The organism is Rhodococcus sp. NPDC057135 (genome assembly GCF_042670865.1).
GTDB lineage: Bacteria > Actinomycetota > Actinomycetes > Mycobacteriales > Mycobacteriaceae > Rhodococcus_F.
This window is the reverse complement of the sequence record NZ_JBHUUU010000018.1, coordinates 1-56932: the sequence shown is the minus strand read 5'-3', so window position 1 is coordinate 56932 and position 56932 is coordinate 1. Positions and strand designations below refer to the sequence as shown.

The 56932-nt window shown below is 62.9% G+C and carries 55 protein-coding genes (1 of these 55 cut by a window edge); 26 read left to right on the top strand and 29 right to left on the bottom strand.

The annotated features are described in order from the left end of the window. Nucleotides 1–211 carry the 3' end of a penicillin-binding transpeptidase domain-containing protein gene (locus ACFT1A_RS27075; RefSeq protein WP_378449522.1) on the top strand. 1604 nt of this gene lie to the left of the window's left edge, so 211 of the gene's 1815 nt are visible here — the last part of the coding sequence; its start codon lies off the left edge, out of view; its stop codon occupies nt 209–211. Nucleotides 212–215: 4 nt separating this feature from the next. On the opposite strand, the gene ACFT1A_RS27070 is transcribed toward ACFT1A_RS27075, so the two are convergent. Further along, nucleotides 216–1025 carry a LuxR C-terminal-related transcriptional regulator gene (locus ACFT1A_RS27070; protein WP_378449572.1) on the bottom strand — a complete coding sequence of 270 codons (810 nt, stop codon included), beginning with the start codon at nt 1023–1025 and terminating at the stop codon, nt 216–218. Nucleotides 1026–1203: 178 nt separating this feature from the next. Here ACFT1A_RS27070 and ACFT1A_RS27065 point away from each other — a divergent pair, with 178 nt between their 5' ends. Continuing rightward, nucleotides 1204–2826 carry an AMP-binding protein gene (locus ACFT1A_RS27065; RefSeq protein ID WP_378449521.1) on the top strand — a complete coding sequence of 541 codons (1623 nt, stop codon included), beginning with the start codon at nt 1204–1206 and terminating at the stop codon, nt 2824–2826. 57 nt (nt 2827–2883) lie between these two features. On the opposite strand, the gene ACFT1A_RS27060 is transcribed toward ACFT1A_RS27065, so the two are convergent. The 6 genes from ACFT1A_RS27060 to ACFT1A_RS27035 are packed head-to-tail and all read right to left on the bottom strand — an operon-like array spanning nt 2884 to nt 8626. Next, complete coding sequence (locus tag ACFT1A_RS27060) at nt 2884–3669, bottom strand: ABC transporter permease (RefSeq protein ID WP_378449520.1); 786 nt, start codon at nt 3667–3669, stop codon at nt 2884–2886. Next, nucleotides 3644–4546, bottom strand: a complete 903-nt coding sequence (locus ACFT1A_RS27055) for a 2-aminoethylphosphonate ABC transporter permease subunit (RefSeq protein ID WP_378449519.1) — start codon at nt 4544–4546, stop codon at nt 3644–3646. The genes ACFT1A_RS27060 and ACFT1A_RS27055 overlap by 26 nt, the downstream gene beginning before the upstream one ends. Further along, entirely contained in the window at nt 4543–5718 is a 1176-nt protein-coding gene (locus ACFT1A_RS27050) for an ABC transporter ATP-binding protein (protein WP_378449518.1), read from the bottom strand. Before ACFT1A_RS27050 ends, ACFT1A_RS27055 begins: the two co-directional genes overlap by 4 nt. A gap of 2 nt (nt 5719–5720) precedes the next feature. Then, nucleotides 5721–6770 (bottom strand): 2-aminoethylphosphonate ABC transporter substrate-binding protein, encoded by a 1050-nt coding sequence (locus tag ACFT1A_RS27045; RefSeq protein WP_378449517.1) that lies wholly within the window; start codon nt 6768–6770, stop codon nt 5721–5723. Between the two features lie 25 nt (nt 6771–6795). Then, nucleotides 6796–7473, bottom strand: a complete 678-nt coding sequence (locus ACFT1A_RS27040) for a phosphonatase-like hydrolase (protein WP_378449516.1) — start codon at nt 7471–7473, stop codon at nt 6796–6798. Between the two features lie 25 nt (nt 7474–7498). Continuing rightward, nucleotides 7499–8626 carry a TIGR03364 family FAD-dependent oxidoreductase gene (locus ACFT1A_RS27035; RefSeq protein ID WP_378449515.1) on the bottom strand — a complete coding sequence of 376 codons (1128 nt, stop codon included), beginning with the start codon at nt 8624–8626 and terminating at the stop codon, nt 7499–7501. Nucleotides 8627–8722: 96 nt separating this feature from the next. Here ACFT1A_RS27035 and ACFT1A_RS27030 point away from each other — a divergent pair, with 96 nt between their 5' ends. Further along, on the top strand, nt 8723–9466 hold the full coding sequence (locus ACFT1A_RS27030) for a GntR family transcriptional regulator (protein ID WP_378449514.1): 744 nt from the start codon (nt 8723–8725) through the stop codon (nt 9464–9466). Between the two features lie 101 nt (nt 9467–9567). Then, complete coding sequence (locus tag ACFT1A_RS27025) at nt 9568–10419, top strand: SDR family oxidoreductase (protein ID WP_378449513.1); 852 nt, start codon at nt 9568–9570, stop codon at nt 10417–10419. A gap of 31 nt (nt 10420–10450) precedes the next feature. On the opposite strand, the gene ACFT1A_RS27020 is transcribed toward ACFT1A_RS27025, so the two are convergent. From ACFT1A_RS27020 to ACFT1A_RS26990, 7 genes are all read right to left on the bottom strand, one after another. Next, nucleotides 10451–11578 carry an FAD-dependent oxidoreductase gene (locus ACFT1A_RS27020; protein WP_378449512.1) on the bottom strand — a complete coding sequence of 376 codons (1128 nt, stop codon included), beginning with the start codon at nt 11576–11578 and terminating at the stop codon, nt 10451–10453. A 9-nt stretch (nt 11579–11587) separates the two neighbouring features. After that, a complete protein-coding gene (locus ACFT1A_RS27015) occupies nt 11588–12274 on the bottom strand; it encodes a TetR/AcrR family transcriptional regulator C-terminal domain-containing protein (protein ID WP_378449511.1) in 687 nt (228 codons plus the stop codon). 264 nt (nt 12275–12538) lie between these two features. Then, nucleotides 12539–13699 carry a serine hydrolase domain-containing protein gene (locus ACFT1A_RS27010; RefSeq protein ID WP_378449510.1) on the bottom strand — a complete coding sequence of 387 codons (1161 nt, stop codon included), beginning with the start codon at nt 13697–13699 and terminating at the stop codon, nt 12539–12541. A gap of 126 nt (nt 13700–13825) precedes the next feature. Further along, complete coding sequence (locus tag ACFT1A_RS27005; protein ID WP_378449509.1) at nt 13826–14731, bottom strand: hypothetical protein; 906 nt, start codon at nt 14729–14731, stop codon at nt 13826–13828. Nucleotides 14732–14875: 144 nt separating this feature from the next. Continuing rightward, on the bottom strand, nt 14876–16234 hold the full coding sequence (locus ACFT1A_RS27000; RefSeq protein WP_378449508.1) for an L-serine ammonia-lyase: 1359 nt from the start codon (nt 16232–16234) through the stop codon (nt 14876–14878). Then, nucleotides 16231–17445 (bottom strand): amidohydrolase, encoded by a 1215-nt coding sequence (locus ACFT1A_RS26995; protein ID WP_378449507.1) that lies wholly within the window; start codon nt 17443–17445, stop codon nt 16231–16233. The genes ACFT1A_RS27000 and ACFT1A_RS26995 overlap by 4 nt, the downstream gene beginning before the upstream one ends. A 68-nt stretch (nt 17446–17513) precedes the next feature. Further along, nucleotides 17514–18857, bottom strand: a complete 1344-nt coding sequence (locus tag ACFT1A_RS26990; protein WP_378449506.1) for a DUF3100 domain-containing protein — start codon at nt 18855–18857, stop codon at nt 17514–17516. A 135-nt stretch (nt 18858–18992) separates the two neighbouring features. On the opposite strand from ACFT1A_RS26990, the gene ACFT1A_RS26985 reads away from it, so the two are divergent. Next, nucleotides 18993–19991 carry an Lrp/AsnC family transcriptional regulator gene (locus tag ACFT1A_RS26985; RefSeq protein WP_378449505.1) on the top strand — a complete coding sequence of 333 codons (999 nt, stop codon included), beginning with the start codon at nt 18993–18995 and terminating at the stop codon, nt 19989–19991. Between the two features lie 37 nt (nt 19992–20028). Here the strand turns inward: ACFT1A_RS26985 and ACFT1A_RS26980 are convergent, their stop codons facing one another. Genes ACFT1A_RS26980 through ppk2 form a run of 4 tightly spaced genes read right to left on the bottom strand, consistent with a single transcriptional unit; the run spans nt 20029 to nt 26387 of the window. After that, nucleotides 20029–20994, bottom strand: a complete 966-nt coding sequence (locus ACFT1A_RS26980; RefSeq protein WP_378449504.1) for an endonuclease/exonuclease/phosphatase family protein — start codon at nt 20992–20994, stop codon at nt 20029–20031. A gap of 47 nt (nt 20995–21041) precedes the next feature. Further along, a complete protein-coding gene (locus ACFT1A_RS26975) occupies nt 21042–22736 on the bottom strand; it encodes a SulP family inorganic anion transporter (protein ID WP_378449503.1) in 1695 nt (564 codons plus the stop codon). A gap of 18 nt (nt 22737–22754) precedes the next feature. Continuing rightward, nucleotides 22755–25496, bottom strand: coding sequence for a cation-translocating P-type ATPase (locus ACFT1A_RS26970; protein WP_378449502.1), 2742 nt, complete (start codon nt 25494–25496; stop codon nt 22755–22757). A gap of 27 nt (nt 25497–25523) precedes the next feature. Further along, on the bottom strand, nt 25524–26387 hold the full coding sequence (ppk2, locus tag ACFT1A_RS26965) for a polyphosphate kinase 2 (RefSeq protein WP_378449501.1): 864 nt from the start codon (nt 26385–26387) through the stop codon (nt 25524–25526). Between the two features lie 156 nt (nt 26388–26543). Here ppk2 and ACFT1A_RS26960 point away from each other — a divergent pair, with 156 nt between their 5' ends. Together ACFT1A_RS26960 and ACFT1A_RS26955 are read left to right on the top strand one after the other, a co-directional pair. Continuing rightward, nucleotides 26544–26795 (top strand): three-helix bundle dimerization domain-containing protein, encoded by a 252-nt coding sequence (locus ACFT1A_RS26960; RefSeq protein WP_378449500.1) that lies wholly within the window; start codon nt 26544–26546, stop codon nt 26793–26795. Nucleotides 26796–26925: 130 nt separating this feature from the next. After that, nucleotides 26926–27303, top strand: a complete 378-nt coding sequence (locus ACFT1A_RS26955) for an SHOCT domain-containing protein (protein WP_378449499.1) — start codon at nt 26926–26928, stop codon at nt 27301–27303. On the opposite strand, the gene ACFT1A_RS26950 is transcribed toward ACFT1A_RS26955, so the two are convergent. Further along, on the bottom strand, nt 27281–28735 hold the full coding sequence (locus ACFT1A_RS26950) for a hypothetical protein (RefSeq protein WP_378449498.1): 1455 nt from the start codon (nt 28733–28735) through the stop codon (nt 27281–27283). The genes ACFT1A_RS26955 and ACFT1A_RS26950 overlap by 23 nt on opposite strands. A 78-nt stretch (nt 28736–28813) precedes the next feature. Then, a complete protein-coding gene (locus ACFT1A_RS26945; RefSeq protein ID WP_378449497.1) occupies nt 28814–29212 on the bottom strand; it encodes a hypothetical protein in 399 nt (132 codons plus the stop codon). 162 nt (nt 29213–29374) lie between these two features. Between ACFT1A_RS26945 and ACFT1A_RS26940 the strand changes: the two genes are divergently transcribed. Next, on the top strand, nt 29375–29968 hold the full coding sequence (locus ACFT1A_RS26940; RefSeq protein WP_378449496.1) for a GNAT family N-acetyltransferase: 594 nt from the start codon (nt 29375–29377) through the stop codon (nt 29966–29968). 17 nt (nt 29969–29985) lie between these two features. Here the strand turns inward: ACFT1A_RS26940 and ACFT1A_RS26935 are convergent, their stop codons facing one another. The 4 genes from ACFT1A_RS26935 to ACFT1A_RS26920 all read right to left on the bottom strand — a co-directional run bounded on the left by ACFT1A_RS26935 (nt 29986) and on the right by ACFT1A_RS26920 (nt 32770). After that, nucleotides 29986–31062 carry an ABC transporter substrate-binding protein gene (locus ACFT1A_RS26935; protein ID WP_378449495.1) on the bottom strand — a complete coding sequence of 359 codons (1077 nt, stop codon included), beginning with the start codon at nt 31060–31062 and terminating at the stop codon, nt 29986–29988. A gap of 142 nt (nt 31063–31204) precedes the next feature. After that, nucleotides 31205–32041, bottom strand: coding sequence for an AraC family transcriptional regulator (locus ACFT1A_RS26930; RefSeq protein ID WP_378449494.1), 837 nt, complete (start codon nt 32039–32041; stop codon nt 31205–31207). A 55-nt stretch (nt 32042–32096) separates the two neighbouring features. After that, nucleotides 32097–32423 (bottom strand): DMT family transporter, encoded by a 327-nt coding sequence (locus tag ACFT1A_RS26925; protein ID WP_378449493.1) that lies wholly within the window; start codon nt 32421–32423, stop codon nt 32097–32099. Then, the gene (locus tag ACFT1A_RS26920) at nt 32420–32770 is read right to left on the bottom strand and encodes a DMT family transporter (RefSeq protein WP_378449492.1); all 351 of its coding nucleotides are present in this window, start codon (nt 32768–32770) and stop codon (nt 32420–32422) included. Before ACFT1A_RS26920 ends, ACFT1A_RS26925 begins: the two co-directional genes overlap by 4 nt. A gap of 70 nt (nt 32771–32840) precedes the next feature. On the opposite strand from ACFT1A_RS26920, the gene ACFT1A_RS26915 reads away from it, so the two are divergent. From ACFT1A_RS26915 to ACFT1A_RS26895, 5 genes are all read left to right on the top strand, one after another. Further along, nucleotides 32841–33578: a hypothetical protein gene (locus tag ACFT1A_RS26915; RefSeq protein ID WP_378449491.1), complete on the top strand. Its 738-nt coding sequence runs from the start codon at nt 32841–32843 to the stop codon at nt 33576–33578. A gap of 29 nt (nt 33579–33607) precedes the next feature. Beyond that, nucleotides 33608–34465 carry a type I methionyl aminopeptidase gene (map, locus tag ACFT1A_RS26910; RefSeq protein WP_378449490.1) on the top strand — a complete coding sequence of 286 codons (858 nt, stop codon included), beginning with the start codon at nt 33608–33610 and terminating at the stop codon, nt 34463–34465. Between the two features lie 8 nt (nt 34466–34473). Then, on the top strand, nt 34474–35985 hold the full coding sequence (locus tag ACFT1A_RS26905) for a cobyric acid synthase (RefSeq protein ID WP_378449489.1): 1512 nt from the start codon (nt 34474–34476) through the stop codon (nt 35983–35985). A 96-nt stretch (nt 35986–36081) separates the two neighbouring features. Continuing rightward, complete coding sequence (locus tag ACFT1A_RS26900) at nt 36082–36651, top strand: RNA polymerase sigma factor (RefSeq protein ID WP_378449488.1); 570 nt, start codon at nt 36082–36084, stop codon at nt 36649–36651. A 76-nt stretch (nt 36652–36727) separates the two neighbouring features. Beyond that, on the top strand, nt 36728–37561 hold the full coding sequence (locus tag ACFT1A_RS26895) for an ANTAR domain-containing protein (RefSeq protein WP_378449487.1): 834 nt from the start codon (nt 36728–36730) through the stop codon (nt 37559–37561). Here ACFT1A_RS26895 and ACFT1A_RS26890 read toward each other — a convergent pair. Next, nucleotides 37558–37983, bottom strand: coding sequence for a DUF6069 family protein (locus tag ACFT1A_RS26890; protein WP_378449486.1), 426 nt, complete (start codon nt 37981–37983; stop codon nt 37558–37560). The genes ACFT1A_RS26895 and ACFT1A_RS26890 overlap by 4 nt on opposite strands. Nucleotides 37984–38066: 83 nt before the next feature. Beyond that, nucleotides 38067–38936: a PhzF family phenazine biosynthesis protein gene (locus ACFT1A_RS26885; protein ID WP_378449485.1), complete on the bottom strand. Its 870-nt coding sequence runs from the start codon at nt 38934–38936 to the stop codon at nt 38067–38069. A gap of 121 nt (nt 38937–39057) precedes the next feature. Here ACFT1A_RS26885 and ACFT1A_RS26880 point away from each other — a divergent pair, with 121 nt between their 5' ends. Further along, nucleotides 39058–39519 (top strand): PPOX class F420-dependent oxidoreductase, encoded by a 462-nt coding sequence (locus tag ACFT1A_RS26880; RefSeq protein WP_378449484.1) that lies wholly within the window; start codon nt 39058–39060, stop codon nt 39517–39519. Between the two features lie 220 nt (nt 39520–39739). After that, nucleotides 39740–40285, top strand: a complete 546-nt coding sequence (locus ACFT1A_RS26875; protein WP_378449483.1) for an alpha/beta fold hydrolase — start codon at nt 39740–39742, stop codon at nt 40283–40285. A 79-nt stretch (nt 40286–40364) separates the two neighbouring features. Here the strand turns inward: ACFT1A_RS26875 and mtr are convergent, their stop codons facing one another. Continuing rightward, a complete protein-coding gene (gene mtr, locus ACFT1A_RS26870) occupies nt 40365–41741 on the bottom strand; it encodes a mycothione reductase (protein ID WP_378449482.1) in 1377 nt (458 codons plus the stop codon). Beyond that, nucleotides 41738–42787, bottom strand: coding sequence for an alpha/beta hydrolase (locus tag ACFT1A_RS26865; RefSeq protein ID WP_378449481.1), 1050 nt, complete (start codon nt 42785–42787; stop codon nt 41738–41740). The genes mtr and ACFT1A_RS26865 overlap by 4 nt, the downstream gene beginning before the upstream one ends. Nucleotides 42788–42933: 146 nt before the next feature. Here ACFT1A_RS26865 and mqo point away from each other — a divergent pair, with 146 nt between their 5' ends. The 10 genes from mqo to ACFT1A_RS26815 all read left to right on the top strand — a co-directional run bounded on the left by mqo (nt 42934) and on the right by ACFT1A_RS26815 (nt 54318). Then, on the top strand, nt 42934–44472 hold the full coding sequence (gene mqo, locus ACFT1A_RS26860) for a malate dehydrogenase (quinone) (protein ID WP_378449480.1): 1539 nt from the start codon (nt 42934–42936) through the stop codon (nt 44470–44472). Nucleotides 44473–44483: 11 nt separating this feature from the next. Beyond that, the gene (locus tag ACFT1A_RS26855; protein WP_003942808.1) at nt 44484–44960 is read left to right on the top strand and encodes a GNAT family N-acetyltransferase; all 477 of its coding nucleotides are present in this window, start codon (nt 44484–44486) and stop codon (nt 44958–44960) included. 224 nt (nt 44961–45184) lie between these two features. Beyond that, complete coding sequence (locus ACFT1A_RS26850; protein WP_378449479.1) at nt 45185–47131, top strand: magnesium chelatase subunit D family protein; 1947 nt, start codon at nt 45185–45187, stop codon at nt 47129–47131. A gap of 21 nt (nt 47132–47152) precedes the next feature. Then, nucleotides 47153–47767 (top strand): cob(I)yrinic acid a,c-diamide adenosyltransferase, encoded by a 615-nt coding sequence (gene cobO / locus ACFT1A_RS26845; protein WP_019748043.1) that lies wholly within the window; start codon nt 47153–47155, stop codon nt 47765–47767. Then, the gene (locus ACFT1A_RS26840) at nt 47761–49137 is read left to right on the top strand and encodes a cobyrinate a,c-diamide synthase (RefSeq protein WP_378449478.1); all 1377 of its coding nucleotides are present in this window, start codon (nt 47761–47763) and stop codon (nt 49135–49137) included. The genes cobO and ACFT1A_RS26840 overlap by 7 nt, the downstream gene beginning before the upstream one ends. Beyond that, a complete protein-coding gene (locus tag ACFT1A_RS26835; RefSeq protein ID WP_378449477.1) occupies nt 49121–49534 on the top strand; it encodes a cobalamin biosynthesis protein in 414 nt (137 codons plus the stop codon). The genes ACFT1A_RS26840 and ACFT1A_RS26835 overlap by 17 nt, the downstream gene beginning before the upstream one ends. Then, nucleotides 49531–50757, top strand: coding sequence for a uroporphyrinogen-III C-methyltransferase (cobA, locus tag ACFT1A_RS26830; protein WP_283303818.1), 1227 nt, complete (start codon nt 49531–49533; stop codon nt 50755–50757). The genes ACFT1A_RS26835 and cobA overlap by 4 nt, the downstream gene beginning before the upstream one ends. Nucleotides 50758–50768: 11 nt before the next feature. Further along, on the top strand, nt 50769–52265 hold the full coding sequence (locus ACFT1A_RS26825; RefSeq protein WP_378449476.1) for an MFS transporter: 1497 nt from the start codon (nt 50769–50771) through the stop codon (nt 52263–52265). 80 nt (nt 52266–52345) lie between these two features. Then, a complete protein-coding gene (locus ACFT1A_RS26820) occupies nt 52346–52774 on the top strand; it encodes a CBS domain-containing protein (protein ID WP_378449475.1) in 429 nt (142 codons plus the stop codon). Nucleotides 52775–52809: 35 nt separating this feature from the next. After that, a complete protein-coding gene (locus tag ACFT1A_RS26815) occupies nt 52810–54318 on the top strand; it encodes a YdiU family protein (protein WP_378449474.1) in 1509 nt (502 codons plus the stop codon). A gap of 16 nt (nt 54319–54334) precedes the next feature. Here the strand turns inward: ACFT1A_RS26815 and yaaA are convergent, their stop codons facing one another. Further along, nucleotides 54335–55078: a peroxide stress protein YaaA gene (yaaA, locus tag ACFT1A_RS26810; RefSeq protein ID WP_378449473.1), complete on the bottom strand. Its 744-nt coding sequence runs from the start codon at nt 55076–55078 to the stop codon at nt 54335–54337. Between the two features lie 55 nt (nt 55079–55133). Between yaaA and ACFT1A_RS26805 the strand changes: the two genes are divergently transcribed. Beyond that, nucleotides 55134–56879, top strand: a complete 1746-nt coding sequence (locus tag ACFT1A_RS26805; RefSeq protein WP_378449472.1) for a proline--tRNA ligase — start codon at nt 55134–55136, stop codon at nt 56877–56879. Nucleotides 56880–56932 lie beyond the last annotated feature (53 nt).

Genomic DNA, 56932 nt, shown 5'->3' with positions numbered 1-56932 from the left:
CGTCACCAGTGGTACCGCCGAACGCGTCGAAGATCAGGGTGAGGTGTACGGCAAGACCGGTGAAGCCGAGGTCGACGGGGGATCGCACGCATGGTTCGTCGGCTATCGCGGCAACCTGGCCTTCGCCACTCTGGTTGTGCGGGGCGGAAGTTCGGACAACGCAGTCGCCGTGACCCGTGACATGCTCACCGCCCTGCCGGAAGGTTACTGACCCGTCAGGGGAGCAGTCCCAACCTGCGGGCGGTGACCACAGCTTCGTGGCGTGAGCTTGCGTCGAGCTTTCCCATCGCGCTCCGCAGGTAGCTTTTCACCGTTTCCGGGCGAAGGGAAAGTCGTTGGCCGGCTTCGATGTTGGTGCAGCCGAGTGCGACTTGAGAGAGGACGTCCACTTCGCGTGGGGTGAGCATGACGTCGGTTTCGGTGCCTGCAGTGGGCCGCAGCAGGTTGGCCAGACGCTGGGAGAGCCCGCGGAGTTTCGTCTGTAAGTCGGTATCGGTGACAGTCTGGGCGACACTGCGTAGTTCGGCATGGACTCCGCGGATTTCTTCCGAAGACATACCGTCGGCTGTGGTTGCTGCGGCGGCCTGAAGTAGTTGCAGGCGACGGTCGACCTCGTCGCGGATGGCGAACTCCATGCCGAGGCGCCGGGATGCGCTGACCATGACGTCTGCCGTGCGGTCACCCAACGGAGCCGAATCACGGATAGCGGCGTACAGAACGGCGCGCGATTTGCCGGAAACCATGACGGGAACGGCGATGATCGAATGCAGGCCCTCGCTGAGAACAGGTCGGTCGAAGTGATGAGTGATGGACTGCGAATTTCCGTAATCGTTGACGGTGATCGGTGAACCCTGCGCAACGACGCGCCCGCCCATGCCGGATCGTGGAGGGATTGCCAGGCCCTTGAGGTTGTTGGTGCGGGTGCCGACGAATTCGCTCAGGTGCAGGGTTCCGTCCTGGACCTCGCCTCCGAACAGCACAGGAACAACACCCTGAGCTGCAATGGTTCGGAGTTCACCTCGCATTGCGTCCCCGTCGCGGGGACGCAGAAGTGACGAAGCATGTCGATTCACGCAGGTACCCCTTTCTGGGGGTAGTGAAGTTCTCTTGTGAGCTAGATCATAGGGGGTGAACAGTACGTATGACGAGCCGCCAACGTAACCGGTCGGGCCAACCATACGACGATCGATAAGGAGCAAGTTGATGAGCACCGATCCCACCGCACGGGTGCGCGAGCTGCTGGACCAGTACGACACCCCGCATGCCAGCGCCGCAGAATTGCTCTGCGATCGGCATCCCGCGGATGGCGTTGCATTCACCGTCGTCGAGGCAGACCTTAGCTCGGTGGACCTCACTTACGGTCATCTACGTGAGCAGTCGGCGCGTTTCGCAGCAGCTCTGGCGGACCTCGGAGTCGAGCCGGGAGACAACGTGGCGACTCTCATGGGTAAGTCTGCGGATCTCGTGGTCGCGCTCCTCGGAATCTGGCGCCGCGGCGCGGTCCACGTGCCGTTGTTCACGGCATTCGCCTCGCCCGCCATCGCATTCCGCTTGACGGCCAGCGGTGCGAAGGTCGTCATTTCCGACGTCAATCAGCTCGACAAGCTCGCGCCGGGTGAGGACATCCCCGCCGACGCGGCGTGGCAGGTCATCGTCGCCGGCGGCGCAGCCGGGGACGAATTGGACTTCGACGCCCTCCTCGCAGCTCAGGATGCAGAAGACCCGAAGGGCGCTGCTCAGGCCGTCGGCGGAAATGCGCCGATGGTGCAGTTGTTCACCAGCGGCACCACAGGAACACCCAAGGGCGTGCCGGTACCGGTGCGTGCGCTCGCGTCGTTCCACGCCTACCAGGAGTTCGGCCTCGACGTCCGCGAGGACGACGTGTTCTGGAACGCCGCGGACCCGGGCTGGGCGTACGGGTTGTACTACGCGTTGCTCGGCCCGCTCGCCGCCGGAACGCGAAGCATTCTGCTGCACGCCGGATTCTCCGCGCCCCTGACGTGGCAGATCATCGAGAAGTTCGGTGTCACCAATTTTGCGGCCGCTCCGACCGTGTACCGCAGTCTGCGTGCCGACAAGGCGCCGGTTCCGGAAGGCCTTTCGCTGCGCCGCGCGTCCTCGGCCGGTGAGCCTTTGACCCCGGATGTGGTTGCGTGGTCGAAGAACTCGTTGGGCGTCGAGGTCCGTGATCACTACGGCCAGACCGAGCACGGCATGTTCATCGTCAACGCGTGGGCCGACGGGCTCCGCGAGGACGTGCGCCCCGGATCGATGGGTCGTCCGTTGCCGGGTTGGTCTGCTGCTGTGCTGGAAGACAATTCGGATGACATCGCACCGGCTCGCACTCAGGGCCGTGTTGCGATCGATACCCACAACAGCCCGTTGATGTGGTTCACCGGATACGTCGATGCTCCGGAGAAGACGAAGCAGCGATTCAGCGAAGACGGCCGCTGGTACATCACCGGTGATGCCGGAATGACGGACGAGGACGGATTCTTCTTCTTCTCCTCGCGAGACGACGACGTCATCATCATGGCCGGCTACCGGATCGGACCCTTCGACGTCGAGAGCGTGCTTGTCATGCACGAGCACGTCATCGAAGCCGCCGTCGTGGGCATGCCCGACGAGTTGCGCGGTGAGGTCCTCGAGGCGTTTGTCGTTCTCCGCGAAGGCGTCGACGGCGACGACGAACTCGAGAAGGAACTGCAGACGTTGGTGAAGAAGAAGTTCGCGGCGCACGCGTACCCGCGCACCGTGCACTTTGTTCCGAACCTGCCCAAGACCCCGAGCGGCAAGGTTCAGCGGTACATCTTGCGGAAGGGCTAAACCCCTTGCTGTGCGCCTTTATTAACCGCGGGCGGTTAATAAAGGCGCACAGCAAGGTCAGCGCCGACGGATTCTGCCGACCACCATGAGGGCGACCAGGGTGACTGCAAGCAGCAGAGTCGTATTTGCTGCGGCAAGAAATACCTGGCCGCGGTCGGTGAGTCCGAAGATGCTGACCGGCAAAGTCTTCCATGTTGCCGGATAGACCATGACGGTCGCGCCCAGTTCGCCCATCGAGAGCGCGATGGAAAGTCCCGCGGCCGCACCCAATGCTGGGAGTAGTAGCGGAAGCGTCACTCGCGTCAGTACCCGTACGGGGCCTGCCCCGAGCGATTCCGCAGCCTGGCGGTAGGCGGGATCAAGTCGTTCCAGTGCCGCAGAAACCGCGCTGAATGCAAAGGCGAGCACCAGAACGGTGTGAGCGAGAATCACGATCCACTTGGTACCGCCGAGCAGCAGCGGGCGCTCGTTGAAGGTGATCAGCAGACCCAAGCCGACGGCAACCGAGGGAACTGCAATCGGCAGGTGGAACACGGCGTCGGTGATGCGGCGCAGCCACATCGGTGCCTCACGAGAGGCCAGTGCGGCCCACGTTCCGACGATCAGTGCCAGTACTCCCGAGATGAACGCAGTCTGCAAGCTGACGGTCAGGCTGGCGAAGTTCTCGTCGGACAGCGCCGTGGAGAAGTTCTTGCCGCCGAGATTCGACGGGAGTGGCCCCGTCCACGATCCGGCCAGCGCAGCCGCGACGACGGTGGCGATGGGTGCGACGAAAACGACCGCGACGACGAGGGCGAAGAATCCGAGAACGAGAGCCCTAGAGCTTCGTGTCCACAGCAGCATGGCTGCCTCCCGTCAATCTGTTGAAGGTGAATCGGTAGAGGCAGTACAAGCCGAGTGAGAGTGCGACCTGGACCGTCGCGATCACTGCCGCGCCTGGCAAGTCGAAGGTGACGATGCCACGGGTGTAGATGAGGACCGGCAGAGTTACGACGTCTTTGGCTCCGGTGAAGAGCACGATGCCGAATTCGTTGAGTGTCAACAGAAGTACGAGCGATCCACCGGCCAGGAGTGCTGGCCACGCTTCCGGCATCACCACCTGTCGCAGAACGCGGACGGGTGACGCTCCGAGGCTGGCTGCGACGTCGAGTTGTTCACGCGGGATCTGGGTGAATGCCGCAAGAAGTGGACGCACGACAAAGGGCGTGAAGAAGGTGATTTCGGCCGCGATCACACCGAAGGGAGTGTTGAGGAAATTCAGGGGCCCATTCGCGTCGCCAGTGATGCGGACGATCAAGGCGTTGACGGCGCCGGCCGTGCCGTACAGGAACGTGAACGCCAACGTGATCAGGAAAGACGGCAGCGCGAGCACCGTGTCGATCAATCGCCCCACCACCTTGGATCCGGCGAATGGAACGAAGGCAAGCACCAAGGCGAGGAAAGTGCCGAGGACCAGGCAACCCAGGGTCGACGCCACGGCGATGTGGATGGTCCGCCAGAGCGCGGTTCGGAACAGTTCCGATCCGAGCACCGAAGACCACGTGGACAGGCCGGTGCCGTCAGCGGTGCTCAGCGATTCCGTGAGGACCCGCGCGGTGGGATACACCGCGAACACGAGCACCAGAAGCAGTGGCGGTAGCGCCCACCCGATCCGGCGCCACGGAATCGGGTCTTTGTGTTGGGGCACAGCGGTTTCGGGGCGTTCCAAGGTTGTGGTCATGGCCGGCGGTCCGCCGGAACCAGAACGCTGCCGTCCGTGGGCAAGACGACGCCGACCTCGGTGTCGACCGGTCGTTCGTCGTGTCCTGCAACATCCGCGTCGACGCGGACGTTTTCGAGGCCACGGACAGCCAGTGTCAGACGCGTCGTCGAACCACGCCAGACGCTCGAGACGATGCGTGCCGGGAACGATCCTCGCGCACCGACGCCGGTCACCACTACCGCGTGCGGACGAACACACAGGTAGGCATCCATGTCGGACTCCCACTCGATGCGCCCGATCTCGGGTTGAGGGGCGTGAGCAGTGAACGGAGCGCCACCGATCGAGACCAACGCGGAGGTACCGATGACGCGAGTGACCGTGCAGGGCAACAGGTTGGCGCCGCCGAGAAAGGCCGCCGTGAAGCTGGACGGCGGACGCTTCCACAAGGCCTCCGCGGTGTCGATGTCCGCGAGTCTGGCATTGCGCATCACTGCGATTCGGTCCGCGAGCGCCAGGGCTTCACTCTGATCGTGCGTCACGTAGAGCATGGCTGTGTCAGGTAGTGCGGCGCGCAGTCTCGCCAGTTCGCCGAGCATGCTCTCGCGAAGTTGAGCATCCAGGGCGGCCAGCGGTTCGTCGAGGAGGAGTACTCCGGGACGAATCGCCAACGCACGAGCGATGGCGATCCGCTGCTGTTGACCGCCGGAAAGCTCACGCGGCAGACGCTTTCCGTACGCCGACATCCCGACCATGTCGAGGGCTTCGGCCACGCGTGGGCCGATCTCCGACCGCGGCACACGGTGGGCTCGGAGTCCGAAGGCCACGTTCTCGGAGACCCTCATGTGTGGGAAGAGCGCGTACGACTGAACGACGACGCCGATTCCTCGTTGTGAGGGAGGGAGATTGGTGATGTCTCGGGTGCCGAGCTTGACCGAACCGGACGTGGGGCGGACAAATCCCGCGAGGGCCTTCAGAGCGGTCGACTTGCCGGATCCACTGGGCCCCAGCAGTGCCACAGTTTCACCCGGCGCGACTCGTAGATTGAAATCGACGAGGGCGTGGGTTGCGGTCTTTCCGCGGCCGTAGGCGACGTTGACGCGATCGAAGGTGATGGCCGGAGCCGAATGTTCGATCGCTCCGTGGACACCGACGGTCTCGGGGAGCGTCCGCCCCAGTCTGGTTCTTGCCATGATCAGCTCCCGGTGGCTTTCTGGTAGGCGGCGATGTCGGCGTCGAGCGAGCTGAGGACGTCGTTCCAGTTCGGGGTCCACACGTTGACGCCCTGCAGAACTCCGGAAGGCGTGTTCTTGTCGGTGGATTCACCAGTAGCGCTTCGGACGTCCTCGCGGACCGATACGCCGAGTGCATCGGTGGCGACGGTCTTCTGGGATTCTTCGGAGAGCAGGAATTCCATGAGCTTCTTGGCTTGCTCGCTGCTCGGAGCGCTCTTGGCGAGCCCCATCACGTAGGGCAGTGCAATGGTGGTGCGAGTGCCGTCGGCTCCGGCGGGGAAGAAGATGTCGAACTTCGATCCGTCGTCCGCGATCGAAGCGAGGTTCATCTGGACGTCACCGTTGGCGACCAGCAGCTCTCCGTTGCTGACCTTGGGCTGGAGCTTTCCAGTCGAGGACGAGGGGCCGACGTTGTTTGCCTGGAGCTTTCCGAGGTAGTCGAGTGCTCCTTCCTTACCCATCAGGTGCTGGAGCAGCAAGAGCACCGCGGTGCCGTCGCCGGCCTGGCCGGGCGTGGAGTACTGCAACTTGCCCTTGAACTGATCTGTGAGTAGGTCGTCCCAAGATTGTGGGGCGGGTGATGCAGTCGGATTGGCAATGAACGAGAGGTAGTTCTCGACGACGGGTACGTACTTGCCTTCGTCGTCCTTCTCGTCGGCCGGAACGGCGGAGGTGTCGATTCCGCTGGGCTCGAGCAGACCCTGCGCGTCGGCCTTCTGAATGAACGGCGGCAGGGTGATGATGACGTCGGCCTGTGGGTTGGACTGCTCCTTGTCGACGCGGGAGACGACCTCGCCGGAACCGGCTTCCACCAAGTTGACAGCGATGCCGGTCTGCGCGGTGAAGGCGTCGAATCTGCCCTTGTACCAACCGGACAGGCCGTCGGCGCTGTAGACGGTGACGGTTTCGGTATCTGATCCGGCGGCAGTGCCGGTTCCACCGCAGGCTGTGGTGAACGAAAGGACGGACACGGCGAGAGCGGCCGCAGCGATGCTCGGGCGTAGACGCATGACGATTCCTTCTTCGGAGGTGAGATCAGGGGTGGGTGAGGAGTTCGGCGAACTCCGTCACGGACGGGACGATGTGGGTGGCACCGGCGTCGCGCAGTTGTTGCTCGTCGTGAGCGCCGGTCAGAGTTCCGGCAACGATCGATGCGCCGGAACGAATGCCGCTGAGCACGTCGTTGGACGTGTCGCCGAGTACGGCGATCTGGTGGACGTCGTCGATCGAAAGTTGGAGCAGCGCAGTCAGAATCAAGTCAGGGAAGGGGCGACCGCGACCGGCTTCGGCGGGGGAGAGGGTGAGATCGGCAAGGGTTTCCCAGCCGAGCGCGACGAGGAGTTTATCCTGCGTCGATCGGCTGAACCCGGTGGTCAAGGCAACTTTGATGCCGGCCTCGCGGAGTGTGGTGATGGCTTTCTCCGCGCCGGGGATCGGCTCGGCGAGCCCCTGGTCGATGAGGGAGTCGTACGTGGTTTCGAAGGCGGCGTTCGCGGCCTGGGCGCGGTCTTCGTCACCGAAGATCGCGCGGAACACGACGATCTTCGACTGGCCCATCGTGTCGAGGACGTACTGGCGAGCGGCATCGGCTTCCGGACCTTCGGCGGGCAGTCCGCCGGCTTCAGCGGCGGCAGCGAAGGCGCGAAGAACCAGTCCGTCGTCGGCGACGGTGGTGCCGGCCATGTCGAGAACGGCAAGGGTGATGGGAGACATGAGAAGTCTTTCTTGTCAGAAGGATTCAGAGACCGAGCTGGTCGGCGGTTTGCTCTGCCAGTGCCGGGCCGAGCGTCATACCGCGGCCACCGGGGCCGGCAACCACCCAGACGTTGTCGGCGGCCGGTGCGCGGTGAACCAGTTGTGAGGGGTCGAGGCACTGGCTGTAGACGCCCGCCCATCGCTTGACGATGGGCGGAAGATCGCGTCCCAGAAGTGTTTCCACCACTGTGGACAGATGGCGATAGGGCGCCTCGTCGACGTCGAAGTCGAACGGCTCCTCGTACTCGTGGGTGTCGCCGATGGTCAGCCCGCCGTGCAAGCGCTGCACGCACAGGAGCTGCATGCGGTGCGCCTCGGCAGTCGGTTCCTGCGGCTGCACGGTGCGAAGGTGATCGAGGGCAGATCCGGCGAAACCGGGGTAGTAGCGGAAGCTGTCGCCGTCTGCGATTGCGGTGGTGAGCTTTTCGCCGAGTGGGGCCGTCTGCATCATCTGTAGGCGCACACGGCGCAGGGGGAGATCTCCGGCGAGATCGCGAGCCAATCCGCCGAGTATCGCTCCGGGGCAGACGATCACGAGATCGGCGTCGAAGTTGCGGCCGTGGTCGTCGCGGATGTGTACGCCGGTGCTGTTCGTCGTGATCTCACGAGCTTCTGTTCCGGCGTGGAAGGTGTAACGGCCGGTGGATTCGAGGTAAGAACGGATGGCGGGGAGCGCTTGCCGTGATTCGACTGCGGCGTCGAGGGTGCAGTGCAGTCCGCCGAGAAACTTGCCCCGGAGCGCGGGGTTGACGGCACGAACGGCGTCGGGATCCAAGAGTGCGAACCCTCTGTTGTCAGCGTCCGGCCGAGAGAACGCTTCCTGCGCGACCGCAACCTCCTCCTCGGTGCGCATGAGGGTGATCGAACCCGCCGCTCGGTAGCCGACGCCGGGGACACGGGCGGCAAGGTCTGCCCACAACTCGCGCGAGCGCAGCGCCGCTTCGAGTTCGTTGGGAGCTCGCCCGGATACCCAGACGAGCCCGAAGTTCCGTACCGTGGCACCGCGGGCTTCCGGCTCGCGTTCGAGATGAACAACCTCATGTCCCCGGCGGATTGCCTCGTCGGCGTGCGCCGTTCCGAGGATTCCTCCGCCCACAATCAAAATTCGCATGTAGAGATAGTGACGTTTGGTCTAGACCAATAGGGGGAATCGAGACGAACTCCAGGTTAACAATTGGTATAGACCGAATTCTTGTACGCTTGCGCCATGAATCAGCAGACGTCCACCGGGCCGGGGACCTCGAGCGTCGTGATCGAGCCGGAGCTGAAGTACTACCGCGTCCGCACCGAGATCGAGACCATTCTCAGTGGGCTCGCGGAAGGTGACGCCGTCCCGTCGGAGCGGGAACTGGCATCGCGGTTCACGGTCGCTCGTGAGACGGTCCGTCAAGCGCTTCGCGATCTGCTCGTCGAAGGACGGATCGAGCGGCGTGGGCGGGGCACCGTCGTTGCGAGTCCGAAATTGGTGCAGCCCCTCTCGCTTCGTTCCTACACCGAGGGCGCGCTGAGCGCTGGGCGAGTGCCCAGTCGTGAAGTCGTGACCTTCGAACGAATGTCGGCCGACGACGGTCTCGCCACTGAGTTGGGTATCGAGGTGGGCGACACCGTCGTTCATCTCGAGCGTGTCCTCTTCGCCGACGGCGAGAAGATCGGACTCGAATCAACGTTCTTGCCGGACAGCAGGTTCGGTGAGATGATCGACGCCTTCGATGCGACGACATCGCTGTACGCTGCCATCCGCTCCATCGGCGTGGTCTTCGCCTCCGCTACCGAACGAATCGAGACGGTGCTCGCTTCACCGCGGGAGGCGACGCTCGTCGAGTCCACCACCTCGATGCCGATGCTTCTGCTGCACCGGACGTCCGTCGACCCGGAGGGCGTGCCGATCGAGCGGGTGCGCTCGCTCTACCGCGGCGACCGTATTGCCTTCTTGACGACTCTGCGCGAGTAGTCGGGGCGTTGAGGGGTTCTGCTGGTACCCGGAACGGCAGGCACTCCCGCCCTCGTGAAACCTGGTCTGTACTGGACTCGTCAAACGAGAGGACAGTACGCATGAGTGACAAGAAGGTCTGGTTTGTTACCGGCGCAGGCCGGGGCATGGGAATCGACATTGCGCAGGCGGCCCTTGCCGCCGGGCATGCGGTGGTGGCAACGGGGCGTGATGCGGACCGCGTTGCTGCAGCGATCGGTGAGCATGACGACCTGTTGGTGATTGCCTTGGACATCACCGACGAACAAGCCGCATATGCTGCGGTGGACACGGCAGTTGCACGATTCGGTGGAATCGACGTGCTGGTGAACAACGCCGGAAACTTCTACGCCGGGTTCTTCGAAGTTGTCAGCCCGGCGCAACTTCGCGCTCAGATGGAGACCAACTTCTTCGGGCCGATCAATGTGACACGGGCGGTGTTGCCGGTGATGCGTCGGCAACGGAGTGGACACGTCGTGACCGTCAGTTCTATTGCGGGCCTGCGCGGTCAGGAATTTTGCGGAGCCTATGCTGCGTCGAAATTTGCGTTGGAAGGCTGGATGGAGTCCTTGCGATTCGACGTCGAACCGTACGGTATCGGCACGACCGTCGTGGAGCCGGGATTCTTTCGCACCGAACTGCTCGTCGAAGGTGCGTCGTCGATCTGGCCGGAACTGTCGATCGCCGACTACGACGCTCGGACCGGCGAGACCGTGGAAGCGTGGAAGAGTATGAACGGCTTCCAGGGCGGGGATCCGGTAAAACTTGCGTCGGCGCTTGTGACGCTTGTCGATTCGCCGTTACCTCCACGTCGTTGGGTTGCCGGAGCCGACGCGGTATCCGCGGCTGAGCAGAAGGCCAACGAATTGCTTGATCAGGTCGAAGCCCACCGTGCGCTGTCGTCGTCGCTTGCTCATGACGATGTGACGATGTGACGATATGACGATCTAGCCGGAAGCGGTCAGGTCACCCATGTGCGCTGAACATGTCCAAGAGTCCTTGGGGTGCGTTCTCGCCGAAGCACATGTCCAGGCCATCAGCCGACTGTTGTGCCGATGCGGCGCTGCGCGGGAAGAGTCGCTCTTCGTAGGCAGCGAGTCCTTCCTCCGTGCCGCTGTGCGACGCGATCGCTTGACCGAGTTCGGCGCCGTCGAGCATTGCCAGGTTCGCGCCCTCCCCGGCAAACGGCGACATGACGTGGGCCGCGTCCCCGAGCAGTGTGACGCCGGGAGTGTGACTCCAGCTGTGTCCGATGGGAAGGGCATGGATGGGACGAGGGGTCAACGAGCTGTCCGCTTCGACGATGATCGACCGGAATGACTCGTCCCAGTCCGAGAAGTGTTCCAGCAGAATCTTCTTCGCAATGTCGTCGTCGGAAAAATCGACGCTCGAAGCCCAACTCTCGGGAACTCGGAGGGCAGCGTAGATGTGCAGACTGTTGTCGGTCTCACGGTGGGCAAGGAAGCCCTTGTCGGCACTGAGCGCGAACATCATTCCGCCGCCGACTGTTTCGGCGGATTCCGCGTGCTGGTTGTCGGCGTCGTGAAGGTCGAACTCCACGAATGATATTCCGGTGTAAACCGGAGTGGCGTGTGAAACCAGTGGACGGATTTTCGACCACGCGCCGTCGGCGCCGACCAGGAGATCGGTGGTGAAGTGGGAGCCGTCCGCGAGATGAACTTCGTGTCGACCGTCCGGCAGTGCATGGGCGCCGCGTACCTTGGCACCCCAATGGACGGTGTCTTTAGGTAGTGAGCCGAGTAGTAGGTCGCGCAGTTGCCCGCGGTCGACTTCGGGGCGGTCGCCGTCTCCCTTGTCCTCCTCGCTCAGGTGCACGACGGCATTTCGATCGAGAACGCGCATCTGTTCACCGCCTTGATGAACGAGTGCGCGGAACTCGTCGTACAGACCGGCGGCACGAAGTGCGATCTGGCCTGAGTCCTCGTGGATGTCGAGCATCCCGCCTTGAGTTCTGGCTGTCGGTCCGGATTCGAGATCGAATACCGCCGAATTGATTCCGTGCTGATGGAGGACTCGGGCGAGCGTGAGGCCACCGAGGCCGGCGCCGATGATTGCGATGGGGTAGTGGTTCATGGTGGGTTCCTAAGTAGTGATTGGGGTGTTCTCGATGCCCGTGATGAGCGTTCGGAATCCCCAGGAGAGGCGTGCGGTGGGTTCACCGGCAAGTAGGGCTGTGGAATGGCTTGCGACGAGGGGGTGCGTCTGTGGGTCTGCGTGCTCGATTGCGACGGTCAAGGCGTTCCACCGGGCGTCCGTGTCCGAGACGTTGTTCGGCGCCGAGTGCTCGGCAGCAGTGGACGTCGCGTACTGAAGTAGGAGGTCCACGCCCCAGGCGGCTTGAGCCGAGGGAACCGTGCCCTCGTCGAGCAATGCCAACAGGCGTTCGAGCAGGCGTACGTAGTGAACTCCGCTTGGCCGCGAAACAAGAGCCGACTGGGCAAGGCCGGGATGATCGAACAATACGGCCGTGTAGGACGTCAACACCCGTTCGAGGCGCGCTTGCCAAGTGCCGGAGATATTTTCGGCGAGGTCGACGACTCCGAGCAGCTCATCCAGAAGCGCGGCGTGCAATTCGGCTGTGTTTCGCACGTACACGTACAGCGACGCGGGTCCGGTGTCGAGTTCCAGGGCGAGTCGACGCATTGTCAACTTCTGTAGCCCCTCCGAGCGCAAGATATCCACCGCCGCACTGACGATGCCCCCGCGTGTCAGTGCGGGTTTGGCCGGGCGATTGCGTCGGCTCGATGGACTTGCTGGGTGAGTGGGCATGACTTGACCATACACGAACATGTTCGTAACGAACATGTTCGTTGGATCACGCGGTGGGCTACATGCCCGTTCCACCGGAAAGCATCGCGATCGTCAGCAGGATGCCGCCGACAATCCCCACAAGCGGGTTGTCACTGTTGAGTAGCCAGTCGTTCGACGATCCCATGAGCGCCTCTTTCGGATTCGATCTGTCGATGGTCGAGCCTATCGACAGATCGAACCCGATATGTCACTTTTATTCGATTGTGGGTGGGGGCAGAGTGATCAGCCGTAAACGTGGTCCGGGCTGATCAGCTTGGTGATGGGCACCATCAGAGCGCTGGTCAGGTCAGTCTCGCCGTCGATATCGGTGTTGATGAAGACGACCAGGGTGGTGTCCTTCTCGGGCAAGTAGACCGAGACGGTCTTATAGCCGGGCAGGCTTCCGTTGTGACCGATCCAGCCGCCGCTGTTGAACAATCCGAGTCCGTACCCGGAACTGTCGTCCCCTTCGCTCAAGTTCACGGTTTGCAGGCGCTGCTTCTGAATGTCGTCGGTGAGGAGATCGCCCTTGGCCAAGGCTGGAACCCAGATGCGCATGTCGCCCAACGACGAGATCATCGCACCCGCGGCGCCGCCCCACGACGGATTCCAATCCGTTGCCGCGGTCACGGATTCGTCGAGCGTTTGGTTGGTGTACCCCTGTGCGTGTGGGTTCGGGAACGCGTTGGTGGTGGGAAAGCTGGTGTGCTCCATCCCGAGTGGTGTCGCGATCTTGGTGTCGATGACTTCCGACAGATTTGAGCCGGAGACCTTTTCGATCACCATTCCCAGCAGAATAGTGTTGGTGTTCGAGTAGTCGACGGTGGTCCCTGGTCGAACCTGAAGTGGGAGATCCTTGACGTACCCCACGAGCTCTTCAGGTGTGAAAGCTCGGCGAGGATCCGAAAGATATTCCATGACAAACTGTTCGGACGTTGTGTAGTCCACAAGGCCGCTGCGCATCCCCGCCAGCTGGCGCAAGCTGATCGCATCACCTTCCATGACACCATCGACGTACTTGGAGATCGGATCATCGAGACCGATCTTGCCCTCGTCGACCAATTGCAGCAGGGCGGTCACGGTAAACGTTTTGGTGACGCTGCCGATCCGGTGGTAGAAGTCGGTTTCCATCGGTGCTCTGGTTGCCGTATCCGAGACTCCTGCAACCTTGACATAGTTGCCGTCGGGTCCCCAAATGCCCACCATCGCACCGGGAATCCCGGTCGAATTCACCGCTGCGTCAATGATCGAATCGAGCTGGTCGGTGACGGCAGAGTCCATGACCTTCTCGGATGTGGCTGTCGGATTGTCTGTGGATTTGTCCGTGCTGCAGCTGATTACAGCCCCGGCAACCATGGCGCTGCACAAGCCGACAAGCATGATGCGTCTTGCTCCGATTTTCATGAGTCGAACTCTGCCTGCCCGACGAGGCGTGCACATCGACCCCCGGTACGGCTGCCGCAGTCCCCAGGTACCTCCTCAACCGGTACCGGGGGACTACTGAACCCCTGCCTGAACCCTGGACTTGGGTCAGAGCCCGCCGTCGAAGAAGGCCGCCAGGGCCGGTGCCGGGTCGGCCGCGGTGCCCGTATTTGCTACGCCGACAACGATCAATCCCAGCGTGAACAGTGCAATGAGAAGACCTAACGACCCCAACCCGAGCCTCGCTCGTCTGTCGGATCGCGCCGTTCTGGCGAAGCGCACCCACACGACCACAGCCACGGTCAGTGAAAGTACTGCCGCGATCAGTGCGATCACCGCCATTGCCACGTGATACTGCGCGAAGTCGTTGATCATCACGTCGAGGGCAGGGCTTGGCTGGTTGCCGGTGCCCGTCGTCTGAGCGAGCTGTTGGCGGACCTGCCCGAGAGTTTCGGCGAGTTCCCCGTCCGCCTCGCCCACGGGCAGCATCGAGATCAGCGAAGAGAAGGGTGCAACGACACCTTGGACATTGGCCATCACGAGCACCGAGGAGAACAGTGCGAGGATCGTGACCAGGCCCCCGGCCGAAACGTATGCAAGTTTCTTTCCCAGAGCCAGCGGGCCCGCGTTCGCGAACGCCGCCTTGAGCATGCGGCCGAGTGCGAGCAGAACCGTCAGCAGGATTACCGCGATCACTGCCTTGGCCACGTGGTACCGCATCCAGTAATCGACAGCGGACTCCAAGCTCGGAGAGAAGGCGTGGACACCGGAACTCCAGTAGTCGACGAACGCGGCACGGACCGTCTCGACGAGTTTCCCCTGGTTTGCATACCCATCGCCCGGCCTACTGGTCAGCATGCCCGGGCCGAAAACGAAGGCAGCGGAGACAACGGCGACCAACGCGATCAGCGCGGCGATCTTGCGACCGGAGGACTGCGCTGAGCGCGACGGCCCCGCAGTGTTGTGCAGTGGAGAATTGTGCAGGGGGATTCCTCCAGCGTGATGAGCGATCATCCGGTCACCGTCCACAAAGTCATGTCCTCGAGTGTAGAAATCGGTGCACCGGAGTTCGTCGGACGTGGGGATGATTTTTTCGCGATGGCCTCCGCCCTCGGTCGGATGCAGCGATGAAGATACCTCCGATCAGGCGGGACTTCGCTAGCACTCGACTACGTTGACGGCGAGCCCGCCCTCACTGGTTTCCTTGTAGCGCACGGACATGTCGTTTCCGGTTTGTCGCATGGTTTCGATGACGGTATCGAGGCTCACCACGTGCGTTCCGTCGCCCAGGTATGCGAGTTGAGCCGCGGTGACCGCAGTCGAGGCAGCGACGGCATTTCGTTCGATGCACGGGATCTGGACCAGACCACCGACCGGATCGCAGGTCAGCCCCAGATGGTGTTCCATGGCAATCTCGGCTGCATTCTCGATTTGTCGTGGCGATCCCCCCATGACGGCGCACAGACCGGCCGCCGCCATTGCACAGGCGGCTCCGACCTCACCCTGACACCCGGCCTCCGCGCCGGAGATCGAGGCATTCGCCTTGATGATCGATCCGATTGCGGCCGCAGTGAGGAGAAATGTCCGAACGTCGTGAACGCCGGCGCCGGTCGCGCGTATGTGGTGGTAGAGCACCGCAGGCACGATGCCTGCCGCACCGTTGGTCGGGGCCGTGACAACGCGGCCACCTGCTGCATTCTCTTCGTTGACCGCCATGGCGTAGACGGTCAGCCACTCGCGTGAGGAGGGTGCGCAGTTGCGTTGTTCCAGTTGGCTCTTCGCTGATTGTGCTCGTCGGCGAACTCCGAGTTTTCCGGGCAGCACACCGACGGTATGCATGCCGCGCTCGATGCAGGCGCGCATCGCGGACCAGATTGCGTCGATACCGGCGAGCGCTCGGTTCTGGCCGTGCATCGCGATTTCGTCTCCCAACGCCAGTTCGGCGATAGTTCCGGAGCCACATTCCGCCAGTAGCTCTTTCGCGGTGCGATAGTGGGAGTCGATCGGGTGTGTGGGTTCTGGCGTCTGCGCTCCCGTGCGTACTACGAACCCGCCACCGATCGACAGATACGTACTCGTATAGACGATTTCGCGACCTTCGAACGCCGTCAGTGTCATCGAGTTCGGGTGCCCGTGCCGGCGAACGAGCGGTTCGAACACCATGTCGTCACGCGTGAAAACGACGTGTCCGAGTGAGCCACCGGCGAGCATCACCGATCCACCGTCCGACAGTTCGGCAAATGGGCCGTGCACGTCGGCCGGCTCGCACGTTTCAGGATCCAACCCACGAAGTCCCGCGATCACCGCGTCGGGAGTGCAGTGGCCAATACCCGTGGCCGCGAGAGAGCCGTGCAGATTGCAGCGAATTCGGTCGACCGGATCGGTCAATCCGGCAGATTCGAGTTCGCCGACAAAAGCGTGGGCGGCTCGCATCGGACCGACTGTGTGTGAACTGGACGGTCCGATGCCGATGGAGAAGAATTCGAGAGCGGAAACGTAGACGCCATTGGTGCTCATTCGGCACTCGTGACGGTGGTCGCTCCTGACTCGCGTTGGGCCGCAATCGTCAGTAGGTCGGAGCGAGAGTCTCCGGTGGCGGCTCGGATCACCGTGCGCGCCATTGCAATTGCTCCGTGTAGAACTGCTTCGTCACCCGCTGCGGAGCGGGCATCAGCGGCAAACTCGATCGTGTGAGGAACTCCGGTGACGCCGCGCAACGCGATCATCGGGTGGATCGAGGGAACCGCCTTCGAGACGTTGCCCATGTCGGTCGAACCGCCGGTCAGGGGAGTTCGGGCGGCCGCGGTGCGGCCCAGGTTCGCGATCTCCTCGTCCCAGATAGTTGCCAGCACCGGATGTTGAACCAGTTCCTCGTAGCGAGGTTCAGCGCGTTCGGTTGACCAGGCGCAGTCGCTGGCCACCGCGCCGCCCTCGAAGCAGGCGAGCATTCGACGTTTGGCGTCCAACAGCACCTCGAGATCTGCGGCCCGAACTTCCGCTCGGACCAGAGTCGAGGCCGGGATGATGTTGGTGGCTTCTCCGCCGTGTTCGACGTAGGCGTTGAGTCTGACGTCGGAAGGGAGCTGTTGACGGAGGAGTCCGATGGCAACCAGTGCGATCGTGGCGGCGTCACCTGCGTTGATGCCCTTGTGTGGTGCGGCGGCCGCGTGTGCGGCCCGTCCGGAGTAGGTCACGTCGAACCGATCGACTGCCTGCGTTCCGGTGACAGTGCAACTGACGTCCTCACCTGCAGCGCCGTGGACCATGATCGACATTGCCGCGCCCTCCCACGCGCCGCGTTCGAGGAGCAAGACTTTCCCACCGCCATGTTCTTCGGCCGGCGTACCGAGGAGGACAACAGTCAGGCCGTAGTCCTCCGCGACCTCACCGAGCGCGACGGCGGCGCCCAGTCCGGCTGCGGCGATGACATTGTGTCCGCACGCATGACCGATGTCGGGGAGGGCGTCGTACTCGGCGCAGACGACGACGCGGAACGGTCCGGAGCCTCGTACCGCTTCGAATGCCGTCTCGAGGCCGTAGGCGGCGCGAGTAACCGCGAAGCCGGCTTCCTGCGCGGCGTCGGCCAAAAGGGCGCTCGCGCGATGCTCTTCGAAAGCCAACTCCGGGTGGGCGTGGATGGTGTGGCTGACGTCGATGAGGCGAGTTGCCAACTTCTCGATCGTGTTCGAAACAGAGTCCGTGGGGGTGAGGGTGTCGGCTATGGACATGGATATGTCTTCCTTTCAATGTCTTTGGTTGTCAGCATCTTTGGATCGCGGTGTCTTCGGGTGCAGTTCTAGTGCCAGAGGCCGAGTGCGAACTCCGCGACGACCACTGAAAGTAGGTACGAGGCGAGGATCGCGACGATTCCGACGGGGACGATCTTCCAGCCGATCGTCTTGAGCAAGGGGAGGTCCTTGCCGAGGCTGAGACCTGCGACAGTCAAGGTGAGGGTGCAGATCGAGAGAAAGTCGACAGTACCGACGGTGCTCGAGACGAAATCACCGATGGGGGACCATGGCGTGGTCGCCAACGCGCCGATGGTGATGATTGCGATCATCGCCGCGATGTTTCCGCGTGTCAGACGGGCGACGCCGACGCCCAGGAGCAACAAGCCGGTGAGGATCAGGTATCCGACGATGATCGAGCGAGACATCCCACCCGCCGCGATCGAGGAGACGATGACTCCTCCGACGAACAGAATCGGAATGACAGTTGCCAACGGCACGGTGACGCTCGGCGCAACTGCTCGGGGAGCAGTCCGGGCTTTCTGTTCGGTGGTCACCTTCGAAGTCTTGGTGAGTGCGCCGTAGATTCGATCAGCAAGGGGGAGCGCGACATACATGCCGACATACACGCCCAGGAGACCGGTGATGATGTTGGATGTGGCCGCCACGGCGAGTACCTGGTCGGCCATCTCGGGGTGCGCCGAGACGACGCTCGCGGCAGCTGCGGCCATCATCGAGCCGGATCCGACTCCAGCGCCCATCGCCAGCGCGAGGGGGTCGAAGATGTTGAAAGAGGTAGCCAGCGATGCAATCAGGCTGATCAGTACGGCACCGAAGAGCGTGCCGAAAACGTACATCGACAGGACCCCACGGTACTGGTCGGAATCGGGGCCGTAGCGTTCGCTGACCATCGCGAAGGAGCCCTCACGGTCGATGGAGAACGTTGCTCCGACGGTGGCCGGTCCCATCCGAAGGAGTACCGCCAGTGGGAGTGCGAGCGCAATCGTGCCGAACAAGTGCCCCAATTCCTGTAGCAGGAGTGCGGGGCCGGCATCGAACAACAGTTGGATGTTCGGGCCGATGGTGAAAGACAGTCTTGCGCAAAGCAAGAGAACCGCAAGACCCATGATTGCCGACGATGCGGCCTGAAGGTCGAGGCCGAGAGGTTTCCACTTCTGGCTCGAGACGACACCACCGGCGATCAGTCCCCACACCATGGGCAAGATGGTGATAGCGGCAGCGCCGACGGGAATCACTGCGGGGCCGATCAGTTGGGCGCCTGCCGCAAGAGCGAGGAGCAGAATCACCACGATCCACAGCCGTGGCGATCTCATGCCGAAAATGACCTTCTGCGTCGTGGCTGGGTCGCGAACCGGAGAATCGTCATGCGAGACGGGAAATGCTTCGGTCATGTCGGTGTCTTTCTCGAGGGGCGAACGAACGCAAGACGTGAGCGTTCTCGAGGTTCAGGATTTGGTGGATTATTGATGTCATGAAGTTAGGATCAACGCGTTTCGATCCTGTTTCGGTGCAGCATTCTTCTGAAAGTGAGGTCCCCGGTGCAGGATCAGATGCTCAAGGACGAAGATCTTCGACTGTTGAACGCATTGCAGATCAGGCCGCGAGCGTCGTGGTCCGAGCTTTCGCGTGCCATTGGTTCCGATCCGGTGACACTGACCAGGCGTTGGGAGCGTCTTCACTCGCAAGGGATTGCCTGGATCGCTGCTTACCGTGGGGGTCCCATCGTGTCCGCGACCGCACTTCTCGAGATCGAATGCGCACCGGCGCAGACCCTGCGCGTTGCCGAACAGATCGCGCACGATCCCGAAGTACTCACAGTTGATCTCACAACCGGCAATCGGGATCTGTTCGTCACCCTTACGTGTACTGACCTCGATCAATTGTCGAGGTACGTCTTGGAACGAACCCAATCGCTGCCGATGATCACCGCGATGCGAACACAGATCGTGTCCTCGGCGAACTCCGATGCCCGAAACTGGCGTCTACGTGCTCTCGACGCGGACGAAATTGCCGCGCTCGAGTCGACCCCGCCGGCGAAGATTCGTGGTGTTCGAGCCAGCGAAGAAGAACAGTCGCACCTGTTCGAGATCCTTTCTCGCGAACCACGAATTACCGTCTCTGCCCTCGCCGCAGCGCTCGGGGTAACAGCGGCCCGCGCCGGGGCGCTCCTGTCGCATGAGCTGTCGACGGGGCGACTGGTCGTCCGCACGGAGATTGCTCGGCCTTACTCCGGCTGGCCGGTCTATGCCTGGTACTTCTTACGTCTCGACGCGCGCAAGGAGGCAATTGCCCAGCGCCTTGCTCACCTGCGAGAAGCGAGGCTTGTTGCTTCGACTATCGGCAGCTACGACATCGCACTGGCGGTGTGGCTTCGCTCGATCGACGACGTGCAGCGATTGGAAGGTTATCTCGCCGAACAGTTCCCGGGCGTATCCGTGGTAGACCGATCGATAGTCCTGCGCACGCCGCATCACCTCCATCGGACGATCGATGTGTCGGGTCGAAGCATGCCCAAGCATGGGTGAGGTGCACCGTGTCCGTGCGTGGCGGCATGCTCGCTGACTATTCGGGGATGGTCACGTCGACGATCAAGCCGTGGTGATCGGAACCTTCGATCTGGATTCGCTCGAGCGACTTCGCCTGTGCGCCGCGCAGAACTACGTGGTCGATGCCGACTATCGCAGGGAATCGCTTGTCGGCGGGGTAGGTGGGAACGATGCCGACGCCCAATTGGTCTGCGGCGTCGGAGTAGCCGACGTCGAGGAGGTCTCGGAATTGTTTGTGCATGAAGGTCGTATTGAAGTCACCACTGACGATGACGTTGTCCTCGGCGGCAGCGGCGTCGAGCGCGTTCCGGAGAGTGCTCAGCTCGGCAGTCCACACGTCGGGCGGGGTGACGTACGCCGGCCCGGGGTGCACCGCCAGAAGCGTGAACGGAGTAGAGAAACCTACTGTTGCAACAAGATTCGTAGGTCCGAAGCCGTTCAGCTCTCGCGTATCCGTCAGCGGGAAGCGGCTGTAAATCCCTGCTCCACCACCGCCGGCGTTGTCCGGCATCGAGAAGCGGTACGGCAATAGTTGTTCGAGGCCCTGATCCCGCAGGGATCCTTCGAGTGATTCGGTCAGTTCCTGAACTGTCAGGACGTCGACTGCCTTCTCGCGCACCGTCGCAGTCAAACTGGCAGGGTCTGCCTGCCCGAACAGAAGATTCGCCTGCATCACCCGCAGGGACGGCCCGTCGATTTCGGAACCGTTCGCGACGTACAACGGGCTGATCACCGAAGCGCCGATCGCTATGAGCGCAACCGAGATCGCCAGGAGGATCCAGCGCCGAAAGGCCAGGCAGATCAGAGACGCGACGAGTGTGACTGCAAGCAGAATCGGGACGAAAGAGGCCACGGCGATCAACGGGTTGATCGGTTTGGAGGAGTACAGCGCGATCAGCGCGACAACGCCGACGGCAATGCCGCCCACGCCGGCGACCTGAGCGATACGGCGTGCCGGCACGTTGTCCGTCGTGAATCCCATACCGAACGGTACCCAAAACGGCCGATGCTCCCAACTTCGTCGTGCAGTCAGTCGCTGTTCCTGGCGCGGAATGCACTCACCGCAGCCTCGAGAGTCGGGAAGAAATGCGTCGAATCGAACCGATCACCGACGCCGAATCGGATGAGTCGATCCTTGATCGGACCTTTCATCTCCGCGAACGCCAATCGAATTCCTTTGCCTTCGAGGAATGTATCCAGATCGACGAGTTCGTCGACAGCCGTGGTATCGAGTCCGGTGATCGGTTCGGCGGCAATCACCACCCACTCGACCGGGTCCGGCGCCTTGGCGACGACGGAGCGAACGTACTCGTCGAAGATCTCGCCGTTCGCGAAGAAGAGTGGAGCGTCGAACCTCACCAACACCAACCCGGGGATGCGATGCCCATCTGGATGGCGTTCGACGTCGTGGAAGCCGGCCAGGTTACCGGTTTCGACGAGTTCGGTTCTGTGCGGTTGCCACACCTGCGCGATGACTGCCGCGAAGGACAGTCCGATCGCAACCAGGATGCCTTGAAGCACGCCGACCAGCGCGACTCCCAGGAATGCCGCGACAGCGAGGCCGAATTCGACAGTGCTCATCCGCCACATTCGAACCATGCCGCGTACGTCGATCAGCGCACACGCGGCGACGATGACGACGGCGGCCAGTGTCGCATCGGGTAGATAGGCCGTGAGTCCGGGAGCAACGAGCACAAAAACCAGTACGGCGAGCGCCCCGACGACGCCGGCCAATTGCGTATGCGCCCCGCTCTGTTCGGCTACCGGGGTTCGTGACCCGCTCGCCGAGATAGGGAATCCGCCGAAGAGACCGCCGGCCACGTTCGCGACACCGATAGCCTTCATTTCGGTACTGCCGTTCACGTCCTCGCCGTGTCGTGCGGCGAAGGTGCGCGAGAGAACGCCGGTGTCGGCAAAGGCAATCAATGCGATACCGGCCGCAGGCCCGATCAGATGGCCGACGTCCTGCCAGGTGACTCCGCCGACAGAGGGGAGGGGAAGTCCTTCCGGCAGTGCCCCCACCATGCCGATGTCATCGGTGAGACCGGCGGCGGCGGACAAGACCATTGCCGCGACAACGGCTACCAGCACGCCGGGCACAACAGGTACCCAGAGCCGGAAGGCGACTATGACTACGAGTGAGCCGACACCGATGGCCGCAGCGAGCGGGTCGACGTCGCCACCGATCAGGGCCTTCCCGATTTCACCGATTTCATCGAGGAGGCCGGATGCGTCGACCGAGAATCCGAGCAGCTTGGGAATTTGCCCTACCACGACAACGAGTGCGATGGCGTTGAGGTAACCGAGGCGGATCGGTTTCGAGAGGAGCTCGGTCACGAAGCCCAGACGAAGAAATCCGCCGATCACGAGGATGAGGCCGACAAGAATGGCGAGAACCCCGGCGAGTGCAAGCGCGTTCTCCGAATCGCCGACCACAGCGAGCGGTATGACCGCGGCGGCGATCAGCGGTGCCAGCGACGAATCAGGTCCGAGTACAAGAATTTTCGATGGTCCGACCAGCGCGTACGCGAGCAGCGGCACAATGGTGGCGTACAGCCCGGCGTACGCGGGCAGTCCGGCGGCTTCGGCGTAGCCCATACCTGCCGGGATCAGCAATGCCGTCAAGACGAGTCCGGCAGTGATGTCTGTTCGCAGCCATTCGCGGCGATACCCGCGGGCAGTCGCGATGCCCGGTAGCCGACCTAGACTCTCCGCCCACATCATCGTGTGATTGTCCCTCCCTCAGCGGAGTACACGCGCGCGTTCGGGGGCAACCGCAGCGGCCGCAGTCATCGGGACAGGTCGCTGCGCGAGACGGCGGCGTCGGATCGCCTTCTCCAACTCGACGACAACCGGGATGACGAGCGACCATCCGAGGCAGACGAGCCATTGGGCGCCGGTCAGTGAGGTGGTCATGAGGAGTTCCTGGAGGACACCCGCCTCGACGGCAAACACGGTGACGACCGTGGGAATCGTCAAGATTTTGACAGCACCGAGAACCGGCGGAACGAGACCCGACTCGGGATCGCGCCGCATGGTCAACCCCGCAAATATGGAACCGAGAGACAAGACGACGAATGCGGTGGTCATGGGGACATTCGCTTCGGTAGTGCTCATTTCACCCGGTGCGAGAAGCATCGCCGCGAGGGTCACGGCAAATTGCAGGACGCCGTACGCGAGCCACTGTCCGACTGCACTTCGATGTGCGATCGGCATCTTGGGATCACGTGGCGGCTTGTTCATCAGATCCGGAGGCGGTGGGTCGAGCATGATCACGGCAACGGGGAACAGAGTGATGAAGAAGTGTTGGAAAAGCACCATCAGCGGCGTCAGCGCGACACCCTCGTTGATGTTGAAGATGCTGGCAGCGAGGAAGAGGAGAACCAACGAGAAGAGCTTCGACATCTGATAGCGGATGTACGAGACGATCTTCCCGTAGATGTTGCGGCCCAAAGTGATCGCAGTGATGAGTGTTCCGAAGTTGTCGTCGGTGAGCACCATCTTGCCCGCCTGTTTGGTCACTTCGCTGCCAGAGCCCATGGCGACGCCGATGTCTGCCTTCTTCAACGCGGCGGCATCGTTGACGGCATCGCCGGTCATTGCGACGACGGCGCCACTGCGCTGCATGACATCGACCAATCGAAGTTTGTCCTGCGGGGTGACTCGGCCGAACACGTGCAGGTTCGGCAATGCGGTCGACAGTTCGTCGTCGGTCATCGCTTGTACATCGCTTCCGCTCACGGAACCCGGGCCGAGCCCGAGTTCGGCACCGATTGCGGCGGCGGTGACGGCATGGTCGCCGGTGATCATGCGGACCTCGATGCCGGCGCGTTGCGCGGTGCGCACCGAATCGACTGCCTCCGGCCGCAGCGGGTCGATGATGCCTGCCATGCCGACAAACGTCAGGTCCTCGACAAAGGACATGGGGTCCGCCACGACGGCTTCTTCCCGCCCGTCGAGTCGTCTGACAGCGAAAGCCAGCACCCGAAGGCCCTTCTCGGACATGGACTGATTTGCTGCCGTCAGCTCGTCACGGACTTCGTCGATCGGTACCGGTCGACGGCCGGGGAGGAAAGCCGAACCACACCGAGCGAGGACGACGTCAGGGCCGCCTTTGACCAGTTCGACGAACTGACTTTCGCCGTCGACTTCGAGATGGTGGTACGTCGCCATGAACTTGTACGCGGAATCGAACGGAACCGTTGCGACCCGCGGATAAGTCCGTCTGGTGAGTGGGGCGTCGGCGCCGATCTTCGCCGCGAGCACCACAAGAGCGGCCTCGGTCGGGTCGCCGACAACCTCCCCGGAATCGGAAACCGTTGCATCGCTGTCGAGGCACAACCCGTAGGCGAGGAGTGTGAAGTCCGGTGGTGCCTCGCCGGCAACCTGCGTGATCCTTCCGGTCTTGGCGTAACCTTCGCCGTCGACCGTGTACCACCGGCCGTGGACGTACAGCGATCGCACGGTCATCTGGTTCATGGTCAACGTGCCGGTCTTGTCCGAGTTGATCGCACTGGTCGCGCCGAGTGTCTCGACATCGGTCAGGTTCTTCACGACTGCCTTGGCGTCTGCCAGTTGACGGGCACCGTACGCCAGCATCGCCTGAACGAAAGTTGGTAAGCCGGTCGGTATCGCAGAGACCCCCATTGCGATACCGAGCAGCAGAAGCGTTGTCAGATCCTGCCCGCGAATCAGTCCGATGACGACGATGACGATCACCGCCGTCCACGCGATGATCCCGAGAAGCTTTGTGAGAGAGTCCAATTCTCGTTGCAGCGGTGACTTTCCCGGGGCGACCGCCGACAACATCGACGCGATCTGGCCGATCTGCGTCTGCATCCCGGTCTCGGTGACCACCATGGTTGCCGTGCCGCGGGTGACCGAGGTGTTCTGGAACACCAGATTGCTCCGGTCTCCGAGAGGAATATCCTGATTGCTCAGCGTTTTCGGGTCCTTCGGGATCGGTGCGCTTTCACCGGTCAATGCGGCTTCTTGCGTCTCCAGGGTGGTAGAGGCGAGCAACCGTCCATCGGCGGCGATGATGTCTCCCGCCTCGACTTGGACGACGTCACCCGGCACCAGTTCGGTTGCGTCGAGCTCAATCAGATTCCCGTCACGAATGACCCGCGCTTGGGGTGTCTGCATCTTGGCGAGCGCGTCGACGCTGGCCCGTGCCTTCAACTCCTGTCGAGTTCCGAGGACGATGTTGAGCGCGACGAGCACCGCCACCACGATTGCTGTCGGTACTTCACCGATGGCGATGCTGACCGCAGCAACGGCGACCAGCATCAAGTTCATCGGATCTTTCAGTTGTAACAGTGCGATCGACCACGTCGACGGAGGCGGCGTCGACGTGATTTCGTTCGAACCGTATCGTCGTCGGCGCTGGTCGGCCTCAGCCGCTTGCAGCCCGCGCTCCTGGTCCGACTGCAGTGCGGACACGACTGACTCGCCGCTCTGCGCATGCCACGGCGTGGGGCTCATGACCACACGTCCTTTCCTTGGCGATCGTCAATACCGGGTCGGAATCCAGTGCAGCGGTTGTTTGGGCGTCTGGTAGCCGTGGGCCTTCTGCCGCTTCGGCAACGTGATGTCAGTCGATTGCAACGGTTCGTAAGGGATCTGACTCAGAATGTGGCTGATGATGTTGAGTCGCCCGCGTTTCTTGTCGTCGTTGTTCGCGACATACCAAGGTGCCCAGCCGGTGTCGGTGAAGCGAAACATCTCGTCGCGGGCACGCGAGTAGTCGTACCAATGACTGAACGACTTCAGATCCAGATCTGACAGCTTCCAGATCTTTCGAGGGTCGTCGATTCGGCTTTGCAAACGCAGAAGCTGCTGCTCTTCGCTGACCTCGAGCCAGTACTTGAGCAGAATGACGCCGGATTCCACGATCGCACGCTCGACGGTCGGAATGAGCTGGAGAAATTGATGTGCCTGTTCTTCGGTGCAGAAGCCCATCACCCGTTCGACACCGGCACGGTTGTACCAACTGCGGTCGAAAATGACGATCTCACCGGCCGCCGGGAGATGCGGGACGTATCGCTGGACGTACATCTGCGAATGCTCACGCTCGGTCGGGGCGGGTAGCGCAACGACCCGGAATACTCGCGGACTCACTCGCTCGGTGATGGCTTTGATGACACCGCCCTTCCCTGCGGTATCTCGGCCCTCGAATACGATGCAGACCTTGGCGCCAGACGATTTGACCCACTCCTGCAATGCGACGAGTTCTCCGTGCATCGGCTTGAGTTTGCGGCGGTACACCTTGTTCTTCATCGGCTTTTCTGCGACGGGTGCATCGTCGTCGTGAAGAATCGACGCTGTGTCGTCGTGGCGAGTCGAGCGTTCTTTCCCACTTCGACTCCCTGCCATCGTGAGCGCATCGTGAGCGTGCGGGGATCGTCCGCTCGTATGTGTATGCCCCGTATTCGGTCAACCTATTCTCTCCGTGATCGAGACCCGAATCGTGTTGTTTTCGAACCTGTTTCGAGCCTTGACGCGCTCGTCTGGACGGACGACCATTAATGGATGACTGGCGACGAAGAGTTGCTCCACGTCGAGCGGGTGATCACTCGCCTGATTTCCCGCTATCCCGCCGTTTCGCCAACGGAGATCGAAGCCAGAGTGCGAAAAATTCACGAGCGCTTTGTCGGCTGTCGGATCCGTGACTTCGTGCCTCTCCTCGTCGAAAAGGCGGCCAGACAAGAGATCTCGAATCGGAGAATCGTGATTCCGATACTGGATGAGCGGTCGGCGAGCCTCAACTCACTCGAGCTGTAGCCGGAACGGGCGTCGTCGGCGCATACTGAAATGACCTTGGACCAGGGAGTTCTGGCCGCATGCGGATTTCAGGCGCGGAACGTCAGTCTCCCGACTCCTGATGTGGAAACCGAGTACAGGGAGCGTTGACATGGAAGGCTTCTGGGAATTCTTCTGGTTCATCTTCGTTTGCTTTGCGTTTGTGGCCTACTTGAGCGTGCTGTTCTCGATCATCACCGACTTGTTCCGTGATCACGAGACTTCGGGCTGGGCCAAAGCTTTATGGATGATTTTCCTCTTCGTCATTCCATTCTTGTCCGCGATGATCTACGTGGTCGTGAAGAATGACGGAATGACGCGGCGGTCGATGGAGGCCGCCCAGCAGCACATACACGCGCAAAGTGACTACATCCGAACCGTCGCCGGCAAATCTCCGACTCAGCAGATCGCCGACGCCAGAGAGCTTCTCGACTCCGGCGCGATCGACGAACAGGAATTCCAGGCCGTCAAGGCAAAGGCGCTGGCGTAGTTTTCTCGTCGTCGTTAATGTCAGGGCCGCTACTGTCAGGCCTGATGTCCTGTGCGGCAGCGCGGGCAGGACGAACCAGCACTTCCAGCGCGACGAGTGCGACCAAGGCAATCACGACGATCCAACCCACGACCAATCCGGTGGGGTAGCGCCAGAAAAGCAGCAACAGTGCGGCGATGCCGATGATGGCGCAGCGCAGCGGAACACGAAGCTGATTGGCCCACCGCTCCACCTGATTCGGCGTACGGCCGCTTGAAGAATGCCGGACGAAGTCCAACGCCTGCCCGTAGCCTCGTCGAACGGCGATCGCCGACGACGACCCACCGACGAGGTAGGCGCCGAGTCCCACCACCACGCCGAGGGCCGCAACCGCGCGCAGACTCGTCCGCAGCGGCACCAGAACGGTGTCGATGACCGCTGTGGCGGCGTCTGGCGAGAGGATATCGGTGGGGACAGTGTCGAGGTAGATTGCGCGTCCGATGAGAATTCCGATCGCGAGAACCAGCATTCCCAACGCAATCGACAAGCCGACCAGGGACAGTGCGCGGAGCCTGCGACCGGTTGGCGCAACGGCGACAGCGGCTGCCGCGCAAGCGATTCCCAACCACGGCAACACCGCTGAGACCTTGTCGAGTGCCGAGACGGCTCGCTGAGCCTTCACCAGCTCGGGGGACTGGAAGAGTACAAATTCCTTGTCCACGGAGGGGATTTTGTCTGCGAAAGCGAAGCCGCGATCGGTCAAGGCCGTTTTCACCCGGTCGATGATCGTGCTCAGTGAAATGCTGACGGTTCCGCTCTGGTCGACCTCGACGGAGTCGGGGCCGTAGTTTCCGGTCATGACTGCGACGAGAGAGTTGTGCGCCGCTCGGTTGGCTTGAATCCACAGGTCTTCGAACTGCTGCGTCTGTACGAGCGAGCCCACTGTGTCGTGGACGAAACTCTTCGCCTGGCCGGCGATCACCGGTGCCAAACCCACCAATGCCTGGTCCACGCGGGGCGCGTTGGCTGCGAGATTCGAAACGTCCGTCAATGCGGTGAGTGCCTCGGTGGTGAGCCCTTCGACGTCGACGCGATCGAAGATCTCGTCCGTGACTTGATTCGTGATCTCCGCTTGCACGGCTGGATTCTCACCCAGCGGCGCTACCGTGCTGACGTAGCGGTCGGTGTCGAGGATCTGACTTCGGACGAAGCGGGTGGTTACCGACAAGACTGCGAGTAGTGCCACCAGCACCAGCAGGATTGTCACCGCGGTCCACCGCAGCCCGTGTCGAGGTGGTCGGGAGACTTTCTCGACGGTCGTTTCGCGGGCGCTGGGAGTCAGCTCGCGCAGTGTTGGAGTCTGCTCGCGCAGTGTTGCTACTTCTTCGCGTAATCGGGCTAGTTCGGCACGTTCGTCCTCGTGGAGTGGGCCGTCGCTCGTGCCGTTTGCCATCATGTTCCTCTCCGGAGGGAAACTGCTGCCGCACAGATGAAAACGTTGAACTCGAGGGGTGGAACCGAAGGTGTGGCCTCAGATCACGTCGGGATTCCATGTCGCGACAGCCCAGATGACGAACACGTCGAGCGCGATGATGGTGATCGACCACCACGGAGAGTGGGGTAACCACAGGAAATTCGCGAGGATCGAGAGCGAACAGAAGATTATCGCGCCTACCCGTGCCCACGTCGCGCCGGTGAAGAGCATGATTCCGACAGCGGTGACGAGCACGCCGAGTGCGAGGTGAATCCATCCCCAGGAGGTGAGGTCGAATTGGTACGCGTATTCAGGGCCGACGACAATAACGTCGTCCTCGGATATCGCCGAGATGCCTTGCAGAATTTCGAGCACACCGACGGTGACGAGGAGAACCGCTCCGCCCAGGGCGCTTCCTTTTGCCACACCCTGCTTTACCAGTGAATCTTCGGACATGAGCGCCCCTTGGTATCAAGTGCGAAATTGCCTGGCATAACTCCGTATTCCGACCATTTACGGTGGTGAAATAGCCCGTCGGAGGGCAAATCAAACATTGAGCGCTGCACGGCATTGCGATATTCATTCGCCTACGAATTCGAAAGAACCTACCGTGTCGGCATGGATATGGCGGACGTAGGTGGGGCGACGACGACTGCACCGGAAATGATTCGGACGGATCGGTTGGTGCTTCGTACCTACCGTCCAGGCGATCACCGGGATCTCCTCACCTTCTACGGGCGCAGCGACGTATGCCGGTATTTGCTGAACGATCCCTGGGATCTCGCGGAGGCTCGCGAGGCTGTGCAGAGCAGGATCTGTCGTCGTGACCTTGCGGCCGGAGCGGTAGCACTTGTTGTTGAAAGTGACGGCATGGTTGTCGGAAGTGTGAGTGCCTGGCTAGTCGAGGAATCGGGTTGCACAGCCGAAACCGCGCACACGGCAGAAGTCGGGTGGGCATTCTCGCCCGACTTCGGCGGCCGAGGATTCGCGACGGAAGCTGTGACCGCTCTGATCGACCTGGTGTTCGCAACACCCCGATTACGCCGTGTGGTCGCGCAGATGGATGCGAGAAACGAATCCTCGGCACGACTCGCGCGGCGAATCGGGATGCGGCGAGAGGCGCATTTTCGGCAGAACGCGTGGATCAAGAACGAGTGGACCGACACTGTGGTTTTTTCAATGTTGCGCAGTGAGTGGCCTTCAGTTGCTTGACCGGACCGAGCGGGCTGTTACTTCGCGACCAGTTCGGTCAACTGAGGCACGAGCTGGTCGGTTGCCCACGGGACGCTCAGAACACTGACGTACATGGTCGCGGCTGTCAGGCGATTGTCGGTGATCCACAAGTCTTTTCCGTTGGCGATGACCGGCCACCGTGCGAACAGAGTGTTGGCCAATGTGCTGTCGACCTCCGACTGATCGCTTGCCCAGCCGAGATAAACGTCGGTGTTGATCGTGTCGAGCTTCTCCATGCTGATGCCGAACAAGAACGAGTCGCCGGCGAAGTTCTTGGCGCCGTTCACCACGTCGGGGGCGACTGTGAGCCCGAGGTTTTCGACAAACTTGACGCGTGGATCGTCCGGACCGTAGATGGCAGTTTCGGTTTCTCCTTCGCGGATATAGGACCCGAAGGCAAAGGTGACTCCGTTGAATTCGGGGTGGCTCGCCTTCGACTCCTGAACCGTTTCCTCAACCGACTTGATCAGCGCTGCGGTCTGAGCGGGACGGCCGAGGGCCTTGCCTACATCGGTGGCGAGGTTTTGCCACGAGCTCGGCTGATACGGCTTGGTGTCGTAGGGAAGGGTAGGAGCGATCGAGCTCAGCCGCTGGTAATCCTGCTCGGAGAACCCCGAGTACGGGGCAAGAATCAGATCGGGCGCGGCATTGAGAATCTGCTCGAACAGAAGCTCACCGCTGTCGGAGTAGTACGGCGCGGGGGTGGGCAGCGTCTGGCCTGACTTTTCGAGTTCTGCCCGCGTCCACGGCAGGAACCCGTCGGCGTCGCCGGCCCACGAGTCCTTCTGCATCGCGATCGGGGTGACGCCGAGGGCGATGACGGTGTCTGCCGCCGCGGAATCGAGGGTGAGGATCCGTGTCGGTTCCTTGTCGATGGTGGTGCCGCCGAATGCGTGCTCGATCGTGACGGGATATGCGCCGTCCTCGACAGCGGATGCCGACGAACTATTTTCCTGGGCGTCCGATGACGACTGCGTGCAGGCGGTCAGAGGCAGTGCGGCCGCCACCATCAGCGCAACGACAATTCGCCTCTTCCGTTGGGGACGAATTCTCTGACGGGCAGATCTGAACACGCGAAACTCCTCGGGATTGATCGGGGAAGTGCTTGCACGACTCAGCGCGGTACGCACATGAGAGCAGGCTTACCTAAGTGAATGTAGGGCGCGTGCGTGTAGCGAAGGGGCCAGCCGATGTCGACAACAGGTCAGGCTCGAGTCAGTTGACAGCGGCGAGCGCATTGCCGGGGGTGTAGCCGACCGTCTTGCGAAAAGCGGCGATGAAGGAACTCGACGTCCCGTAACCGACACGGCGGCTGACGGCGTTCACACTCATTCCGGTCCCGAGCATGCCGAGGGCTGTGCTCATGCGAACCAGCGTGCGCCACTGCGCAAAGCTCAACGCGAGTTCCGCGGCAAAAATCCGGGTGACCGTACGTCGGCTGAGATTGAGAACGTGAGCCCACTGATCGAGTGATCGATCGTCGGCGGGATCCGACAGCACTTTGTCGACGAGCATCCGTAGCCGCGGATCTCGGGGGATCGGTACGTCGAAGTGAGGTGCCGATGCCGGGGTGAGGAGATCGACACAAACCTGCTGTGCCCGAAGGCGTTGTTCTGCAGGCATTCCGGTATGGGCGAGGTGTATCAGCAGTGCCCGGGCTGCCTCACTCAGTGTCACGATGCACGGTTCGTTCCATGCGGGAGTCCACAACTCGGGGGTGAAGAGGGTGGCACGGAATGCGACGTGGGGATTGGCCTGACCTTCGTGGAGGACTCCGCGAGGGATCCACAGGCCGACGCCGGGCGTGACGGTCCAGAGTTGATTGTCGATGATCATGTTGACGACGCCCCGGTCGGACCAGATCAGTTCGTGCTCGGCATGAGCGTGCTGTGGCCACTGCGTGATGTGGTCGGTCTCGACGATGTACGTCGTCAGTTGAAATGGCGCCGGGACGGCACGCGCGATCGGAGTGTGGCGGTCGGCTTCCCGTACGTGGGGACCGTCGTCCAGGTGTGGACCGTCGTCGATTTCACGAAGGGCAGGGATCAGCACCGCGGACTACCTCCAGAGCAAAGTTAGGTAAACCTTACACTGGAATCCGCTGGGCTCAGTGACCCGCTCCGAGTTCGATGAGAAGCACGCCTGCGGCGATGAGACCGATCCCCACGATCATCAGTTTGGTCAGCGGTTCGCGAAAGAGAATGCGGGATGCGATTGCCGTCAGCGCCACCCCGCATGCGGTCCAGATGCCGTACGCCACGCCGATCGTCAGGCCCGCGTCGAGCGCGAGTGTGAGGAAGGCAAAAGCGGCGAGATACCCCACGGTGACAACTGCAAACCAACGCTTGTCGCTGCCGTCCTGCGACGCCATCCTCAGTGAGAGTGTTGCGGTGACCTCGGAAATAATCGCAGCGATCAGAAACACAAAGGTCATGCCGGGTCCGCCGGTCCGCTGTCGGCAGCTGCTTGAGAGCCGAGTTCGACGCACAGCACTCCGCCGATGACCAATGCAATCCCAACGCCCATGGTGGCCGTCAGCGGATCCCCGAAAAGGGCAGTTGCGAACACCGCGGTGAGGACGACTCCGGTTGCGCCCCAGATTCCGTATGCGACACCGAGTCCCATGCCCTCTCGCAGGACGAACGACAAAGCGGTGAACGCCGCCAGATATCCCGCGACGACCACGACGTACCAGGCGGGGTGATCGAGGGCCGCGCGCAACGACAGGGTCGCAGACACCTCGGTCAGGATCGCGGAGATCAACAGCAGCCATTTCTTCACGGGTCGGATTCTGTCAGGCTCGACGGATTTCGGGCGTGCACGGATTCCGGTCGCACACTACGGTCGAGCCATGACGTGCGTGCTGCTCGGCGGGATTCGCGACGGTGACATCCGCCACGACGCGTCGGGTGGCGATGTAGCCGCGACGCCGATTCTCGACTGGGGCAACGACGACGTGGCCCGCCTCTACGACGACATTGCGGGAGGTGCAATCCAGTCGGCGCAGGAGTTCCTGGTGTCGGCGCATCGCAGCGTCGGCGCAAGGATTCGGGCGGTATACGGGCTCGACGACCGGCAACCTGTGTCGGTGACATTGAGTCGAGGACGCGGATCGTGCAGTCAGAGACTTGCAGTCGTCGAAGCGTTGGCTCGCCGCCACGGTACCGCCACCCGAGTGCGCGGTCTCGTACTCCGTGGGGAGTTCTGGTATCCACGATTTCGGCATCTACATGCGGTGATTCCGAAATCAGTGCTGCTGGCCTGGCCGGAATTCCTGGTCGACGAACGCTGGCGGGACATTTCCGAGATCGTTTCACCCCCGGCCCTTCCAGACGTCTCTGCGGTCTCTTCTGTCGAACCGTTCACGAACGCCGGCGAGGAAACTCTGTTCGACGCGATCGGACGTGCTCCGATCAGTTGGGGTAAGTCGGTTTCATGTGATTGCTTGGATTTCTCCGAATTCGTCGACCGTGATCTGGGCACCTTCGAATCCCGTGACGAACTCTTCGAGAAATTCGGACAGACGATGTCGACCCCCGCCAGGGTCCTGCTCGATCCTGCTTTCCGGAACTGGAGTGCATCCGGCTGACGTGCGACGCGAGGTCTAGGCTGTTCTGCATGTCTGTGCGCACCCCATTGGTCCCTGGAACCGTCTCTCCCGTCCTCGCAGTGCCCTCGAAGATCGAGCGGCCCGAGTACGCGTGGAAGCCGACCGCCAAAGAGGGCAACGAGCCCTGGGTTCAGACGCCGGAGACTATCGAGGCGATGCGCATCGCCAGCAAGATCGCCGCAGGCGCACTGCAGGAAGCCGGCAAGGCGGTGGCTCCCGGTACCACGACCGACGAGCTCGACCGCATCGCACACGAGTTCATGCTCGACCATGGCGCCTACCCGTCGACGTTGGGCTACAAGAGCTTTCCCAAGTCGTGCTGCACGTCCCTCAACGAGGTGATCTGCCACGGAATCCCGGACTCGACCGTGATCCAGGATGGCGACATCGTCAACATCGACGTCACCGCGTACATCAACGGGGTACACGGGGACACCAACGCGACGTTCCTTGCCGGTGATGTGTCCGAGGAGAACCGCTTGCTCGTCGAGCGCACACACGAGGCAACGATGCGAGCCATCAAAGCCGTCAAGCCCGGCCGCGCGCTCAACGTGATCGGACGCGTCATCGAGTCGTACGCCCACCGCTTCGGGTACGGCGTCGTCCGGGATTTCACCGGGCACGGAATCGGTGAGACCTTCCACAACGGTCTCGTGATCCTGCACTACGACGAGTCCGCGGTCGAGACCATCATCGAACCGGGCATGGTCTTCACGATCGAACCGATGATCAACCTCGGTGGTATCGACTACGAGATCTGGGAGGACGGCTGGACCGTCGTCACCAAGGATCGCAAGTGGACGGCACAGTTCGAGCACACCCTGGTGGTCACCGAGAGCGGTGCAGAGATTCTCACCCTGCCTTGAGTTCGGAGATGCATGGCGCTCTGCTGGTAGCGGGCACAACGTCCGACGCCGGCAAGAGCGTTCTGGTGGCCGGATTGTGTCGCATGTTGGCGCGTCGAGGCGTCCGAGTGGCGCCCTTCAAAGCACAGAACATGTCGAACAATTCCGTCGTCACGCTCGACGGCGGAGAGATCGGCCGTGCGCAGGCCCTTCAGGCACGGGCGTGCGGGCTCGAACCGAGTGTTCGATTCAATCCGGTGCTGCTCAAGCCGGGCAGTGACCGGACGTCGCAGCTTGTCGTTCGGGGCAAGGCGATGACCACGGTGGGTGCTCGCGACTACATGCAGCATCGCCAGTGGCTTCGAGGAGTCGTGGCCGAGGATCTCGAATCGCTTCGATCCGAGTTCGACGTCGTGATCTGTGAAGGCGCCGGTTCACCGGCCGAAATCAACCTACGCGCGACGGATCTTGCCAACATGGGGTTGGCAGAGGCCGCACGGATTCCGGTCATCGTCGTCGGTGACATCGATCGCGGCGGCGTTCTGGCCCATCTTTTCGGCACCGTAGCGGTGCTCTCGCCGAGCGATCAGTCGTTGATCGCCGGGTTCGTGATCAACAAATTCCGCGGCGACGTTGCCCTGTTGGAACCCGGCCTCGAACAACTGCACAGCCTCACCGGTCGGCCGACACTCGGCGTGATTCCCTTCGCCGACGACCTCTGGCTCGATGCCGAAGACTCGTTGGGGGTGACCGGGAATGCTCCCGTCGGCCGACCGCGTCCGCCTCTGGGGGATCGGTGGTTGAGCGTCGCCGCGATCAGGCTGCCGAGGATCTCCAATTCGACGGATGTCGAGGCGCTGGCATGTGAACCGGGCGTTGCGGTTTCGTGGATCACCGACGCGGCGCGTATTCGCGACGCGGACCTCGTGGTGATTCCGGGGAGCAAGTCCACTGTCAGCGATCTCGAGTGGTTGCGCAGTACCGGTCTGGCCGACGAGATCATCGCTCGCGCAGTTCGCGGGCAGGCAGTGCTGGGAATCTGCGGTGGCTATCAGATGCTGGGCAAGTCCATCGTCGACGACGTCGAATCGGGGTCGGGTATCACGGCGGGACTCGGACTGCTGGATCTCGAGATCGAGTTCGCACCCGACAAGGTGCTGGCGCAGGTGGCCGGTACGGCAGACGGTATCTCGGTGTCCGGGTACGAGATTCATCACGGCCGGGTAGTCCGCAACGGCGACCGTCCACTGTTGGAGGGTTCCGAAGGCACACCGGAAGGTAGCGTGCGAGGGTCTGTTCGAGGAACCCACTGGCACGGACTCCTCGAAAGTGACGACTATCGGCGCAGTCTGCTGCAGGAGATCGCGGTTACCGGTTTTGTTGTTGCACCCGACACCTCGGTTGCCGCCGTGCGCGAGCAACAACTCGACCTGCTTGCCGACCTGGTGGAACAGCATCTCGACCAGGATCTGCTCGAGAAACTGATCAACGGCGGGGTGCCGCGTGGGCTCCCCGTCATTGCCTCCGCACTCGACGGCTGAGAGCGCTCCCGCAGGCTTCGATGTGGACGTCTGCGTGGACGCGGTAGAATAGCCAGGCCTCACTCCCGCGACGGCTCCCTAGTAGGAGTGTGCGCGGTGGCAGATCAATTCGACGGCTTGCTGGCCGACTTCAGTGACGAGGTGCTGGTCGACTCGGCAATGCTCGGCGACCACGCAGCCTTCGATGTCATCGTTCGCCGATACGGCCCGCACTTGTATCGATTTGCCCGTCGACTGCTCGCGAGCGAGAGTGACGTCGACGACATCGTCCAGGAAACGTGCGTGGCCGCGTGGCGCCAACTTCCGGGGTTTCAGCGGCGCTCGAGCATCAAGACGTGGTTGTTCGCGATCTGTTCTCGCAAGATCGCGGATTTCTATCGAAAAGTCGGCTCCTGCGCCGCCGACGTGGACGAACTCCGCGAAGAAGCTGATCCCCGATTACGCGATCCGAGCGAAGAAGTATGCGGCACAGCATTTCTCGACGCCTTGGAATCCGAACTCGATCGCCTACCCCTACACCAGCGCGCCGCCTGGGTCCTGCGGGAAGTGGAGGGCATGACGTATCCGCAGATCGCGACAGTTCTGGAACTGAGCCCGGACGCGGTTCGCGGCCAACACACTCGGGCGAGAAGAAATCTCGGCGCCGCTCTCCACCGATGGCGATGACTGCTCGCCGGTTTGCCGGGTTTTGTCGCCGAACTCACTCTCCTTCCTGCCCTCGAAACTGGAAGAATGCTTCGTCGTGGATACCGCTTTCGACCCCAGAGGCTTCGACCCGCGAACCGAGGATTCGGTCCCGTCGGTGATGCCGGACGACGCGACGGCAGCCGGCGCTGACGTCGCCGTCGAGGCTGCGGAAACACGACTGACTGCAAGCGCGGTCCGAGAGTTGCTGGCAGCGCTCGGGGGAAGTATCGGCGACGAGGACGAACTCGTGATCCTGCTCCAGCGCGCCGTCGAAATCGCGAACGACGCCATCGACGGGGCCGACAGCATCGGCGTCACGATCGATCTGGCGGGACAGACCTACACCGCCGTTCACACAGATTCGCGGACTCTGCGCGTCGACATCGAGCAGTACGACGCCGGCGACGGACCGTGTCTGCACGCGGCCCGAACCGGTGAAACCGTTGTCGTCGACGCCGAGAGAAGTGCGGAACGCTGGCCACGGTTCGCGGCGGCGGCGAAAGACGAAGGAATCAAGTCATTTCTCGCGGCGCCGCTCTTCACACCGGATCAGCGACTGGGTTCGTTCAACCTGTACGGACGCGCTCCAGCGGCCTTCGACAGCGTCGACGCGGACGTCATGGAGATCCTCACGACAACAGTCTCACGTGCGATCGGCGACTTCTCTCGCTTCAAATCTGCCAGGGCGGTGGCTGATGCCTTGCAACGCGCGCTCGAGACCCGGGCGCCGATAGAACAGGCCAAAGGCATGCTGATGGCCATCCATCGGATCGACGCCGACACCGCATTTCACATGCTGCGCAAACAGTCTCAGACCACGAACACCAGGTTGCGTGACGTGGCAGCCGAGATTGTCGAGACGTATTCCGCGCCGCCAACCGCGGTCTAGTTCGACGGAGACCGACGTACAGCCTCCAGCGCGACGACGACGCCCGCGGCGACAACCACGTGCATCAGAGCGAGCATGACCGTGCTGGCGGCGTCGAAGTCCGCGGCGATCGTCAGAGCGATGGTGCCGAGCGCAAAAACTGCACCCACGACCTGAGCGATGCGGATGATCGGCTCCCACTTCAGTGAGATCAACATTGCGAGCGACAAACCGACCAGCAGCGGCACCACCGTCAGTGTGATGACCCCGCCGGGAGCTACGCTCGCCACCTTTCCCTGATCTGTCATCTCGAACGATCCGCCCAATGCCAGGCCGATCAACCACAGGATCAGGTTGGCGACGAGGGCAATGACGGTGGCCCCGAGTACGGCACGCGGCTTGGTGAGGTGGAGGTTGTGTGCGGTTGACGCGATTGCAGACATGATGTTCTCCCGGTTCGATGCCATGGTCTTGTGACGGTGTTGTGATGTAGACCTGCGGACCCGGAGAAACTCATCGCCGGCAGCTACCGCGGATCGGCGATGGGCACGGCGGTGCCCGTGACTGCGATGCCGCCGCCTGCCGGGATGTCGACCTCGAGGACACTGGGACGCCCGACGTGTCGTCCCTGCAAGATGCTGATCCGGCGAGGAGCGGGCGCGGGATCAAGTTCGCGCAGGTAACCGCCGGTCGATGCAGCAGCGGAGCCCGTTGCCGGATCCTCGGTGATGGCTCCCACCGGAAAGAGATTGCGGGCTTCGAAAGTGGAGTCGTCCAGTGGATGCAGGATCGTCACCGTGCCGCCCCACCCCTGCGCGTCCATCAGAGTTCGCATTGCGGATGGATCGAAGGTGAACTCGTCGAACGTCCCTTGATCGCGCAGTACAACGATCGGGTGCGTGTTGCCGGCGTACGAGAGCATGGAGGGATACCGCTGGTCCAGTGCAGACGAATCGACGCCGATCAGCCCGAGCAGTGCCGTCAACACGGCATGATCGATCGGCGTGACCGACGGTTCGACGCTGGTGAAAGTCGCGGTGGATCGCCCGTCTTCGTCGGTCGCCGTGTCGATGGATACCGGTCCGATCGGTGTTTCGAAAACGAAGGTTCCGCTGCCGTCGCGCTCGGTGAGTGCTACGGCAGTCGCGATGGTGGCATGACCGCAGAACGGTACTTCGGCGATGGGGGAGAAGTAGCGGATCCGGCTGTGGCGCGGGTTGTCTCCGAGTGCCGGTTCGATGAGGAACGCCGTCTCCGCATACCCGATTTCGGCTGCAACAGATTGTAATTCGGAGTCGCCGAGCCCACGGGCGTCGAGCACTACGCCGGCCGGATTGCCGCCGCCGGGATCCGAACTGAACACAGTCAGCCGGAGTATGTCGCGAGAATTTGCCATGTCGATCATCTTCGTCTGCCGCCGTCGATTGGGGGAAGAGCAGTCGCGCGATTGCGGTCCGCAATCTTCGAACTGGACTGCCTCCGGAACAAACCGGCCGCACGGCGTCGTTGGTGCAATTATGAGCAATGACACAGGCACCGACGACGCGTTGTTCGCACTCGTGGCCGAGGGAAAGCAAGGCGTGCTGGCAACCGTCAAGCGTGACGGCCGCCCACAGTTGTCCAACATCATTTACCGGTGGGACGTCGAGTCGAAGACGGCTTCGGTGTCCATCACCGCAGATCGTGCCAAGAGCCGTAATGCTTTGCGTGATCCGCGGGTTTCCCTCCACGTCAGCGCGCCCGACTTCTGGAGCTACGCCGTGATCGAAGGACTTGCCGTGGTGACACCCGCAGCGGCCGATCCTCACGACGAAGTGTCGGACGCACTGGTCGAGCTCTACCGGGACATCAGCGGCCAGGAGCATCCAGACTGGGAGGAGTACCGCGAAGCGATGGTGGCGGAGCGTCGACAGATCCTCACGGTGCGCGCTGATCACGTCTACGGAATGACGCGGCTCCCGAAGCCGTCCGGCACCTAGCCCCGCGCCATCACTCGAGTTCGGACTGTTCGGACCACTCCCACGTCGAGCGAACGGTACGTCCGTCGCCTCAGATGCGCCGAAAGCCACTTTCGCTCAGTGGGGAGGTGGTGCAGAGCGAACAAATCGGACTCGCAGGCGGTGGTGAGAATGTATGAGTGGTCATACTTCTGTCGACTCCAGGGTCCTCCACAGTGTGGATCGCGTACCGTTTCCAGACATGGAATTGACTCGAGTAGCGGTGGGCAGTGGTTCGTGCACCGTTCGGATCGACGGGCCGGTCAGCAAGCATGCGGTACTTCTGCTCCCCGGCAAGGGCGACCCCGTCGACTTGTACGACGATGTGTGTGAGCGACTGCATCATTCGGATCTGCGGACCGTCGCGGTGGAATCGATCGAGAATCTCGACGAGACATCAGCAGTGGTACTTCTGGACGAGTTGAACATCGCCTGGGTGAACCTGGTCGGTCACCGGGAGGGGGCTGATCTCGCCTGGCTGTTGGCGGCACGGCAGTTCGGCCGTTTCGCGAGTCTGATCGCGGTGGACCGCGGACATCCCTCGGCGAGCGATATTGCCGGCGTTCCACCGGTCGAGGTTCCGACCACGGTCGTCGTGGGCAGTGGAGGTCGGACCATTGCCGACGCCAGCGGTCGCTTCGTGTACTCCGATTTCCGCGTGACGGAACTTCCGGGTGTCGACGACATCGTGAAGTCGGCACCGGCCGAACTCGCAACCGAGATCGTGCTGCGTACCAGCCCCTGGTGAAACACTGACCTACGAAAAGGCGGACACTCCCATTGCGCGGAGTGCCCGCCTTTTCGTATGCCGTACGGGGTGCGGGGGCTCAGATGTCGAGGCCGAGCAGCGCGTTCTCGACTACTTCGGCCAGGGCCGGGTGGATCCAGTACTGGCCGCGCGCCATGTCCTGCGCCGACAAACCGAAGCTCATCGCCTGGATGAGCGGCTGGATCACCGTCGGAGCCTGCGTACCCATGACGTGGGCACCGAGAATGCGTCCGGTGCCGCGCTCGGCGATCACCTTGCAGACACCCTCCTGATCCTCCATCGCCCACCCGTACGCGACGTCTCCGTATGCCTGCACCTTGACGGTGATGTCGAGTCCGGCGTCGCGGGCCTGCTTCTCCGTCATCCCGACATCGGCGATCTGCGGGTCGGTGAACACTGCGGCGGGTACGAAGCGGTGGTCGGTGCTGCGAAGTCCGGACGTGTCCTTCCACGCATCCTGAAGCAGGTTGTGCTGAACGACTCGCGCTTCGTGATTGGCGACGTGCTTGAGTTGGTACGGCGACGAGACGTCACCGAGCGCGAAGACGCCCTCTGCGGTGGTGCGTTGGTATTCGTCGACCACGATCGAGCCCTTGTCGTCGAGCTCGACGCCGGCCTTGTCGAGACCGAGTAGGTCACCGTTCGGCTGACGACCCACCGCGACGAGGAGAACGTCACCGGAAACGACTGTGCCGTTTGCCAGTTCGACGGCGATGTTGTCGCCGTCGCCGCGTACCGACGTGAGGGGGGAGCCCAGATGGACGTCCCACTTCTGTTCGGCCAACTCGGTGAAGCGCTCGGAGATCTCGTCGTCGAGGTGCCGCAGCAGCCGCTGGCTGCGACCGATGATCGACACGCGAGAACCCAACGCGGAGAACACGTGTGCGAATTCGGTGGCGATGAATCCGGAGCCGACGATGACCAGGTGCTCGGGAAGTTCAGGCAGTCGCATGATGTCTTCGTTGGTGTAGTACGTCACCCCACTCGACGCGATCTCTTCCGGGATGATCGGGCGTGACCCGGCCGCGATGACCACCTGATCGGCGGTGATCGTCTCGCCGGTTCCGGTGTCGATCGTCTTTTCGCCGGTGAACGTGGCGTGGCCGCGGTAAACGGTGGTGTTGGGGCTGTCTTCGCTGCGATACCGCTCGCCACCTGCGGAAATGGGATCGATGCGCCCGAAGACGCGCTTGACGATGTCGGACCAACGGACGCCGTCGAGCGTGGCGTCGACGCCGTACTTCTCGGCAGTGGTGATGGTGCGTGCCACCTCGGCGGCGTAGACGAACATCTTGGTCGGGATGCACCCGACATTGAGGCACGTGCCGCCGAACGTGCCCTCTTCGAGGATTGCGATATTCTTGCCGTCGAACCGCTCGTCGGGCAGCGAGTTTCCGGATCCGCTGCCGATGATTGCAAGGTCGTAGTGCGTCACTGCGCGATCTCCTGTGTGTTGCTTGCGGTGCTTGCCGAACTTTCTACCGCCTGCGTGAGGTGGCCGTCGAGCCACTCCAGCCACAGGTCGAGTTCGGAAAAGGCTGTGGCCAAGGGCTTCTCGGTGGACAGGAACACGTCGTGACGGGCGCCGTCGATCGGGACGATGCTGGTGCGATCGCCGAGGCAACCGGCCCATCGTGCGATCTGCTTGACGTCGAGCACGGAATCCGCCAGATCGACGCTCGGGTTGTACGCCTTGGCGAACTGCGACTTCTTCGATCGCAGAATCAGCGCAGGCACTCCGATGTCGAGGCCGCGGTGCAGTTTTGCGTGACCCGCTCGGACGGCCCGCATCCAGCCGAAGGTGACGGGGCAGCCGGCCAGCGGCTTCCAGTCGAGGTTGTAATCCCAGACTCCGTTGGCCGAAACGTGAAGACTGGAACCGTAAGTCGGTAGCCCGGTGCCGGGGATCACGGTCTTTGCCGAGACCCGACCGAGGGCGTCGATCGCGGTGGTACCGACGTTGCGAACCATCGAAGGTCCCTGAAGGTCGAACCACGGGCTGTTGAGGACGAGACCGCAGATTCCGGCGCCGGCGCTGCCACCGGGCTTGCGCTGCAAGCGGTTCAGCCACAGCGGAACGATCAGACCACCAGTGGAGTGCGCCATCAGCAGCACCTCGCTGCCGTCGGTCTCGCTGCCGACGATGCGCAGCGCCTCGTTCAGTTCGGCGTCGTAGAGCGCGAGGTCGGAGACGTAGTGCGCTGTGTGTCCCGGCTTGAGGGACCGGCCGCACTTACGCAGGTCGAGTGCAAAGAAGGCGTAGCCCTGCTCGGCGAAGTGCTCGGCAAGGTGCTTCTGGAAGAAGTAATCGGTGAAACCGTGCACGTACAAAACGGCACGGCGTGTCTTCACCGCCTCCTTCTGCGGTTGGTAGCGGACCAGTGTCGCGTCCACCTCGCCTTCGCCGTCCGGATCCGTTCCGAGCGGGATCGTCAGCTGCTGATATCCGTCACCGAGGACGTCTGGAACCCAAGTAGTCACAAATCACAATCTAATCGTCGTTTCGAGTGCGCGTTGTAGAGCACAATTGGGGGTGGTGAACCGCGCGTGTACGCACGGGTAACCTATTCGGCGTAACACAGCAGGCGGATGCGCGCACGGCTAATGACAAGGAAGTCGATTCTCCAGTGTCGAATCAGAACGCGGTAGAGACGAAGACGGATGTAGTGCTCGTGGGCGCAGGCATCATGAGTGCCACGCTGGGCGCATTGCTGCGCCAGCTGCAGCCCGATTGGTCGATCTCGACCTTCGAGCGGCTCGATGCCGTCGCAGCCGAGAGCAGCGACCCCTGGAACAACGCGGGAACCGGTCACTCCGCCCTGTGTGAGCTCAATTACACTCCGGAGAACTCGGACGGCACGGTCGACATCAAGAAGGCCGTCAACGTCAACGAGCAGTTCCAGGTGTCCCGCCAGTTCTGGGCGCACGCGGTCGAGCAGGGCGTCCTGACTCAGCCCAAGGAATTCATCAACCCCATCGCTCACGTGAGCTTCGTTCACGGTGAGGCCAACGCCAAGTACCTGCGTGCTCGCTACGACGCGCTTGCCGGCCACACGCTGTTCCGCGGTATGGAGTACATCGACGATCCGGCCGAGTTCAGCAAGCGTTTGCCGCTCATGGCCAAGGGACGCGACTTCTCCGAGCCCTTCGCGCTGAACTGGAGCCAGGACGGCACCGACGTCGATTTCGGAGCGCTCACCAAGCAGCTCATCGGCTACATCGGCAAGACCGGCGGCAAGATGTACTTCGGTCACGAGGTCACCAACCTGACCCAGAACTCGGACAAGTCGTGGACCGTCAAGGTCACCAACCGTCGTACCGGTGAAAAGCGCACCGTTCGCTCGCGCTTCGTGTTCGTCGGCGCTGGTGGTGGCGCCCTGCACCTGCTGCAGAAGTCGGGTATCAAGGAAGCCAAGGGCTTCGGCGGCTTCCCGGTCAGCGGTGCCTTCTTGCGATGCACCAACCCCGAACTCATCGACCAGCACAGCGCCAAGGTTTACGGCAAGGCCGCCGTCGGCGCCCCGCCCATGTCGGTGCCGCACCTCGACACCCGTGTCATCGGCAACAAGCCGGGTCTGCTGTTCGGTCCCTACGCAGGTTGGTCGCCGAAGTTCCTCAAGCAGGGTCGCGTCACGGACTTGCCCGGCTCGGTCAAGCCCAACAACATCCTCTCGATGCTCGGCGTCGGCGTCAGCGAGCTCGGCCTGGTCAAGTACCTGGTCAGCGAACTCGCCAAGAACGAGGCCGGTCGCATTTGGGATCTGCGTGAATTCGCGCCCAAGGCGCAGGCGCAGGACTGGGAACTGATCACCGCAGGCCAGCGTGTCCAGGTGATCCGCCGGGCCAAGGGCAAGGGCGGCGTCCTCGAATTCGGTACCGCTGTGGTCGCCGCTGAGGACGGTTCCATCGCCGGTCTGCTCGGTGCTTCGCCCGGTGCTTCCACGGCCGTCCCGGCGATGCTGGACGTACTCGAGCGCTGCTTCCCGACCGAGTTCCAGGGCTGGAAGGGCAAGCTTCGCGAGATGGTTCCGTCCATCGGCGTCAAGCTCACCGACAACGAGGGCCTGTTCAACCAGGTGTGGGATTGGTCTTCGAAGGTCCTCGAACTCGATTCCGCCGGAGCTTCCGGATCGGCTCCGGTCGCGGATACCGCCGCGACTGTGTGATAGTCCAACCCATGACGGCAACAGCAGCTTTGAAGCGTTCATGGGCACTCGATCTCGACAACAAGACGTTCTACGAGTTGTTGAAGCTTCGAGTGGAGGTCTTTGTCGTCGAGCAGGCCTGCCCGTATCCCGAGTTGGACGGGCGGGACCTGCTGACGGAGACGCGTCACTTCTGGCTCGAGCAGGACGGCCAGGTGGTGTGCACACTCCGTCTGCTCGAAGAGCACGACGACGGCAACAAGAGCTTCCGAATCGGACGTCTCTGCACGTCGCGTCAGGCGCGCGGTCAGGGCCACACGACCCGCCTCCTGCAGGCCGCACTGGCCGAGGTCGGCGAAGCGCCGTGCCGGATCAATGCGCAGACCTACCTGGTCGAGATGTACGCCAAGCACGGATTCAAGGCCGACGGCGAAGAGTTCATCGAAGACGGCATCCCGCACACCCCGATGCGTCGTGGTGGGGGAGAGCCCTTCGTGGCTGTCAGCTAGTTTGTTCGAGATTTGACCCTGGTCGGCTCATGGGAAAGTGAGCCGACTAGGGTTTTTTCGATACCGAATGCTCGCGGGGAAGTCCTGTTCGATTCAGGCGCGGTCCCGCCACTGTGAAAGATCTCTCCTCTACCGATCGTCCGGGAGATCTCAGCCAGGTTGCCGCGACATTCGAGTGCAGCCAAATTCTCGGCGAGGAAACCGAGAGGTGGAGGGATATCGACGTGCGAAGTGAAGAAGATCGACCAGTGGCGGGCTTCCCGTTCAGTGCTGTGGTCGGCCAGGATCAATTGCGATTGGCGCTGATCCTGTGTGCCGTGCATCCGGGGATCGGTGGAGTCCTGGTTCGCGGTGAGAAGGGAACCGCCAAGTCGACGGTCGTGCGCGCGCTGACTGCGCTGCTGCCGGCGGTCGACGACGCCGGAACGACGCGACCGGCCCGCTTGGTGGAACTGCCCGTCGGCGCCACCGAAGACCGGGTGATCGGGTCCATCGATCTCGAGAAGGTTCTCCGTGACGGGGAACGCGCTTTCCAACCTGGACTTCTCGCGGCCGCTCACCAGGGCGTTCTGTACGTCGACGAGGTGAATCTGCTTCACGACCACCTGGTCGACGTGCTTCTCGACGCCGCAGCAATGGGACGGGTTCACATCGAGCGTGACGGCATCTCCCATTCGCATCCGGCCAAGTTCGTACTCGTCGGCACGATGAATCCCGAAGAGGGAGAACTGCGTCCGCAGTTGTTGGACCGTTTCGGTCTGGCGGTCGATGTCGCAGCTTCCCGCGACGTCGACGTCCGCATGGAAGTGGTGCGTCGCCGCCTGGACTACGAGCGTGACCCCGAGGCATTTGTCGCTCGGTACGAATCAGCCGATCAAGAGTTGGCGGCCGAAATCCTCACGGCGCGTAAGAAACTGGACTCCGTCGAGTTGAGCAATCGGGAGCTGCGACGTATCGCCTCACTGTGTGCGTCGTTCGACGTCGACGGTATGCGCGCCGACTTGGTGCTCGCGCGCACCGCGACCGCCCATGCCGCGTGGCGAGGCGACAGCGAGGTCACTGCGGAGGACGTGCGAGTAGCAGCAGAACTGACGCTGCCGCATCGCCGCCGCCGTGACCCTTTCGACGAGCCCGGCTTGGATCAGCAGCAGTTGGACGATGCACTCGAGCAGGCTGATCAGGATGCCCAGTCGCAGGTCGAGGACGACGCGCGCGACGGGGAGCCCGAACCTCCCGAGAATCCCGACGGTCGCGGCCCCGAAGATGGCGGCTCCGGCGATGATGGACCAGGCGATGAGGGCCCAGATGATGACGGCCCTGAAGACCCTGACGGACCAGGTGGGGGAGTGCGCGCCACAGACCGACCCTCGGCTCCGCCCGCCGGTGAGTTCAAGGCCAAGCTCCTCGAGGTTCCTGGCGTCGGCGAAGGTGCTCCGGGACGCCGCTCGCGATCCATGTCGTCCCGCGGACGGGTAGTGCGATCCACCCGGGAGCGGGGTCACGGGTTGCATTTGACGAGCACGGTCTTCGCCGCAGCCGAGTCCCAAGTTGCGCGCGGTCGTACTGCGGGGCGGTTGCGACTGGCACCTGATGATCTTCGCGGCGCGATTCGTGAAGGGCGAGAAGGCAATCTGATCGTCTTTGTTGTCGACGCCTCGGGGTCGATGGCAGCTCGCGATCGGCTCTCCGCGGTCACCGGTGCGGTCGTCTCGCTGCTCCGCGATGCCTACCAGCGCCGCGACAAGGTCGCCGTCATCACTGTTCGCGGCCGCGAAGCGGAGCTCGTCCTGCCGCCGACGTCTTCGGTGGACATCGCCGTTCGCCGTCTGCAGTCCATGCGTACCGGCGGCAAATCCCCACTCGCAGAAGGATTCCTGCGTGCCCGCGAGGTGGTTCTGCGTGAGCGCCTTCGTGACCCGCAGCGCCGCGCCCTCGTCGTCACGCTCACCGACGGCCGGGCTACCGGTGGCAAGGACGCGCTGCATCGCGCCCGCGTCGCCGCGCATCTTCTTGCCGATGCATCAGTCGCGTCCATCGTCGTCGACTGCGAGACCGGCCTCGTTCGTCTGGGGTTGGCGGCCGAGTTGGCCCGAGAACTACGTGGCGGATACGTCCGCCTAGCCGAATTGTCAGCGCAGCAGGTCGCGGGTGTCGTCCGCGCCGCAGCCTAGATCCCAGCTCAGGAGTTCACGATGCCCAAGGGTGTTCCCGAGACAGTTCCCGACGACGGTCTGACCACGCGTCAGCGTCGTAACGCACCGGTGCTCGCCGTGCACACCGGCCCTGGAAAGGGTAAGTCCACTGCCGCTTTCGGCATGGCGCTGCGCGCCTGGAACCAGGGCTTCGACATCGGCGTCTTCCAATTCGTGAAGAGTGCCAAGTGGAAGGTCGGTGAGGAAGCCGCATTCCGCGCCCTCGGAAACTTGCACGACGAAACCGGCGTCGGTGGGCCGGTGCAGTGGCACAAGATGGGCGAAGGCTGGTCGTGGACACGCAAGGCCGGTAGCGAAGAAGACCATGCCGCTGCCGCCGCTGAGGGTTGGCAGGAGATCGCGAGAAGGCTTGCAGGCGAGGAACATCGATTCTATGTCCTCGACGAGTTCACCTATCCGCTCAAGTGGGGCTGGGTCGACGTCGACGAGGTCGTGCAGACACTGCGCGATCGTCCGGGCAACCAGCACGTAGTCATCACGGGACGCGACGCCCCGCAGGCGTTGATCGACGCCGCGGACCTCGTGACCGAGATGACCAAGATCAAGCACCCCATGGATGCCGGCCGAAAGGGCCAACGGGGCATCGAATGGTGAGTCCTTCCACACCGGCCGTGGTGATTGCCGCCCCTGCCTCGGGTAGCGGAAAGACCACGGTGGCAACGGGATTGATCGGTGCGCTCCGGCGGTCCGGCAGCAGCGTCGCGCCTTTCAAAGTGGGGCCGGACTACATCGATCCCGGTTATCACGGGCTCGCCGCGGGTCGACCTGGACGCAACCTCGACACCGTCCTGGTGGGCCCGGATCGCATCGGCCCGCTCTACCGGCACGGAACAGGCGGCTGCGACATCGCAGTGGTCGAAGGTGTCATGGGCTTGTTCGACGGCAAGATCGACGAGGCCAACTCGCAGCCGTCGGCCGAGGGATCGACGGCGCAGGTCGCGTCGATCCTCGGTGCGCCGGTGGTTCTCGTGATCGACGCCCGTGGACACAGTCAGAGTCTGGCCGCCGTACTGCACGGCTTCGCGACGTACGACGCGGGTGTGCGGATCGGCGGCGTCATCCTCAATCGTGTGGGCAGTGCTCGCCACGAACAGGTGTTGCGGCACGCGTGCGCCAAGGTCGGCGTCGCGGTGCTCGGATTTGTACCGCGGTTGACGGAACTCGAAGTCCCCTCCCGTCATCTCGGTTTGATCCCGGCGGCTGAGCACGGCGCGGCCGCCGTGGCTGCGGTGGACGCGATGTCCGACCTGATTGCCTCGCACGTCGATCTCGGCGCTGTTCGCGAGCTGGCCGCATCGAACGTGAGTTCAGGTGCGTGGAATCCGGTTGCCGAAGTCGGCGAACACGGCGACTCTCGGCCTGTGATCGCCATGGCTGGTGGACCCGCCTTCACCTTCGGCTACGCCGAGCACCGAGAACTGCTGTCCGCTGCCGGCGCCGACGTCCAGGTGTTCGATCCGTTGCACGACGAGCTTCCCGCGGGAACTGCTGCTCTGGTCCTTCCCGGCGGATTCCCGGAAGAGCACGCGGTCGATCTTGCGGCCAATACCGTTCTGCTGCAGCAGGTTCGTGACCTGGCGGACGGCGGTGCGCCGATCCATGCGGAGTGTGCCGGTCTGCTCTACCTTGCTCGCAGCCTGGACGGTCACAGCATGGCCGGTGTTGTCGGGGTGGATGCGACGTTCGGGAAACGCCTGACCCTCGGGTATCGGGAAGCGGTCGCGATCAGCGAATCGAGCCTCTTCGACCCCGGCGCCCGCGTCACCGGCCACGAGTTCCACCGGACCTCGCTGGTCTCGGCCGACGCCGACGGGTGTGCAAGTGCATGGGGTTGGCGGCCGTGGGACGGCGGCAGCGTCCGCGAGGGATTCATTCGCGGCGGTGTCCACGCGTCGTATCTGCATACTCATCCGGTGGGGCAGCCCGAATCGATCGCGAAGTTCGTCGATGCCGCCCGAGGATGACCTCTGTCTTGGCGTTGGATTCACGACGAGTGCCACCGCGAAGGACATCGTCGCTGCGGTGAACGCCGTACTGCGAGGGCGATGGAAGATCGTGGTACTCGCCACTGCGACGGCAAAAGCCGAGTCCCCGGCTCTGCTGGCAGCGGCCGATGAACTGAACGTCCCGATTGTCGGTTTTGCACCGGACGTGCTTGCGCGCGTTCAGGTTCCGTCGCCGTCATCTCGCGTCGAGAACGCGATCGGGACGGCGAGCGTCGCGGAAGCGGCTGCGATCCTCGCGTCCGGGGGCGGCCGGCTCGTGCTGGCCAAGACTGCCAGGGATGGAGTGACCGTAGCCGCGGCCCGTAAAGTTCCCTCCAGCTTGAACAATTCTGACGACGAAACGGAGTGCGAGTGAGCGAGTCCACCGCAGACGAGACCAACTACCTGGTCGGCCTCAACCTGACCGATCGACGCGTGGTCGTGTTCGGCGGTGGCACGGTGGCTCAGCGCCGTCTCGGACTGCTTGTTGCATCCGGTGCCCGTGTTCACGTCATCAGCCGCGCGTTCACTCCAGCGGTCGAAGGCATGGCCACGGCCGGGCAGATCACGGTCGAAGAGCGTCCGTACGCCGATGGTGACCTCGAAGGTGCGTGGTACGCCATCGCGTCGACCGACGAACCGGAAACCAATGCGGCGATCGTCGCCGAAGCGGAGCGTCGCCACATCTTCTGCGTGCGGGCCGACAACGCGAAGCACGGCACGGCGGTAACTCCCGCCAGCGCCGAGTACGACGGTATGAGCATCGGAATTCTGGCCGGCGGCGATCACCGTCGTTCGGCAGCGGTCCGCACCGCCGTCGTCGAAGGTCTTCAGTCGGGCGTACTCGCCGATACTGCCGAGCCTGCCGCTGCGGGCGTAGCCCTCGTCGGTGGTGGCCCCGGTGACCCCGATCTGATCACCGTGCGCGGACGCCGGTTGCTCGCTCGTGCCGACGTCGTCGTCGCCGACCGATTGGCTCCACCCGAGTTGCTCGCCGAACTGGGTCCGGACGTCGAGGTGATCGACGCCGCGAAGATCCCGTACGGCCGCGCCATGGCACAGGAGGCCATCAACGCCGCGCTGATCGACAACGCCAAGGCCGGCAAGTTCGTCGTCCGACTCAAGGGTGGGGACCCGTACGTCTTCGGGCGGGGATACGAAGAACTCGAAGCGTGCGCCGCCGCCGGCGTTCCGGTGACCGTAGTGCCCGGAATCACGAGCGCGATCTCCGTCCCGTCGGCCGCAGGCATCCCGGTCACCCACCGCGGCGTCACCCACGAGTTCGTCGTCGTGAGTGGGCACGTGGCTCCGGATCATCCGGATTCGCTGGTCGACTGGTCGGCGCTGGCCAAGCTGCGCGGCACGATCGTGCTGCTCATGGCGGTCGAGCGCATCGATCAGTTCGCCAAGGCGCTCGTCGACGGTGGACGCCCGGCAACCACTCCGGTCATCGTCATCCAAGAGGGCACACTTCGTACTCAGCGTGAGGTGCGTGCCGATCTCGCGACCGTTGCTCAGCGCGTCAAGGACGAGGAGATCAAGCCTCCGGCGATCATCGTGATCGGGCCGGTCGCGGGCTTTTCTGTCGACGCTGGGTAACGTGAAGTCTTGTGTCTGATTCCCCAACGTCTGAAACCGCCTCGGCGAATGCCCCGATAGCGACTCGAGTCATCGGGCTCGCCATCATCGTCCTGAGTGGTTTGCAGATGATGGTGGTGCTCGACGGCACCGTCGCAAACCTCGCTCTGGCCCCACTTCAGGCTGATCTGGGTCTCAGCGACAGCGGTCGCAACTGGGTGTTGACCTCTTACGCGTTGGCCTTTGGCGGGCTCATGCTGCTCGGTGGTCGACTCGGCGACGCGTACGGGCGCAAGAAGATGTTCATCGCGGGCGTCTCGCTGTTCACGGTGGCATCTCTTCTGTGCGGTCTGGCGCTGAACGAGGGCATGTTGATCGCAGCGCGAGCGCTTCAAGGCGTCGGAGCAGCCGTTGCGTCACCTACAGCCTTCGCGCTTGTGGCTACGACCTTCGCTGCGGGCCCGGCACGAAATCAGGCAATCGCGATTTTCGCAGCCATGACGGGCGTCGGATCGATCGCCGGTCTGATCATCGGCGGCGCGCTTACCGAGGTCTCGTGGCGTCTGATCTTCCTCATCAACGTCCCGATCGGCATCGCGCTCGTTGCGATGGCGTTCCGCGCCCTCCGTGAGACTAACCAGAAGCGACTCGCGTTGGATGTCCCCGGCGCGATCCTCGCGACGCTCGGATGTACCGGCGTCGTGTTTGCGCTCACCGAAGGTCCGGAAATGGGGTGGGGGAGCATCGCCGTTGTCGGTGCGTTGGCTGTTGGACTTGTCGCCCTCGCCGCATTTCTCTTCGTCGAGCGAACTGCAGACAATCCGCTGTTGCCGTTCTCGTTGTTCGCAGATCGCAACCGCGTCGCGACATTCCTCGCCATCTTCTTCGTCGGTGGCGCGATGTTCAGCATGACGGCCTTCGTGGCGCTCTTCGTGCAGGACATCATGGAGTATTCACCGCTGCGCGCCGGCATCGCGTTCATTCCGTTCGCGTTCGGATTGGGCGCCGCTGCCTCCGTTGCATCCAAGCTCGCAGTGAAGATTCAGCCGCGGTGGCTGGTCCTCACCGGCGTCGTGATCATGATCGTGGGACTGCTGTACGGGTCCACTCTCGATTCCGATTCCACCTACTTGGCCAACTTGTTCGTGCCTGTGATCGGGATCGGATTCGGTATCGGCCTCGCGATGGTGCCCTTGCCGCTGTGCGCGATCGCTGGTGTCCCCGAGACCGAGATCGGCCCGCTGACCGCAATCTCGCAGGTTGCCCAGACGCTCGGTGGACCGCTGGCACTGTCGGTGATCGGTGCGATGGCGACGTCGAAGACGCTGTCTCTCGGCGGCACTTCGGGCAAGGCCGCGGACATGAATCCGGCGCAATTGATCGCACTCGGCGAGGGATACACCTTCGCGCTCGTCGGCTGCGCAGTCTGCGCTGTGTTCGCCGGTATCGCTGCTCTGTGCATCAGGTTCACGCCCTCCCAGGTTGCCCAGGCGCAGGCGGCGGAGAAGGCAGCTCAGGGAATCGCCTGATCAGTCCTGTTTATCCGCTTCGCTAGCCGATACGATCGTTGCAGGACGTGCCGAGAGTCTCGACGAATCGGGGTGCCGTGATGCGGATCGCGGACATATTGCGAAACAAGGGCAACAGCATCGTCACCATTGACGCCCACGCGACGGTGAACGGGTTGCTGTGCGATCTCGCCCGTCACAACATCGGCGCCATGGTGGTGATCGACGATGGCGCGGTTGTCGGCATTATTTCCGAACGAGACGTCGTTCGACGCCTGCACGAGCGCGGACCTGATCTTCTCGGCACACCGGTCTCCGAGGTCATGACGGCCCTGATGTACACGTGCATTCCGGCAGACGCCGTGGACAGCATTGCCGCGATCATGACCGAGCGTCGAATCCGCCACCTGCCGGTGATCGAGGACGGCAGCCTGCTCGGCATCGTGAGTATCGGGGACGTGGTGAAGAGTCGCATCGACGAGCTCAAGAGTGAACGCGATCAACTGGAGTCGTACATCGATCAGGGCTGATCGATAGGTCGTCTCACGGTGACTACTCTCGTGTGATGGCTGCAATTGAGGAATCCACAGCAGACCCGGTCACCATCGTGGCCGGCCTGGAGAGCACCTTCGCTGACGAACTGGGCGCTCTGACCGTGCCGTGGCATGGTGCTGCCGCGCCTGACCCGCAATTGCTCGTTGTGAACGAGCGGCTGGCTGCGTCGTTGAGATTGGACGTGACAGCGCTGCGAAGTGTGGACGGGGTTGGCGTCTTGTCCGGGGCGACGGTGCCGGTCGGGGCCACACCGGTGGCGATGGCGTACGCGGGTCATCAGTTCGGTGGATACGCACCAATTCTCGGGGACGGTCGGGCGTTGTTACTCGGTGAGCTCGTGAGCAGCGACGGTCAGCGAGTGGACCTGCATCTGAAGGGCTCCGGGCCCACGCCGTTCTCTCGGGGCGGCGACGGGTATGCGGTCGTCGGGCCGATGCTGCGCGAACATCTGGTCAGTGAGGCGATGTATACCCTCGGTATCCCCACTACGCGCGCGCTGTCGGTGGTGGCGACGGGTCGGCACGTTCGCCGCAGCGGCGCCGAACCCGGAGCTGTGCTTGCACGGGTTGCGTCGAGCCATCTTCGAGTGGGGACCTTCGAGTTCGCGGCCCGGCAGGGCGAGGTCTTGCAGCCGCTCGCCGACTACGCGATCGCCCGCCACTACCCGGAGCTGACCGAACTGCCGACATCGGGGGCGCACAATCGCTACCTGAGGTTCTTCGAGAACGTGGTCGAGGCGCAGGCGTCACTGGTGGCGAGGTGGATGCTCGTCGGTTTCGTACACGGGGTCATGAACACCGACAACACGACAATTTCGGGGGAGACCATCGATTACGGTCCGTGCGCCTTCCTCGACGCCTTCGATCCGGCGGCGGTGTTCAGCTCGATCGACGGCGGCGGCCGCTATGCGTTCGGCAATCAGCCCGGTGTCTTGAAGTGGAATCTGGCGCGTCTCGCGGAAACACTGTTGCCGCTGATCGATTCCACACCCGACGATGCGATTTCCGCGGCGTCGGCAGTTCTCGACACCTTCGACGAGCGCTATGAGGACCACTATGCGGCCGGTATGGCGGCAAAGCTCGGTTTGGCCTTGGCGATTGTCGATCGGACGCTTGTCGACGATCTGCTGACGTTGTTGGCGGAACACGGTGCTGATTGGACGGGCAGTTTCCGCGCTCTCGCGGACGAATTGCGCGGAAATTCGGCGCCCCTCGACCAACTCGTGCCACGGGAGCACATCGCGCCGTGGTTGCAGCGGTGGCGCGGCGCCCTGGCGGAACAGGGACATGGGGCTGTGGGGATCGCTGGCGCGATGGATCGCGTCAACCCGCTGTACATTCCGCGCAATCATCAGCTCGATGCTGCCCTGCGCGCCGCGAACGCCGGCGACCTCGTTCCATTCGAGAAGCTGCTGGAAGTGGTCACGCACCCGTTCGACCGGCGCGACGAGTGGGCTGCCTACACCGAGGCGGCCCCGCAGTCTTTCAGCGAGACGTTCCAAACCTTCTGCGGCACTTGACAGACAGACGAATCCATCAATCCGTCAGGATGATCAATTCACGCTCCGACGCGATCTCCACCCGTAGTCCCGCTTTCGACGCCACCCGCGCAACACCTTTGATGTCCGTGGGTTCGGCGCGCGAGATCACGAGTGCCCGCGCGAGCAGACCCTTGTGGTGCTTGTTGAAATGACTGACCACTGTGCGGGTGCCGTCCGGCTTTTCGGTGAGCACGGTGGCGATCAGCGCGTCCGGAACCGGTCCGAGGTCTTGGTAGGTACCCGATCGCAGATCGATCACAAGTCCGTCGGCTTCGGCGGCCAACGCCTTCGGCAGTTCCGGCTTCCACAGTGAGCGGAGCGTGCCCATCCCCGGCAGTTTGGACCCACCGGAGAGGCGGTACGCGGGGATCAGATCACCGGCGCGGACCGCACCGAACAGGGCGGAACCGATAGCGATCCGGTCGAGAGCCTTCGCCTTCTGGGCGCGGGTGAACGACTTGGCGTCGAGTGCGTCGAAGAGCACCCCGGTGTAGCGCTGCAGCGCGGGCCGCGTCGCGGACACCCACAGCTTGGCGTTGCGCTCCACTTCGTCTGATTGCGTCGGACCAAGGCCGAGCGCTTCGCACGACGCCTCGACGTCGGCGGCCAGATCGACCAGCGTCTGAACCAGCAATTCGCGCGTTTCGGTCAACTGGGGCATCGACAGTTCGGCCAGATCGAGGGGCGCATCCTTGCCGCCGTCGGACTTGGTTTCTGAGGGAGGCAGCAGTACAAGCACGCTGTAACCGTACCGAGGCCCGCTCGGCCGACTGCGGCGACTATCCTTACACCTCGTGATTACCCGTCTGTCCCACCTGTTCCTGCGTACCCTGCGTGACGATCCCTCGGACGCCGAAGTTGCCAGCCACAAATTGCTGGTTCGTGCCGGCTACGTGCGTCGTATCGCTCCAGGCGTCTACTCGTGGTTGCCACTGGGATTGCGGGTGCTGCGCGAGGTAGAGCGTGTTGTCCGTGAAGAAATGAATGCCATTGGCGGACAGGAAATCCTGCTGCCTGCGCTGCTCCCGCGCGATCCTTACGAAGCGTCGAACCGCTGGACCGAGTACGGCCCCAACCTGTTCCGCCTCAAGGACCGCAAGGGCAACGACTACATGCTCGGCCCGACCCACGAAGAGCTCTTTGCTCTGACGGTCAAGGGTGAGTACAACTCCTACAAGGACTTCCCGGTCACCCTGTACCAGGTGCAGACCAAGTATCGCGACGAAGAGCGTCCGCGTGCGGGCATTCTGCGCGGTCGCGAGTTCCTCATGAAGGATTCCTACTCCTTCGACCTGACCGACGAAGGCCTGACGGAGTCGTACCAGGCGCACCGCGGCGCCTACGAGAAGATCTTCACGCGTCTGGGCGTCAAGTACGTCATCGTCTCGGCCACCTCCGGTGCCATGGGCGGCAGCGCGTCCGAGGAGTTCCTCGCCGAGAGCGAGATCGGCGAAGACACCTACGTGCGCTGCCTCGAATCCGGCTACGCCGCCAATGTCGAGGCCGTCAAGACGGTTGTTCCCGACGCGATTCCGTTCGACGGACTGCCCGAGGCGAAGGTGTACGACACCGCGAACACACCCACCATCGACACCCTGGTGGACTGGGCGAACGGCGCTGACCTCGGCCGTACGGTCACTGCGGCCGACACCCTCAAGAACATCATGGTCAAGACCCGCCTGCCCGGCGGCGAGTGGGAACTGCTCGGTATCGGCATCCCCGGCGACCGTGAGGTCGACGAAAAGCGACTGGAGGCTTCGCTGGAGCCGGCCGAGTTCGTGATGATCACCGAGACCGACTTCAAGAACAACCCGTTCCTGGCCAAGGGCTACATCGGCCCGAAGGCGCTGCAGGCCAACGGTGTTCGCTACCTCGTCGATCCGCGCGTCGTCGACGGCACCAGCTGGATCACCGGAGCCGACGAAGACGGCAAGCACGTGGTCGGCCTCGTCGCAGGGCGTGACTTCACGCCGGACGGAACCATCGAAGCTGCCGAAGTTCGCGACGGCGACGCCTCTCCCGACGGAGCCGGTGCGCTGGTCTCGGCTCGTGGCATCGAGATCGGGCACGTCTTCCAGCTCGGCCGCAAGTACACCGACGTGTTCACCGTCGACGTCCTCGCCGAGAACGGCAAGCCAGTCCGCCCGACCATGGGTTCGTACGGCGTCGGCGTCTCGCGCCTGGTTGCCGTCATTGCCGAACAGCACCACGACGAGAAGGGCCTGCGCTGGCCGGCCGAGGTCTCACCGGCCGACGTCTACCTCGTCATCGCGAACAAGGACGAGACCGCTCGGGAAGGTGCCGAAGGCCTCGCCGCGCAGCTCGACCGCGCCGGACTCGAAGTGATCCTCGACGACCGCAAGGCATCGCCGGGCGTGAAGTTCAAGGACTCCGAGCTGATCGGTGTTCCGCTGATCGTTGTCGTCGGCCGTGGTTGGGCTGACGGCAAGGTCGAAATTCGCGATCGCTTCACTGGTGAAAGCCGTGAGATCGACGCCGACTCGGCGATCGAGGAGATCATCAGCGCAGTTCGCGGCTGATTCGAATAGTCGTCAGGGCCGCCGCAGCCACCTTCCGAGGTGTCTGCGGCCTG

Bases quoted from the DNA above. Each gene is read 5' to 3' on its own strand.
- ACFT1A_RS27070 (WP_378449572.1), bottom strand. From the start codon at position 1,025: ATGCGAGGTGAACTCCGAACCATTGCAGCTCAGGGTGTTGTTCCTGTG.
- ACFT1A_RS27065 (WP_378449521.1), top strand. From the start codon at position 1,204: ATGAGCACCGATCCCACCGCACGGGTGCGCGAGCTGCTGGACCAGTAC.
- ACFT1A_RS27060 (WP_378449520.1), bottom strand. From the start codon at position 3,669: ATGCTGCTGTGGACACGAAGCTCTAGGGCTCTCGTTCTCGGATTCTTC.
- ACFT1A_RS27055 (WP_378449519.1), bottom strand. From the start codon at position 4,546: ATGACCACAACCTTGGAACGCCCCGAAACCGCTGTGCCCCAACACAAA.
- ACFT1A_RS27050 (WP_378449518.1), bottom strand. From the start codon at position 5,718: ATGGCAAGAACCAGACTGGGGCGGACGCTCCCCGAGACCGTCGGTGTC.
- ACFT1A_RS27045 (WP_378449517.1), bottom strand. From the start codon at position 6,770: ATGCGTCTACGCCCGAGCATCGCTGCGGCCGCTCTCGCCGTGTCCGTC.
- ACFT1A_RS27040 (WP_378449516.1), bottom strand. From the start codon at position 7,473: ATGTCTCCCATCACCCTTGCCGTTCTCGACATGGCCGGCACCACCGTC.
- ACFT1A_RS27035 (WP_378449515.1), bottom strand. From the start codon at position 8,626: ATGCGAATTTTGATTGTGGGCGGAGGAATCCTCGGAACGGCGCACGCC.
- ACFT1A_RS27030 (WP_378449514.1), top strand. From the start codon at position 8,723: ATGAATCAGCAGACGTCCACCGGGCCGGGGACCTCGAGCGTCGTGATC.
- ACFT1A_RS27025 (WP_378449513.1), top strand. From the start codon at position 9,568: ATGAGTGACAAGAAGGTCTGGTTTGTTACCGGCGCAGGCCGGGGCATG.
- ACFT1A_RS27020 (WP_378449512.1), bottom strand. From the start codon at position 11,578: ATGAACCACTACCCCATCGCAATCATCGGCGCCGGCCTCGGTGGCCTC.
- ACFT1A_RS27015 (WP_378449511.1), bottom strand. From the start codon at position 12,274: ATGCCCACTCACCCAGCAAGTCCATCGAGCCGACGCAATCGCCCGGCC.
- ACFT1A_RS27010 (WP_378449510.1), bottom strand. From the start codon at position 13,699: ATGAAAATCGGAGCAAGACGCATCATGCTTGTCGGCTTGTGCAGCGCC.
- ACFT1A_RS27005 (WP_378449509.1), bottom strand. From the start codon at position 14,731: ATGATCGCTCATCACGCTGGAGGAATCCCCCTGCACAATTCTCCACTG.
- ACFT1A_RS27000 (WP_378449508.1), bottom strand. From the start codon at position 16,234: ATGAGCACCAATGGCGTCTACGTTTCCGCTCTCGAATTCTTCTCCATC.
- ACFT1A_RS26995 (WP_378449507.1), bottom strand. From the start codon at position 17,445: ATGTCCATAGCCGACACCCTCACCCCCACGGACTCTGTTTCGAACACG.
- ACFT1A_RS26990 (WP_378449506.1), bottom strand. From the start codon at position 18,857: ATGACCGAAGCATTTCCCGTCTCGCATGACGATTCTCCGGTTCGCGAC.
- ACFT1A_RS26980 (WP_378449504.1), bottom strand. From the start codon at position 20,994: ATGGGATTCACGACGGACAACGTGCCGGCACGCCGTATCGCTCAGGTC.
- ACFT1A_RS26975 (WP_378449503.1), bottom strand. From the start codon at position 22,736: ATGATGTGGGCGGAGAGTCTAGGTCGGCTACCGGGCATCGCGACTGCC.
- ACFT1A_RS26970 (WP_378449502.1), bottom strand. From the start codon at position 25,496: ATGAGCCCCACGCCGTGGCATGCGCAGAGCGGCGAGTCAGTCGTGTCC.
- ppk2 (WP_378449501.1), bottom strand. From the start codon at position 26,387: ATGGCAGGGAGTCGAAGTGGGAAAGAACGCTCGACTCGCCACGACGAC.
- ACFT1A_RS26960 (WP_378449500.1), top strand. From the start codon at position 26,544: ATGACTGGCGACGAAGAGTTGCTCCACGTCGAGCGGGTGATCACTCGC.
- ACFT1A_RS26955 (WP_378449499.1), top strand. From the start codon at position 26,926: ATGGAAGGCTTCTGGGAATTCTTCTGGTTCATCTTCGTTTGCTTTGCG.
- ACFT1A_RS26950 (WP_378449498.1), bottom strand. From the start codon at position 28,735: ATGGCAAACGGCACGAGCGACGGCCCACTCCACGAGGACGAACGTGCC.
- ACFT1A_RS26945 (WP_378449497.1), bottom strand. From the start codon at position 29,212: ATGTCCGAAGATTCACTGGTAAAGCAGGGTGTGGCAAAAGGAAGCGCC.
- ACFT1A_RS26940 (WP_378449496.1), top strand. From the start codon at position 29,375: ATGGATATGGCGGACGTAGGTGGGGCGACGACGACTGCACCGGAAATG.
- ACFT1A_RS26925 (WP_378449493.1), bottom strand. From the start codon at position 32,423: ATGACCTTTGTGTTTCTGATCGCTGCGATTATTTCCGAGGTCACCGCA.
- ACFT1A_RS26915 (WP_378449491.1), top strand. From the start codon at position 32,841: ATGACGTGCGTGCTGCTCGGCGGGATTCGCGACGGTGACATCCGCCAC.
- map (WP_378449490.1), top strand. From the start codon at position 33,608: ATGTCTGTGCGCACCCCATTGGTCCCTGGAACCGTCTCTCCCGTCCTC.
- ACFT1A_RS26905 (WP_378449489.1), top strand. From the start codon at position 34,474: ATGCATGGCGCTCTGCTGGTAGCGGGCACAACGTCCGACGCCGGCAAG.
- ACFT1A_RS26890 (WP_378449486.1), bottom strand. From the start codon at position 37,983: ATGTCTGCAATCGCGTCAACCGCACACAACCTCCACCTCACCAAGCCG.
- ACFT1A_RS26885 (WP_378449485.1), bottom strand. From the start codon at position 38,936: ATGGCAAATTCTCGCGACATACTCCGGCTGACTGTGTTCAGTTCGGAT.
- ACFT1A_RS26880 (WP_378449484.1), top strand. From the start codon at position 39,058: ATGAGCAATGACACAGGCACCGACGACGCGTTGTTCGCACTCGTGGCC.
- ACFT1A_RS26875 (WP_378449483.1), top strand. From the start codon at position 39,740: ATGGAATTGACTCGAGTAGCGGTGGGCAGTGGTTCGTGCACCGTTCGG.
- ACFT1A_RS26855 (WP_003942808.1), top strand. From the start codon at position 44,484: ATGACGGCAACAGCAGCTTTGAAGCGTTCATGGGCACTCGATCTCGAC.
- cobO (WP_019748043.1), top strand. From the start codon at position 47,153: ATGCCCAAGGGTGTTCCCGAGACAGTTCCCGACGACGGTCTGACCACG.
- ACFT1A_RS26840 (WP_378449478.1), top strand. From the start codon at position 47,761: ATGGTGAGTCCTTCCACACCGGCCGTGGTGATTGCCGCCCCTGCCTCG.
- ACFT1A_RS26835 (WP_378449477.1), top strand. From the start codon at position 49,121: ATGCCGCCCGAGGATGACCTCTGTCTTGGCGTTGGATTCACGACGAGT.
- ACFT1A_RS26820 (WP_378449475.1), top strand. From the start codon at position 52,346: ATGCGGATCGCGGACATATTGCGAAACAAGGGCAACAGCATCGTCACC.
- ACFT1A_RS26815 (WP_378449474.1), top strand. From the start codon at position 52,810: ATGGCTGCAATTGAGGAATCCACAGCAGACCCGGTCACCATCGTGGCC.